This is a genomic window from Desulfovulcanus sp. (assembly GCF_982781345.1).
Map to the genome: position 1 here is coordinate 1 of NZ_CEYAEZ010000005.1, position 56,426 is coordinate 56,426.

63 protein-coding genes (1 of these 63 running past the window's edge) are annotated in these 56,426 nt (G+C 39.5%); 31 read left to right on the forward strand and 32 right to left on the reverse strand.

The genetic code is table 11. The features are described 5' to 3' along the window. The 11 genes from AC3WVG_RS01380 to AC3WVG_RS01430 form a co-directional block, all read right to left on the reverse strand. Positions 1-937, reverse strand: a 937-nt coding sequence (locus tag AC3WVG_RS01380; protein WP_488796385.1) for a helix-hairpin-helix domain-containing protein, incomplete at its 3' end; no start/stop codon positions are given. Positions 938-1,015: 78 nt separating this feature from the next. Next, positions 1,016-2,752 (reverse strand): TraI domain-containing protein, encoded by a 1,737-nt coding sequence (locus AC3WVG_RS01385; protein WP_488796386.1) that lies wholly within the window; start codon positions 2,750-2,752, stop codon positions 1,016-1,018. Continuing rightward, positions 2,740-3,183, reverse strand: a complete 444-nt coding sequence (locus AC3WVG_RS01390) for a hypothetical protein (RefSeq protein ID WP_488796387.1) — start codon at positions 3,181-3,183, stop codon at positions 2,740-2,742. The genes AC3WVG_RS01385 and AC3WVG_RS01390 overlap by 13 nt, the downstream gene beginning before the upstream one ends. Positions 3,184-3,257: 74 nt before the next feature. Beyond that, positions 3,258-3,917, reverse strand: a complete 660-nt coding sequence (locus AC3WVG_RS01395; protein ID WP_488796388.1) for a hypothetical protein — start codon at positions 3,915-3,917, stop codon at positions 3,258-3,260. Between the two features lie 14 nt (positions 3,918-3,931). Continuing rightward, entirely contained in the window at positions 3,932-4,255 is a 324-nt protein-coding gene (locus tag AC3WVG_RS01400) for a hypothetical protein (RefSeq protein WP_488796389.1), read from the reverse strand. Positions 4,256-4,330: 75 nt separating this feature from the next. Then, complete coding sequence (locus tag AC3WVG_RS01405; RefSeq protein ID WP_488796390.1) at positions 4,331-5,224, reverse strand: DsbA family protein; 894 nt, start codon at positions 5,222-5,224, stop codon at positions 4,331-4,333. Positions 5,225-5,293: 69 nt separating this feature from the next. Next, positions 5,294-6,154: a DNA adenine methylase gene (locus AC3WVG_RS01410; RefSeq protein WP_488796391.1), complete on the reverse strand. Its 861-nt coding sequence runs from the start codon at positions 6,152-6,154 to the stop codon at positions 5,294-5,296. A gap of 20 nt (positions 6,155-6,174) precedes the next feature. Next, positions 6,175-6,438: a hypothetical protein gene (locus tag AC3WVG_RS01415; RefSeq protein WP_488796392.1), complete on the reverse strand. Its 264-nt coding sequence runs from the start codon at positions 6,436-6,438 to the stop codon at positions 6,175-6,177. Positions 6,439-6,458: 20 nt separating this feature from the next. After that, positions 6,459-7,580, reverse strand: a complete 1,122-nt coding sequence (gene dnaN, locus AC3WVG_RS01420; RefSeq protein ID WP_488796393.1) for a DNA polymerase III subunit beta — start codon at positions 7,578-7,580, stop codon at positions 6,459-6,461. Beyond that, positions 7,570-8,352 (reverse strand): hypothetical protein, encoded by a 783-nt coding sequence (locus AC3WVG_RS01425; protein WP_488796394.1) that lies wholly within the window; start codon positions 8,350-8,352, stop codon positions 7,570-7,572. Before AC3WVG_RS01425 ends, dnaN begins: the two co-directional genes overlap by 11 nt. 799 nt (positions 8,353-9,151) lie before the next feature. After that, the gene (locus tag AC3WVG_RS01430; protein ID WP_488796395.1) at positions 9,152-9,823 is read right to left on the reverse strand and encodes a LexA family transcriptional regulator; all 672 of its coding nucleotides are present in this window, start codon (positions 9,821-9,823) and stop codon (positions 9,152-9,154) included. A gap of 169 nt (positions 9,824-9,992) precedes the next feature. On the opposite strand from AC3WVG_RS01430, the gene AC3WVG_RS01435 reads away from it, so the two are divergent. The 7 genes from AC3WVG_RS01435 to AC3WVG_RS01465 all read left to right on the forward strand — a co-directional run bounded on the left by AC3WVG_RS01435 (position 9,993) and on the right by AC3WVG_RS01465 (position 14,539). Next, entirely contained in the window at positions 9,993-10,205 is a 213-nt protein-coding gene (locus AC3WVG_RS01435; RefSeq protein ID WP_488796396.1) for a helix-turn-helix domain-containing protein, read from the forward strand. A 429-nt stretch (positions 10,206-10,634) separates the two neighbouring features. Continuing rightward, positions 10,635-11,897 (forward strand): hypothetical protein, encoded by a 1,263-nt coding sequence (locus tag AC3WVG_RS01440; RefSeq protein WP_488796397.1) that lies wholly within the window; start codon positions 10,635-10,637, stop codon positions 11,895-11,897. Between the two features lie 83 nt (positions 11,898-11,980). Then, on the forward strand, positions 11,981-12,562 hold the full coding sequence (locus AC3WVG_RS01445; RefSeq protein WP_488796398.1) for a hypothetical protein: 582 nt from the start codon (positions 11,981-11,983) through the stop codon (positions 12,560-12,562). Continuing rightward, on the forward strand, positions 12,546-13,109 hold the full coding sequence (locus AC3WVG_RS01450) for a hypothetical protein (RefSeq protein WP_488796399.1): 564 nt from the start codon (positions 12,546-12,548) through the stop codon (positions 13,107-13,109). The genes AC3WVG_RS01445 and AC3WVG_RS01450 overlap by 17 nt, the downstream gene beginning before the upstream one ends. A gap of 12 nt (positions 13,110-13,121) precedes the next feature. Continuing rightward, positions 13,122-13,379, forward strand: coding sequence for a hypothetical protein (locus AC3WVG_RS01455; protein WP_488796400.1), 258 nt, complete (start codon positions 13,122-13,124; stop codon positions 13,377-13,379). Between the two features lie 46 nt (positions 13,380-13,425). Beyond that, positions 13,426-14,031: a hypothetical protein gene (locus tag AC3WVG_RS01460; protein WP_488796401.1), complete on the forward strand. Its 606-nt coding sequence runs from the start codon at positions 13,426-13,428 to the stop codon at positions 14,029-14,031. A 280-nt stretch (positions 14,032-14,311) separates the two neighbouring features. Then, a complete protein-coding gene (locus AC3WVG_RS01465; RefSeq protein ID WP_488796402.1) occupies positions 14,312-14,539 on the forward strand; it encodes a hypothetical protein in 228 nt (75 codons plus the stop codon). 56 nt (positions 14,540-14,595) lie between these two features. Here the strand turns inward: AC3WVG_RS01465 and AC3WVG_RS01470 are convergent, their stop codons facing one another. The 4 genes from AC3WVG_RS01470 to AC3WVG_RS01485 are packed head-to-tail and all read right to left on the reverse strand — an operon-like array spanning position 14,596 to position 18,611. Further along, positions 14,596-15,036, reverse strand: a complete 441-nt coding sequence (locus tag AC3WVG_RS01470; protein ID WP_488796403.1) for a hypothetical protein — start codon at positions 15,034-15,036, stop codon at positions 14,596-14,598. Next, positions 15,033-16,016 (reverse strand): ParM/StbA family protein, encoded by a 984-nt coding sequence (locus AC3WVG_RS01475; protein ID WP_488796404.1) that lies wholly within the window; start codon positions 16,014-16,016, stop codon positions 15,033-15,035. Before AC3WVG_RS01475 ends, AC3WVG_RS01470 begins: the two co-directional genes overlap by 4 nt. A gap of 6 nt (positions 16,017-16,022) precedes the next feature. Beyond that, on the reverse strand, positions 16,023-16,238 hold the full coding sequence (locus AC3WVG_RS01480; RefSeq protein WP_488796405.1) for a hypothetical protein: 216 nt from the start codon (positions 16,236-16,238) through the stop codon (positions 16,023-16,025). A 15-nt stretch (positions 16,239-16,253) separates the two neighbouring features. Further along, positions 16,254-18,611, reverse strand: coding sequence for a type IA DNA topoisomerase (locus tag AC3WVG_RS01485; RefSeq protein ID WP_488796406.1), 2,358 nt, complete (start codon positions 18,609-18,611; stop codon positions 16,254-16,256). A 393-nt stretch (positions 18,612-19,004) separates the two neighbouring features. Here AC3WVG_RS01485 and traT point away from each other — a divergent pair, with 393 nt between their 5' ends. The 17 genes from traT to AC3WVG_RS01570 all read left to right on the forward strand — a co-directional run bounded on the left by traT (position 19,005) and on the right by AC3WVG_RS01570 (position 35,007). Continuing rightward, positions 19,005-19,745, forward strand: a complete 741-nt coding sequence (gene traT / locus AC3WVG_RS01490) for a complement resistance protein TraT (RefSeq protein WP_488796407.1) — start codon at positions 19,005-19,007, stop codon at positions 19,743-19,745. Positions 19,746-19,765: 20 nt separating this feature from the next. Beyond that, entirely contained in the window at positions 19,766-20,380 is a 615-nt protein-coding gene (locus AC3WVG_RS01495; protein ID WP_488796408.1) for a hypothetical protein, read from the forward strand. Between the two features lie 41 nt (positions 20,381-20,421). Continuing rightward, positions 20,422-20,754, forward strand: a complete 333-nt coding sequence (locus tag AC3WVG_RS01500; RefSeq protein ID WP_488796409.1) for a DUF4870 family protein — start codon at positions 20,422-20,424, stop codon at positions 20,752-20,754. A gap of 106 nt (positions 20,755-20,860) precedes the next feature. Next, a complete protein-coding gene (locus AC3WVG_RS01505; protein ID WP_488796410.1) occupies positions 20,861-21,541 on the forward strand; it encodes an ankyrin repeat domain-containing protein in 681 nt (226 codons plus the stop codon). A gap of 382 nt (positions 21,542-21,923) precedes the next feature. Further along, positions 21,924-23,192, forward strand: a complete 1,269-nt coding sequence (iscB, locus tag AC3WVG_RS01510; RefSeq protein ID WP_488796411.1) for an RNA-guided endonuclease IscB — start codon at positions 21,924-21,926, stop codon at positions 23,190-23,192. A 53-nt stretch (positions 23,193-23,245) separates the two neighbouring features. Continuing rightward, positions 23,246-24,145, forward strand: a complete 900-nt coding sequence (locus tag AC3WVG_RS01515) for a TrbC family F-type conjugative pilus assembly protein (RefSeq protein WP_488796412.1) — start codon at positions 23,246-23,248, stop codon at positions 24,143-24,145. Between the two features lie 43 nt (positions 24,146-24,188). After that, positions 24,189-24,839 carry a hypothetical protein gene (locus tag AC3WVG_RS01520; protein ID WP_488796413.1) on the forward strand — a complete coding sequence of 217 codons (651 nt, stop codon included), beginning with the start codon at positions 24,189-24,191 and terminating at the stop codon, positions 24,837-24,839. Further along, the gene (locus AC3WVG_RS01525; RefSeq protein ID WP_488796414.1) at positions 24,839-25,168 is read left to right on the forward strand and encodes a PilZ domain-containing protein; all 330 of its coding nucleotides are present in this window, start codon (positions 24,839-24,841) and stop codon (positions 25,166-25,168) included. The genes AC3WVG_RS01520 and AC3WVG_RS01525 overlap by 1 nt, the downstream gene beginning before the upstream one ends. An 88-nt stretch (positions 25,169-25,256) precedes the next feature. Beyond that, positions 25,257-25,643 (forward strand): signal peptidase I, encoded by a 387-nt coding sequence (gene lepB, locus AC3WVG_RS01530; RefSeq protein WP_488796415.1) that lies wholly within the window; start codon positions 25,257-25,259, stop codon positions 25,641-25,643. Positions 25,644-25,652: 9 nt separating this feature from the next. Further along, positions 25,653-26,294: an EAL domain-containing protein gene (locus AC3WVG_RS01535; protein WP_488796416.1), complete on the forward strand. Its 642-nt coding sequence runs from the start codon at positions 25,653-25,655 to the stop codon at positions 26,292-26,294. Beyond that, on the forward strand, positions 26,266-30,786 hold the full coding sequence (locus AC3WVG_RS01540; protein ID WP_488796417.1) for a hypothetical protein: 4,521 nt from the start codon (positions 26,266-26,268) through the stop codon (positions 30,784-30,786). The genes AC3WVG_RS01535 and AC3WVG_RS01540 overlap by 29 nt, the downstream gene beginning before the upstream one ends. Next, positions 30,767-32,338 carry a conjugal transfer protein TraN gene (gene traN, locus AC3WVG_RS01545; protein ID WP_488796418.1) on the forward strand — a complete coding sequence of 524 codons (1,572 nt, stop codon included), beginning with the start codon at positions 30,767-30,769 and terminating at the stop codon, positions 32,336-32,338. Before AC3WVG_RS01540 ends, traN begins: the two co-directional genes overlap by 20 nt. A gap of 12 nt (positions 32,339-32,350) precedes the next feature. Next, the gene (locus tag AC3WVG_RS01550; protein ID WP_488796419.1) at positions 32,351-32,722 is read left to right on the forward strand and encodes a hypothetical protein; all 372 of its coding nucleotides are present in this window, start codon (positions 32,351-32,353) and stop codon (positions 32,720-32,722) included. A gap of 3 nt (positions 32,723-32,725) precedes the next feature. Continuing rightward, a complete protein-coding gene (locus AC3WVG_RS01555; protein WP_488796420.1) occupies positions 32,726-33,709 on the forward strand; it encodes a TraU family protein in 984 nt (327 codons plus the stop codon). 9 nt (positions 33,710-33,718) lie between these two features. Beyond that, positions 33,719-34,015, forward strand: a complete 297-nt coding sequence (locus tag AC3WVG_RS01560; protein ID WP_488796421.1) for a hypothetical protein — start codon at positions 33,719-33,721, stop codon at positions 34,013-34,015. Between the two features lie 97 nt (positions 34,016-34,112). Then, complete coding sequence (locus AC3WVG_RS01565) at positions 34,113-34,631, forward strand: lytic transglycosylase domain-containing protein (protein ID WP_488796422.1); 519 nt, start codon at positions 34,113-34,115, stop codon at positions 34,629-34,631. Between the two features lies 1 nt (position 34,632). Then, positions 34,633-35,007, forward strand: a complete 375-nt coding sequence (locus AC3WVG_RS01570; RefSeq protein ID WP_488796423.1) for a RusA family crossover junction endodeoxyribonuclease — start codon at positions 34,633-34,635, stop codon at positions 35,005-35,007. A 166-nt stretch (positions 35,008-35,173) separates the two neighbouring features. Here the strand turns inward: AC3WVG_RS01570 and AC3WVG_RS01575 are convergent, their stop codons facing one another. The 5 genes from AC3WVG_RS01575 to AC3WVG_RS01595 form a co-directional block, all read right to left on the reverse strand. Beyond that, positions 35,174-36,148: a cell division protein FtsZ gene (locus AC3WVG_RS01575; RefSeq protein ID WP_488796424.1), complete on the reverse strand. Its 975-nt coding sequence runs from the start codon at positions 36,146-36,148 to the stop codon at positions 35,174-35,176. A 3-nt stretch (positions 36,149-36,151) separates the two neighbouring features. Next, positions 36,152-36,838, reverse strand: coding sequence for a hypothetical protein (locus AC3WVG_RS01580; RefSeq protein WP_488796425.1), 687 nt, complete (start codon positions 36,836-36,838; stop codon positions 36,152-36,154). Beyond that, positions 36,810-37,631 carry a PDDEXK-like family protein gene (locus tag AC3WVG_RS01585; protein WP_488796426.1) on the reverse strand — a complete coding sequence of 274 codons (822 nt, stop codon included), beginning with the start codon at positions 37,629-37,631 and terminating at the stop codon, positions 36,810-36,812. The genes AC3WVG_RS01580 and AC3WVG_RS01585 overlap by 29 nt, the downstream gene beginning before the upstream one ends. A 108-nt stretch (positions 37,632-37,739) precedes the next feature. Next, positions 37,740-38,078 carry a hypothetical protein gene (locus tag AC3WVG_RS01590; protein ID WP_488796427.1) on the reverse strand — a complete coding sequence of 113 codons (339 nt, stop codon included), beginning with the start codon at positions 38,076-38,078 and terminating at the stop codon, positions 37,740-37,742. Between the two features lie 404 nt (positions 38,079-38,482). Continuing rightward, the gene (locus AC3WVG_RS01595; RefSeq protein WP_488796428.1) at positions 38,483-39,424 is read right to left on the reverse strand and encodes a WD40 repeat domain-containing protein; all 942 of its coding nucleotides are present in this window, start codon (positions 39,422-39,424) and stop codon (positions 38,483-38,485) included. 346 nt (positions 39,425-39,770) lie between these two features. Between AC3WVG_RS01595 and AC3WVG_RS01600 the strand changes: the two genes are divergently transcribed. Beyond that, entirely contained in the window at positions 39,771-39,935 is a 165-nt protein-coding gene (locus AC3WVG_RS01600) for a hypothetical protein (RefSeq protein ID WP_488796429.1), read from the forward strand. 261 nt (positions 39,936-40,196) lie between these two features. On the opposite strand, the gene AC3WVG_RS01605 is transcribed toward AC3WVG_RS01600, so the two are convergent. From AC3WVG_RS01605 to AC3WVG_RS01615, 3 genes are read right to left on the reverse strand one after another with little or no spacing between them, the layout of a single operon-like run. Next, entirely contained in the window at positions 40,197-40,502 is a 306-nt protein-coding gene (locus AC3WVG_RS01605; protein ID WP_488796430.1) for a hypothetical protein, read from the reverse strand. Continuing rightward, on the reverse strand, positions 40,492-40,914 hold the full coding sequence (locus AC3WVG_RS01610; protein ID WP_488796431.1) for a hypothetical protein: 423 nt from the start codon (positions 40,912-40,914) through the stop codon (positions 40,492-40,494). The genes AC3WVG_RS01605 and AC3WVG_RS01610 overlap by 11 nt, the downstream gene beginning before the upstream one ends. After that, complete coding sequence (locus AC3WVG_RS01615; RefSeq protein WP_488796432.1) at positions 40,911-41,339, reverse strand: hypothetical protein; 429 nt, start codon at positions 41,337-41,339, stop codon at positions 40,911-40,913. The genes AC3WVG_RS01610 and AC3WVG_RS01615 overlap by 4 nt, the downstream gene beginning before the upstream one ends. Before the next feature lie 106 nt (positions 41,340-41,445). Between AC3WVG_RS01615 and AC3WVG_RS01620 the strand changes: the two genes are divergently transcribed. Further along, positions 41,446-41,616 (forward strand): hypothetical protein, encoded by a 171-nt coding sequence (locus AC3WVG_RS01620; protein WP_488796433.1) that lies wholly within the window; start codon positions 41,446-41,448, stop codon positions 41,614-41,616. Positions 41,617-41,654: 38 nt separating this feature from the next. Here the strand turns inward: AC3WVG_RS01620 and AC3WVG_RS01625 are convergent, their stop codons facing one another. The 5 genes from AC3WVG_RS01625 to AC3WVG_RS01645 all read right to left on the reverse strand — a co-directional run bounded on the left by AC3WVG_RS01625 (position 41,655) and on the right by AC3WVG_RS01645 (position 45,057). Continuing rightward, on the reverse strand, positions 41,655-42,041 hold the full coding sequence (locus tag AC3WVG_RS01625; protein WP_488796434.1) for a hypothetical protein: 387 nt from the start codon (positions 42,039-42,041) through the stop codon (positions 41,655-41,657). Beyond that, complete coding sequence (locus AC3WVG_RS01630) at positions 42,019-42,489, reverse strand: hypothetical protein (protein ID WP_488796435.1); 471 nt, start codon at positions 42,487-42,489, stop codon at positions 42,019-42,021. Before AC3WVG_RS01630 ends, AC3WVG_RS01625 begins: the two co-directional genes overlap by 23 nt. Before the next feature lie 702 nt (positions 42,490-43,191). Further along, positions 43,192-43,950, reverse strand: coding sequence for a hypothetical protein (locus tag AC3WVG_RS01635; protein ID WP_488796436.1), 759 nt, complete (start codon positions 43,948-43,950; stop codon positions 43,192-43,194). Then, the gene (locus AC3WVG_RS01640; protein ID WP_488796437.1) at positions 43,938-44,453 is read right to left on the reverse strand and encodes a metal-dependent hydrolase; all 516 of its coding nucleotides are present in this window, start codon (positions 44,451-44,453) and stop codon (positions 43,938-43,940) included. The genes AC3WVG_RS01635 and AC3WVG_RS01640 overlap by 13 nt, the downstream gene beginning before the upstream one ends. Before the next feature lie 16 nt (positions 44,454-44,469). After that, positions 44,470-45,057 carry a hypothetical protein gene (locus AC3WVG_RS01645; protein WP_488796438.1) on the reverse strand — a complete coding sequence of 196 codons (588 nt, stop codon included), beginning with the start codon at positions 45,055-45,057 and terminating at the stop codon, positions 44,470-44,472. 83 nt (positions 45,058-45,140) lie between these two features. Here AC3WVG_RS01645 and traF point away from each other — a divergent pair, with 83 nt between their 5' ends. The 3 genes from traF (at position 45,141) to AC3WVG_RS01660 (ending at position 48,105) form a co-directional block, all read left to right on the forward strand. After that, positions 45,141-46,097, forward strand: a complete 957-nt coding sequence (gene traF, locus AC3WVG_RS01650; protein ID WP_488796439.1) for a conjugal transfer protein TraF — start codon at positions 45,141-45,143, stop codon at positions 46,095-46,097. Beyond that, positions 46,069-47,601, forward strand: coding sequence for a conjugal transfer protein TraH (locus AC3WVG_RS01655; RefSeq protein WP_488796440.1), 1,533 nt, complete (start codon positions 46,069-46,071; stop codon positions 47,599-47,601). The genes traF and AC3WVG_RS01655 overlap by 29 nt, the downstream gene beginning before the upstream one ends. A gap of 294 nt (positions 47,602-47,895) precedes the next feature. Continuing rightward, positions 47,896-48,105, forward strand: a complete 210-nt coding sequence (locus AC3WVG_RS01660; RefSeq protein WP_488796441.1) for a DUF4113 domain-containing protein — start codon at positions 47,896-47,898, stop codon at positions 48,103-48,105. A 97-nt stretch (positions 48,106-48,202) separates the two neighbouring features. Here the strand turns inward: AC3WVG_RS01660 and AC3WVG_RS01665 are convergent, their stop codons facing one another. After that, positions 48,203-48,661, reverse strand: coding sequence for a helix-turn-helix domain-containing protein (locus AC3WVG_RS01665; RefSeq protein ID WP_488796442.1), 459 nt, complete (start codon positions 48,659-48,661; stop codon positions 48,203-48,205). A gap of 792 nt (positions 48,662-49,453) precedes the next feature. On the opposite strand from AC3WVG_RS01665, the gene AC3WVG_RS01670 reads away from it, so the two are divergent. After that, positions 49,454-50,470 carry a GGDEF domain-containing response regulator gene (locus AC3WVG_RS01670; protein ID WP_488796443.1) on the forward strand — a complete coding sequence of 339 codons (1,017 nt, stop codon included), beginning with the start codon at positions 49,454-49,456 and terminating at the stop codon, positions 50,468-50,470. Positions 50,471-50,940: 470 nt separating this feature from the next. Here the strand turns inward: AC3WVG_RS01670 and AC3WVG_RS01675 are convergent, their stop codons facing one another. Further along, on the reverse strand, positions 50,941-51,834 hold the full coding sequence (locus AC3WVG_RS01675; protein WP_488796444.1) for a Rha family transcriptional regulator: 894 nt from the start codon (positions 51,832-51,834) through the stop codon (positions 50,941-50,943). Between the two features lie 261 nt (positions 51,835-52,095). On the opposite strand from AC3WVG_RS01675, the gene AC3WVG_RS01680 reads away from it, so the two are divergent. After that, positions 52,096-55,827 (forward strand): conjugal transfer protein TraG N-terminal domain-containing protein, encoded by a 3,732-nt coding sequence (locus tag AC3WVG_RS01680; protein WP_488796445.1) that lies wholly within the window; start codon positions 52,096-52,098, stop codon positions 55,825-55,827. Between the two features lie 48 nt (positions 55,828-55,875). On the opposite strand, the gene AC3WVG_RS01685 is transcribed toward AC3WVG_RS01680, so the two are convergent. Together AC3WVG_RS01685 and AC3WVG_RS01690 are read right to left on the reverse strand one after the other, a co-directional pair. Beyond that, a complete protein-coding gene (locus AC3WVG_RS01685) occupies positions 55,876-56,094 on the reverse strand; it encodes a hypothetical protein (protein ID WP_488796446.1) in 219 nt (72 codons plus the stop codon). A 182-nt stretch (positions 56,095-56,276) separates the two neighbouring features. Next, positions 56,277-56,426, reverse strand: partial view of a hypothetical protein gene (locus tag AC3WVG_RS01690; RefSeq protein WP_488796447.1) — the final stretch only. It continues 579 nt past the right edge of the window; 150 of the gene's 729 nt are visible here — the last part of the coding sequence; its start codon lies beyond the right edge, outside the window — the gene reads right to left on this strand; its stop codon occupies positions 56,277-56,279.

Here is a 56,426-nt window from a genome sequence, read left to right on the forward strand (position 1 = left end):
CAAAAGGGATATCCTTAACTCCACCTAAAAGGCCTTGAATATTGGAAGCCAGTCTTTGCTCGGTATTGTAGAGTAGGGCGGTATAAACCCTATCCTCGTCCATAATAAGCCTTCTAGCCTTGCATAAATCCTTTATCCCTTGTTGGATTAATTCGATCTCTCTTTGTCCTGTAATTTGTTCAGGAAATAAAATTTCTTTGGCCTTTTTAATCAATTCTTCTTCGGGCAAATAACAATGCCCCTCCTTAGCTGAGGCATCGTCCAGACAATAATAAATTGCTGCCTGTATTCTGAAAGGATCATCAAGGGCGAAACCAATGTTTTGAGCAATCTTATCAGCAATCAGAAAACCTATCCCTTTAATTTCCCAGGCCAGCCAATAGGGATTGCTCTGTACTTTTTCTATTGCTTCAATGGGATTTTCAATCTTCTTGAGAATTTTTTGGATAGAGGCAGGCCCAATTCCCCACTCCTGGAACTGAATTATAGCTTCTCGCTTTCCCTTTTCTCTCTGCCATGACTCAACTATTTTGGGCCAGGTTTTCGGGCCTATACCCGATACTTCCAGAAGCCTCTTTGGTTCATTATCAAAAACATGAACCGTATCTTCTCCAAACTTCTTAACTATTCTTTTTGCCAGAGAGGGACCTACGCCCTTAACAAATCCGCTTTGCAGGAAAGCCAAAATGTCTTTTGTCTCTGTTTTAGGATACTCAAATCGGGTGATATTTACCTGCATCCCATATTTGGGATGCTTTACCCAATCACCCCAAAGCAATAACTCATCACCCTCGCTTATATCACCCAAATAACCTTTGGCTATAAATGTATTCTTTTCCTTAACAGGACGACCGGAGAATATACAAAAACCATTTGAACTATTTGAAAAAATGACCTTTTCAATAACAGTGAGACACTTTTCTAGTCTTTGTAACATGAGTATTTACCTTGATTTTTTCCAAAAAATTACCCAGGAAATTTCCGTCTTTAGAGATGAGTACTTTCAGAAGACAACTTAAGACAGATAGGGCTCTAGACTTGAATTAAGTTCTATCAATTTAGCTGGCTTTATTCTAATCCATGGAAACAGTTTGGTTTTTTTAGGCTGACCATCCTGTACATACATGGCCGAGGTGTTTTGAAACCAAAACTTGGATTGCCCCTTTTGAAATTGTTCAAGATAGCCGCGATTAGTTAGTTCATATAAAACTTGTTTTCTTGCTTCATTGTCGTTCATGTCAACGTCAAAATTTTCATCAATTACTCGTGGATATAATAACCATAACAACCCATCAGCACCAATCAAACCAATATGTTTTTTAGAAGTCATAGGGCCCAGATGATATGTACCGTCCAATATCTTGCCTACCAATTTCTCTAGTCCCTGTTCAATAAAATCAGCCTGCTGATCCTGCTCTTTTACTTTATCCTGTGACGCATGTTCTAGTATTTGAGACCTTTCCTCAGTAGCTTGTTGTTCAGAATTTTCAGTTCTGCCTCCCTCCTGAAGAGAATCTTCCAAAGCTTTATGTTCGTCCTGTTCTGCCTCTTGGCCTTGCTGTTTTTCCCCTTTTAGAGCAAGGAGTTCAAGCTCTTCTTCACTACCAGCAAACCAGGTCAAAGGTGGCTGTGATCCCAATAATTCAGCCACTTTATCATATTCACTAACAGCGAATTTCAATTTTATTGTTGCCTCTGCGTTAGCGGATACAAAAGGTTCAGATTTAACCAAAGCAAAACTTAAATTCAATTCTCTATCCCCTCGTATAGCCTTAAATTTTTTATAAAATTGGTCCTCATGGCAATAAACCCAACCATATTGTTGAAAAATATTTTCAACTGTCCGCTGTCCAAAGGGAGTTTCGATTATTCCTTTTGTTGCTTCAGCTACAGTTTGAAAGAATACAGGCGTAACGACCGCATAAACATTTGTGTCAAGAGCAAAAGCATATACACCTTTTTCAGATTTATAATTAGTTTCTTTTAATTTTCTCAAAACCTGTATAATAATTTCTCTGTTTTGTTCTTCAGTCGCAGCCTTGACGCTTTCTGCATCCCCCTCATCTTTGTAAGAATATAACCCATCTAAAATACGAATTAATAAATGTTGAGGGATTTGCTTTAACAAATCAAAAGGCACAATGGTGAAGAAAACCATCATGTTACGCTTGACATGTCTTAGTCCTCGTCCGGGACGCCAGATAATATCTACTCTTTGGGGATATTTTAGCCTGAAATCCAGCACACCTCCCCGCAAGGGATGATAATAAACATAGCGATCTTCGGCTTCATGAAACAAATCAATGTCAAAAATTTTGCCCAGATCATGGCATAACCCTATTAACCATGCAGCCAAAACACGCCATGTTCGCTCTTTTTTTGTCTTTTCTGCAGAAGGGACTCCACCTTCACCTACAGCCAACTCGCGACCAGCTTTTTGAGCATCCAGATAGGCCACTTCCAGGGAGTGTTTTAACAGCCCGAACCTGTCTGAGTGATGATAAACCTGACTTGCAGGAATATCCCAGATGTACGCTATTAGATGCTTAACAATATGTTTTATAATTTTTAGCAACTCTTGTTTGTTTTTAAATCCATCCAACAAAGACAAATCATAAAAATATGGGGCCAACACCCTCATTACTTCATTAAGCTTATCTTGTTTTACATGCAAAAATTCTTTGTTCGCGGGTTTTTGTTTAATATCCCAGATTGGCCATTCTATATACTGTAAACTCTTTAACCCTGCCACAAGGCAACCCCGATTTTTGTTATATCTTGTTCAAAATCGGTTAAAATGACATTTAATTCTTTTCCTGCCTTTTCTAAGATATTAAAAGAAACAAGGTTATACCGTGATCCAATAAGCAAATACTTAAAATATTCATCAACTTTTTTCGCAAAATAAAAAAAATTATCAGCAAATTGTGTGTTTAGATATAATTCTTTCCTATTTATAATTACATTTTTTAAATAATACTCAATATGCTTTTTTCTTAAACTTTTTTTTACCTTCTTTACAGACGTTTCAAGCGAACTTTGTAACCAATCTTCAAGAGACATTAAATAATCTATCAATAGATCTTTATCTTCTTGGTATTTAAAATATGAAATTTTACCTTTTACCATTGCATCGAGCAAAAGCCTAGCAACCATATCTGCTCTAGGAATTATTTTGGCCATTCGCATCCCCGCAGGTGATGTAATGTACAAAACTCTGCGTTTGCCCAAGCGTTTTGCTTTGTAAATCGCCTTCATCATCCAGCAACAGCAGTTTTTTGGCTGAAACTTTTTCTAATCACAGCATTTTTTTTATGTTCCAGGCAACTTTCCCATAAAGTTTGCTCATAAACATATTTAATATAATCATTTACTTCTTCTAAAAAATCATTTGCCTTTGCTTCGTTAATTAATTCTTCGACATCTTTAACATTATACATTTCACAAATTTCGTTAATAAGGGCTTTTTTTTCAGCGTCATTGACATCAACTGTAAAGACATTTCGATCACCAACAACATCAGAAGAAATAGCTTTTTGTTTCCCCATAGACTCTTTTGCTTTGGAAATAACTGGTTTTTTACTATCTCTATCCTTGCGAATTAGCTCCATGACAGTATAATGGACTCGTAGTGCCATTTTTGATGCTAAATACTCTTTATCTATCGAAGTTACTAAAACTGGCAACAATGGTCTTTTGCCTGGGTCAAAGCATTTTCCCCAAATTTGTTTTGATAGCCACCTGTAAATTAAATAGTAAATGGCTTTTGTTATATCACTATCAGGATAGTACCCATAATTAAACAAATCTGAAACTGTAATCTCTGTTAACATATCAACAACGCCGGTTACATCCTCATATTTCCCGGACAAAGCTTTTTGGGCGAGAAAATTAAAAATGTCATAATTTGTTTTCATGGGAAAAACCTTTATTATCTGAGGGGACAGAAACTGGTTGAGTTTGCATATACACCTGGAATGTTTGTCTTTATTTCGTCTGTCTCAAAGGGGCAGAGAATATCCGCTGTTCTACGTTTTGTATAATAATGCAAAAACTTCTTCTTTTCTTCGCGCTTTGCTTTTAACTTATCTATAACTTCCTGCGGACAACCGTTTTTTAATAGCCAAGCTTCTATTTTTAACGAATTCCATGAAGCATTGATGTATCCGCGGACTCCGCGTTGGGACACACCCGTTTCCTCTGCTATTATTTTAGATGTGATTTTCTTCTTTAACATCCATTCATATATATCCATCAGAACACCTCCCACATCTGTTTTGAGCCTCCACCAGTCCCGGCCCGAAGGCCGGTCAGATGTAGTCTCCCTTTTTTATTTTTTGGCAAAAAGCTTCTCAATTTTGGGCTTATTAAATCCCCTAACTTTTATACCATCAATAAAAATCCCGGGAGTCCCTCTAACACCCAATTTATTAGCTTGTTTAATATTATTTTTAATTTTACCATTATATTTCTCTTTCAACATTTCATACGCCTTGTCCAAATCCTTGAATCCAAGTTCAGAAAACTTATTCATAAACTTCTTCAACACAGCCTTTTCCGCCTTTTGCAAATCCTTTTCCTTTGGCATGGAAAGTTCTCCATAGGCAAACCTAACTATTTCCTGGAATTTAATATTCTTGTCATGCGCATACTCCATCACCCATGAAGCTACATTGGCCCCTCGGTGAAAAGAAAGAGGCATGTGTACAATTTTCCATTCCTTCATTTCATCTTTTTTGCCTGCAAGATAATTAAATGCCCGTCTGCAATAAGGACAGAACGGATCACTGATAAATACAACCTCATGCTTTCCCTTGCCCTTGTAAAACACTTCCCCAAAATTCTTATCGAGTTTTATTCTGTTAACTTCGTCCATGGCATCCTCAACCAGACTTTGCCCCTTTGAAATATCCTGAACATCTGGAAAAGCTATCTTGCCGGAACTGTCCACCAGAAGAGCCATTTCGCCTGGCTTTTGGCCTTTCTTGAAAGGCACGAGCTGCAACTTGACTGCATACAACTCATATTTACCAACCTTAACCTTTTTCTTCTTTTCAATTTTCACCTTATCCGGGCCAAAGTTTTCCGCTCCAGGGACACGGCCCTTTAGTGTAGCCTGTACCCTGTCAGCTACACTTTGCTTGAGTGCCTTCTCATCGAGTTTTGCAAAAGCAATACTGCTTGCCAGTAAGACCAAACCCATTATCGAAATTACTATTTTCATAATTCCCTCCATTTTGTTTGTTCTGAATCATCTTGCACTTTGTTTAAACTTGGCATTTAACCCTCCTGACTATTTGAAATTTCTCTCACATTTAAAAAGCGGCAAATATCTTTTAGCCACCGCCTTAGCGTTTAACCATAGGACCTCTGTCCTTTGTGCTCCCCTATCCACGACAACATTTCTGGACACCGTGTGCCAATCGCACAGGTTGTCATCGTACAATGAGTTTCTGTACCCGGACAAAACAACTGCGCCAGAGACTTGCCGTAAGCAATCAATCAATTTCAAATGCTGCTCATCTGTCATTTCGTAAGCATAACCATTAGGTCCAGAGGTCCTGGTAGATTGCATATAAGGCGGATCAACATAAAATAAAGTTTCTGGCCCGTCCCATCGCTCAATCACCTTTATAGCGTCATCATTTTCTAAATATACGCCACGCAGCCTATCGGCCCACTCCAAAACGTGCTCCCATAAAGACCCCCATTCCCTTGCGCTTGTTGGTCCATGTGGCCGCACCCCGCGTCGCCATCCAGTTAGCTTCCCTCCAGATGCGCCAGTGCTGCCATGGCCCTGATGACCAAGAACAATAAGTCGCCTGGCATCCTCAACTGGATCGTTAGACGCTTCCCTGCATGAAAGATATTCTTCTTCCGAACATGGAGTTAATCTTAAAAGTTCTTGCAATCGTTTTGCTTGCTCTGGGTCCCGCAAAACGCGGAAACAGGAAACAACACGTCCATATAGATCATTCAGTACCTCCACCCTGGAAGGACGTTTACGGAGAAGGACATTGGCAGCACCACAAAAAGGTTCAACATAAACCGTATGCCGCGGAAAATGAGAGATAATCCAGGGTGCTAACATCCACTTTCCTCCGTGATACCGCAAAATTGGCCGCCTCATTAGTTTTCGCATGTGATTTCCCATATTTATTTCACTTCTTTTCTTTACAGTGGAAACGGATTAAACTGCACAGAAGTAGATTCTACATCCGGAATATATGTTTCAAGGCTCAAAAAAGGATCGACTACAATCTCTATTTTTGTTTTTTCCCTCATTGCATTTTGAACTTTACTTTTCTTCGCAGGCGACAATCCAATTTCTTCATTCGCACAATTACAACATAAACCATTATCTTTCCCTACCGCCCATTTGGAAATATTGTATTCAGCACCACATTTTTTACAAACTAACTTAACAATTCTTGGCATATATAGCCTCCTGGACATATCTATTCTTCTTCATATACATCACCGATTTCTATAGGCATGACCAGAACGCTATAACCTGTGTCTTGTTCACCAGTAATAAAACATGGTTCATTTATTCCAGCAAAGTGAAATTGCACAATGTCAGACTGAAAATGTTTCAATATTTCTATTAAATCAAAAGTAGATAATGCGATTATATCAAGTTCACCATCAAAATCACATTCTAATTCTTCAAGTGCCTCTCCAGATTCATCTCCCTGGACAGTCAATATTACTTTGTCCTTTTTAAATTCAAAAAAAGTAGAAATCATATCAATATTAAAAATGCCAAGCCTTTCTAAAGCATCAATCAATTCCAGTCTGTTAATCTTCAAGTTTGCGACAGAAACAGGGTACTTCTCAAGAAGATTATGATAGTTAGGAAATACATAAGAGGTTAAAGGAAAAGATATTGTCTCTCCTGCAGTTTTTATGAAGATTCTTTTTTTTGACAAAGAGATTTCCACCTCATCGTTTGGCAAAATCTTCTTAAATTCAGCCAAAAACTTTCTGGCTATTAAAATACCGTCCGAAGGGAGGATATTGTACAAACTATCGTTTTCTATCTTTAACAACGCCATTTGAGATCCATTTAAACCACATACTTCAATTTTATCCTGGACAGGCTTGAAACATACACAGTTCATTGCCTCACTAACTTCTTCGGGATTAATGCAAAACAACACTTTTTCTATAACTTCCTTCAATGCGTCCCCTGACCATTGAACATTTTGTTCTTCAGGATATTGTTCAAAATCCTGAAACCAGGAGAGATCACATACAGGTAAACGATACCTTCTTTTACCTTGACCAATAATCAGGTGATTTTCTTTTAAGCGGAAGTAAATTTCGCCTGGTTCCAGTTTTTTCACAAGGTCAGCCAATGTTTTACCAGCTACACCAGCAAGACCTTCTTCGTTTATGTTAGCAGGATAACTGCCGATAAACTCTCGCATGGTATCAGTTGCTATTACGGACAGATTGTTATTTTCTGTTTTTAGCCAAATTGTGCGTAAAAACTCAGCACCACTTTTATTATTAACTATAAGAGCAGCTTTTTGTAATCCTTGTACAATGTCATCCTTTATAACTTTAACAAACATTATCTGCCTCCTTACTCAATAATTGCTTATATTTTTTATATGTGTCACATATTTCTCTATAATTTTTACATTTTTTATACTCAACTTCATGCTTTTCCCAATGAAATTTTAATGTATCAATATCTGTAATATTATCTAATTCTTTATTTAACTCGTCTATGTCAACAATCTTCTCAGATTCAGTATTGTCATGTTTATCCTGCATATCTTCATAATCCTGCACAAATATATCACTGGAAGCAGTAGCATTAAGAGTAGCAGCAATGAGCGCACGCTTACAGGCCATTTTTAGCAAAGTATTGTCTAAATCCCATGGGTTATCATTTTCGATTCGTTCCAACCACACCCAGCCATTTTTTGTTTTACTCCAACGACCAAGTCCTTTACTTTTTAATTCTTCCGCTTCCTCTTTTGATGGTTGTTTTTGGCTTGGAACAAAACGATAACGATATTTACTTTCACGGCTATTACATGAACCAATACCAGAAGCCACAAAGTTGCCAGTTGGTATATGAGTTAAAGTACATTCAATTGTATAGCTTATAAAATTTTTATCATGGACAGATTTTAAGATGTGGTATTTTGAGGCGAGACGAAATGTGAAAAGAAGTTTTTCTGCTCCTGCTTTATAGAGAGAAGGTTTTTTAGTCCCAGGTATTATGCCGTAGTGTTCATCAGGCTTCATTACATCACTTAGAATTTGTTGAATTAAATTCACCTGGTGTTTCACGTCTTTTACATCAAAAAAAGACTTTTCTGCTGGCAAAGACATTTTTTTAACCTCCTTGGTGGCCCCTGAGTCCGAACTGTTTTTGGCAGGCAGACTTTCCCTCGAAGCCTGAGGGGATGGCGGGTTAAGGTGCTTCTCGCCCACCGGTAGTAACCAGGACTCACTAAGCTCACCCTTATGTGGCGCAGATGGGGAAAGGGTTCACTTAGTGACTGCGCCGCCTGGCTCTATCTCCTCAGACTTCGAGAGAAGGTTTATGGCCAAAGATTACTTCGCTGGATTAAGCTTCTCGATTACCCACAACAGCCTTGAGCCAGTGCCAATCAAGGCAGAGGGCAGTGTGCCGTTGTGTTGATAAAGATAATATTCTAATTAGAATAATTAGTCAATAAAAAAATCAAATTAGAATAATTCTTAAAAAATGATAAGGTAGGAAAAAATTATGAGGAAGTAAGGTAGGGAGTAACCGTTATGAGCTAGCCTTTTAAGAGGGATGGAAAAAAACAAAAAAGCCCGCGGGGTGCGGGCTAACAAAGAGTGAGTGGGGTTTGGCTGTGTGTTTGCTAGTTATTTTTGGGGATGAGATGACCTGTTTTTAGTTTGAGCAAACGAAATGGTAGGCAACATAACCGGCTTCCATGGTGAGTTTGAAGTTATGACTAAAAGAAACTTCCTGGCTGCGCTATACAAAAGCGATGCTCCTGTAATTTTTAGTAGTTCCATAGTTTTTTCTTTTGGCCATTCTGGATTGATTTCAAATATTTCCGCCGTTAGCAATTGAATTTGATAAGGAACGATCTCTTTGTAAGCTGTCAAAACAGGCGAGAATTTTTTACAAGCCTCATTTTTTACTCATATCGCTCCAGGCCCAGACAACACGGCCAACGATAGCCCGTTTTATATCCCCGTCATATTCCACATTTAAATCGTAAATATCTGGTGGGTATTGAGGATTATCAGAATAAAAAGAAATTAAATCTTGCTTGTTTTTTGAGTATAATTGAACTCTTTTTATTGACAGCCCCGCTTCTCCGTCGCCACCTGGGAAGCGAACCAAATAAATATTTCCAGGAGGAGATTTGGGAATAAAATCATTACGATCAATCAAGACTATATCGCCTGGATGCAAGGTGGGCTCCATGCTCCTTTGGTCCCTGCCTATTTCTACTGCTACAAGATTTGATCTATGGCGCACGGATTCGTGACTGCGCCACACTAATACCCAACTTTGTATCTTTTCCTCTGGAATTATGCCCGGGCCAGCAGCTACAGGCATCGAGGCTAGGGGAACAGCTAAATAATCTTCATCTACCGGCCAACCAATTTCTTCGGCATTAACTATTCTTGGCTTCACAAAGTGGACTTCACGGGAAATATCAGGGGTCTCATCAGGGAAGACGATTTTGGCTCCAATTTTGTCTAATATTTCCGCGAGGGAGTTTATCCTCAGATTACTCTTTCTGTTAAGAAATTTATTTAACTGAGGTTGTTGAATCCCCAATGTTTCTGCCATTCGTTTCTGGTTCCCGTTAAATTGGGTTTCGCAAATTCTTTTTATTCCAGATAAGATATCTTCATATGTTCCCATAAGCTTACTCTTGTTTAGTCTTTGATAATATTGCTGTATTCTGTTAAGAATTTTTTTTCTTGAAATTTTATTCCAATCAGAATAAAATAATTACATGAACATAAAAAAACAGCTTCCAAACATAGATTTATCCCGGGACCTTAAAACGCTTTTGGAGCGAGAAGGCTTAACCCAGAAAGAGTTCGAAGAAATTACAGGTATCTCCCAGTCTATCGTCTCCAAAGTCTTAAATGGTAAAGGGATTCGTTTGTCCACATTCCTTAAATTTTGGCCCTACGTTTATGGTGGAAAATCTTTAAAGAGATAACACGACCGTGTCAAATGCTTGTCGTTTTTGCGACATATCATCTCAATTTCGAAAGACGAGAACGAGTGGGAAAATCATAAACTGGGGCTATTAGAGAGATCACAAGATGGCACCATTAGTACCAATCTTCAATTAAGGCTATTTGGGTAACCGCTAATAAGTCAAGAGCAAGACAGGTAAAAAATATAAAGGCTTTGGCGAAGGGCTAGAGGGCTTTCAGTAAGCCTTATCAAAAGCCTTTTTTAACGGTTTACTAAACGGTTTATTTAACCGTTTATGAAACGGTTACCTAAACAGTTTAAAAATTGTTTATAAAACCGTTGTTAAAACGCTTACCTAAACAATTAGGTAAACCGTTCCTTAAACAATTTGTCAAACTATTTAGCGGACTGTTTTTAAAAGTTTAGAAAACAAAGAAGGAGGAAATAAATGGGCGAATATTCAAAAATTCAAAAAAGAATTTGGAATAGCCCAACTTTTAACCAGTTAAGCGATGAGGCTAAATATCTCTGGTTGTATATTCTAACCTGTCCGCACGGGAATCTGCTAGGGTTGTTTGTTTTAAAGCCTGGGTATGTTTGCGAGGATTTGAAATGGTTACCTGAACAGTTTCACAAACCGTTTAAGGAACTATTAAATATACCCTTGTCGAATGGTTCAGATAAGGGTCTCGTAAGCTATGATCAAACCACCGGAGTATTACTTATAAAAAACTATCTGGAACACAATCCGCTCGCTAACCCAAACCAGGTAAAAGCTGCCATCAAAAAGCTGGAAGAACTTCCTTTTTCAAAAATATTTCAAGAGTTTAAACAGTTACTGAAACGGTTAAACAAACCGTTATACAAACCGTTACTTGAATGGTTAGATGAACGGTTAGGCAAATGGTATGGCAAACCTGTAACTGTAACTATAACTGAATCTATATCTGAATCTATAAATAAAGATCTAAATATAAATAATAATATAGATAATAATACGAAGAATAGCTCGGAGCTAAAAAAATCTGAACAAAAAAAATGCTCGGAGCTAGAAACAAGTTCTATCTCCGAGCTCGTGAATTGTTCTTGTCCAGAAAAAGATAAACAACCTCTTCTGACTATCCCTTTAATTCACAAAAAGAAAGACGGCTCATCAGAAGAATACCCCATTTATCAAACAGACATTGATGAATGGAGTGAGGCTTATCCGGCTGTTGATGTGCTTCAGGCTCTTCACAGCATCCGCCAGTGGAACTTAGCCAATCCGAAAAAAAGAAAAACCCGCACCGGCATCAGGAGACATATTGTTACCTGGCTGGCGCGGGTACAGGATAAGGGTGGCAATAAATCCGTTTCTTCTAAGCCCTCATTAACAACAACGCAATTTTCAGAAGAATTCAAGACTTTTTTAAGCCACTATCCACGTGTGGCTGCTCCTTTAGCTGCCTGGAATGTGTGGCAAAAATTGGAATCCTCCGGAATTCTGCCCCCGCTGGATCAGCTGCTCCAGGCAATTGAGCAGCAACAACAGTCTGAGCAGTGGCGGCAAGGGTTTATCCCTGAGCCGGCCAAGTGGCTTAAAGAAGGCAGGTGGGAAGATAAAGGCGTTGTTAAAGAGGAAATTGCGCCGGAAGATGAGTTCGTGAGAATTATGCAGGCAAGGCGGGCCGCTCAGAAAAATGCGGCCCAAAACAACCCGGAAAGGGCCTAGATCCTTCTTGCCGTAGAAGAAAGGGAGGGCAAGGTTGTTTCGCTGAGTCTCCAGGCCCCTTCCAGAGTCAAAGAGAGGTGTTTATGCAAGAAAGCGAATTTGCAAATCTGGTTAAGTCTTTAAGGCTCTTTTTTGGCAAGAAAGAAACGTCCACGGAGCAGGTTCTCGCCTGGTATGAAGTGGTGCAACATGTTCCGGGCGGTGAACCTTTAGGCTGGATTGAAAAACAAATCAAGAAAAATGAGAAATTTTTTCCGACGAACCTCCCTCGCTGCATTCTAAAGTACTGGCAGTGTTGGCAGGAAGAGCATCCCACGCAAGTTGCCCCTAAAAGCATTGAAAAGGAAAGCTATGGATTTTGCCCTGACCGTTGTGTTGATGGTTTGTGGCATGTACAAAAAGAAAAATACGATGAACGCCTGGATGTCGTCAATGTAAAAACAAGTGTGTTTCGCTGTGCCAGATGCAGACAGAGTGATTTGCATGGCATTCCTTTTGCCACAAAAGAGCAATTGGAGGCAATGGGATGGAGAATAATAGGTGATCAGGGATTGCATCATGTAACGATTGAAGATTGGCAGCGACTTTTAGGGAAAGTGCCAAAGTTTGTTGCTAAAAATAGTGAGTGTGTATTTGAAGGAGGTCGAAATGACTATATTATTTAATTCTGAAAAGGCAGAGAAGAGAAAACGATATAAACACATCTGGCAGGTTGAACACGGACGTTACTGGCCGTATATCTGGTTGTGGGGATATAAGGTTATACCGACATGGCTTCCTGCACTTGCGATTACTTTGTTCAGGTTATGGCCTTTTTACCTTTCTCTTTGTTTTGCACCTGTAAGGGAATTTTTCTTTACCAGTACGCCTTTTAAAATTATAATTGGTTTATACATAGTGGCAGGATTTTTTTTAAGAGATTGTTTTTATGATGTTACAGGGCATCCCATTAAAGATTTCTGTAAACGAAAACTCTGCGTTGATGGTACTCATGTATGGTTTTATTATCCCGTTAAATTTGGTTCAGTGGAAGGAAACCATTTAGAGTTAGGGAAGATACTTTCTGTTAATGACGATCTGACATATACAATTGTTACCGCAGAAGGGAAAACATTCAGAAGGGGCATTACAGAAATTTCGATAGATACTGATCCTTTCAGGTGGTATGATTGCAAGTTCACTTTATCTGATTTTTTTCACATATCTTTCTGAGGTGGAAAAATCATGCAAAAAATCAGGATACAGGACAATTTTCTCCGGGCTGCTTTAACAGGAAAAGCAGAAGAGGAAAACGAATTGATCAAGTTGCTCAACGATGGCAACTGGACAAAAGACCATACAGGTCTTGGTGGCGTGTATCTCACCTTTCTTATATCCAGGCTTTTAAACATTGATCGTTATCCATGTTTTGCTGATGTAAGAATGGCGTGTTCGCCATCAATAAGTTGTTCGTTAAAAAAAGTTGCCTATTTTTTTTCGTAATGTTTCTGAGGGGACTATAAAGAAGAGTCTTGAAGAACTGGACAGGTTGTATAAAGTCACTCAGGAATGGTTAAAAGACCAAGCAACATGTGAACGATATAATATTAATAATGGACAAATAAGATTGTATAGAGGTTTAAGAAATAAAGAGGATATTGTAAGGCTTTATCATTCTTATCAAAAAGCAAAAAATAAAAAGATAAAAAGATTTGTTATTTATACGAATATTTTTATAAGTTTTTCGTTTTCAAATGGATGGTCGTATGTAGATCATTATCTGCCAGTTTCTATTCGTTCTGCAATTGATACAAAAAATATTTTGCTTGTAGGGAATTTGATAGAAGATATGGAGTATGGTGAATGGATAGTGGTGAACACTCATCCAATGGGGGAACTGGAACTTTCAGTGGATGATGTCATATATGCAAAAGGAGAGAATGTTTTCTGTGCCGAAACGCTTGAGGGGTATTATAAACGCATAAAAGCAGAGTACAAAATAGATGAGAACATATACAAACCTCTATACCTTGATATTGAGAAATACCCTCCACACAAATTGGGCAGGATGGTGAAAGTGGCATTTCGGCTGGAGCAGCGACTGGAAAAGATAAAAAATTTTCTAACCAGTTTCCCAAGAATTCTCCATCCATAATCTATGATTTGGGTGGAGATGAATGGGGGTATTTTTATGAAAGAGGACTTGCCATCCTTCAATCGGCACTAGGGTCGGAGCGTCCCGAAGTTACGCCTGTGGAGTGTGCTCTGGCGGGGGACATAGGTCCTAGTCATCACACGCTGAAGCAGGAAGCCCTCATGGGTCTTCCGGGTGGGCAACCTACCGGAAGCTCTCGCCATATCCATTAGATTGGCGGGAGTAGTTCACTAGAGAAAACAGGCCGCTGGACAGGAAAACAAAAAAAGAGATTGATATAATGCGCATAGTGGTTACGATCTCCAAAGAAACAATGCCGGAACTTTACCTGGAACTTGAAGCCATTCCGCCACGCCATCGTGCAGACAGGCTTCGCAACCTGGCTTTTCTTGGCCTGGCCTTGATAAACGGTAAAGTCTCAGGGCAATGTGATGCTCAGAAAGCTAACTCAAAGACGGGAAGTAAAATAAGCGGATTGGCAAAGTTGAAGAAGAGTATAAAAAGATAGCCTCCCAAAAAAACAGAAGGCCCTCAAAATGCCAACTACACACGCAAGTTTTTCTTCTATTTTGCTCGAAAATCGTTTTGCCCAACCTGAGTATCATAAAGAGGTAGTTTTGGGCGTCTTTTTTCAAAAACTCGCTCGTGCAACTTGTGTTTGTCGTCATTCCCAAACCCATGCCTAAGAGCAATTTCCCGTCTTTTTTTTCTGGTCTCCTCAGAGATGTTCGGATTTTTCCCCAACCTGAAACCATACAGCGGACACGGACCATCCGCCGCCTTGTCCCCCTGGCAGGTCTTCACCTCATAAGCAGAACCGGCACACTCAAGGCAATATTCCCTTATTGCCCTGAGCGTTCGGCCATCCGCACCATCAAGACGCCCAAACCGGTAGGGATAAAGCGAACACTCCAGGCCAGGACAATCAGCGACCAGCTTAAAACTGCCGCCCATGCAGGACAGGCATTGCCTGCGAATTGCTTTCAGTGGCGTTAATTTCTTCATTCCAATCCACCAAAATGCCAGTATCCGCAGGCATTGGCCAGGACAGAATTTCGAGATGAAATCATTCTTGCCATTGGAAATACTTCCTTTAGTGCCTGTTCATACAAAAACGATCCTCCGCCGGCCAGGATTATGAAATCTACAGCATCCTTTTGGTTTCTTAAACTTTCCCGTAAGTTTGCCATTACAGGTCCTGCCACCTTTTTGGCTGCCTTTTCCAGGTAGTTAATGAGGTTTACCTCTTTGCCAAAGACCGTCACAGCCCATTTGCCATTTCTTATGGCCTTTTCTATCTTTTCTCTGCTTGGGCTTCCGCCAAAATCATCTGCTATCAATGCGCTGGCTTCGTCCAGGATTACAGACGTGGCATATGTTGATGTCCCTGATGATTGCTCAAGGATCTCCTGCTCATCAATCAGTACCCAGTCCACAGAGAAAAAACCTGCATCAAAGACTAATGCCCTGGCATCGACCAGGTTGCTTTCTTCTCCGTTTTCCATCATCGCATTAACAAAGGCTCCAATAGGCTGGCCAATTACCAGAACTTCTCCTACCTCAATTTCCCTGGCCTTCGTTACCTGATGAACTCCTGCCATGGTGGATTTGAGCCTGTCTCTCATTTTATCATCCAGGTATTGGGATACCGGCAGTCCTGTAACCAGGCAATCTATTTTGTCCTGGCCCGATAAAAGCAGGGAAGCGTAAAAGAGTGCCTTATAGCTTGCAGTAGCAGGATAATCCTCATGGAGTTCCCGGTTCCATCCTTCCAGTCTGGATGGCTCAACTCCCGCGACAAAAGCCTGGCCGTCAACCTGTACCTGTATTCCTTCGTTTTTTTTGCGAAGAAAATCTATACCCAGGCATTCTTTAGGACCTGCACCTACAGGCAGGACTTTTGTTTCCGGGATTTCCCGGTCACTGTCACCAAAAGCGATTTTGAGATTGGAATATCCTATATCCATTCCAAGTATAAACATCATTCCCCCCTAAATTTTAATTTTTTGCGGCAGCATTTCCTGAATTTCACTTATATTCTCAAGTATTTTATCAAGATAATTTTTGAGAACAGTATTTTCATGCTTCAGCATTTTGATTTGGTACTGAAGCAACTCTTTTTCAATTTCCAGTCGTTCAAGTTTTTCATTCATTTCTGCAAGTTTGTCTGTGTTTTTGAATGAAGAAATTGGCTTATATAGTTGCATAAGCATCTCCTTTGTCTAATCGAAGTCGAATTTTACATCCCCTTTATCGAGTTTTAGCCCGGCCTCAAACTTTTTGCCTGCTTTGCTGGTGAATTTTAGTTTTTTGGAAGTCTGGCCGTTTGTCAGCAATTCTTTTGCGGTCCTGTCAGAGATTTTGGAGCCAGCGATTTTCTTCCAGATCACAAACTTGCAGCCCTCTTTCCATTTGCTGCAGCCGTATCCTTTTTGACCTTCTATTACATCGCCTCCACAAAGCGGACATTTGCCGATAATTTCTTTTTTGTCAGATTGTTCTGGTAGGCTGAATTCGACTTTCCAGTCTCCATCATTCTCCTTCAATTCCAGGGCGGCGGAGAAGGATTTACCTTGTTTTGTTTTGAATCCATTTATCACCTTGGACTTTTTATCCCGTAGCAGTAATTTAACAACGCTTTCAGTAATTTTCTTCCCGGCCATAGTTTTCCAGATTACGAATTTGCAGCCTTCACGCCATTTGGTACATCCATAACCTTTTTTGCCTTCTACAATATCCCCGCCACATGCAGGGCATTTGCCCAGGCTTTTGGCTTCCTGTTTCTGGTATTTGATTTCCGCTCCCATAATTTTAGCCACCTCTTCGGTCAGGAATTTTTTGATGTCTTCCATGAACTGTTTGTAGTTGTATTTACCCTGCTCAATGAGCTTGAGCTTGTATTCCCATTCGCCGGTCATTTCAGGAGAACATAGTCCCCGGGACAAAGATGTAACGATTTTGATAGCCTGAACGCCTTTGTCTGTTGCAATAATGCTCTTGCCTTTGCGCTGCGCGTATCCCATGTCAAAGAGTCGTTCTATAATAGCTGCCCTGGTTGCTGGTGTCCCCAGCCCACGTTCTTTCATTGCTTCGGCCATTTCCTCGTTTTCGACACTCTTGCCCGCTGTTTCCATGGCCCGCAGAAGGCTCGAGTCGTTATATTGCGCTGGAGGTCTGGTCATTTTTTTGATGTCTCTGATTTCCTCGATATCAACCAGTTGCCCTTCCTTTAGCGGGGGCAGGGGATTGTCCGAGCTTGCTCGCCATGGTTCGGCCTTTAGCCATCCCAGGTCCTGAAATACCTTGCCTGTGGCCCTGAAGCGTTCCCCTGCAATGTCAAGTTCAAGATTGGTCGAGAGAAAAGTTGCAGGTGGAAGGAAAGCAGCTATGAACCGTCTGCAAACCATGTCGTAAATTTTCTTTTCCGTATCAGACAGGGCATTCATGTCCGGTTTTTTTGATGTGGGTATAATGGCATGGTGATCGCTGACTTTTTTGTCATTAACCACCTTAAATTTGCTGCCTCTGTTAATATTTTCCTTCATTTCACTAATCAGGTCGCTGTAAAGTTCCTGGATCCCCGCAATATGTTTGGTCAGCTCTTTAAAAATGTCCTGTGAGATATACCTGCTGTCAGTTCTTGGATAGGTAACGATTTTATGTTTTTCATAGAGATTTTGAACTATGCCAAGTGTCTGTTTTGCGCTCATGTTGAATTTACTGTTTGCCTCACGTTGCAGGGTTGTGAGATCAAACAGCAGAGGCGGAGCGGAGTTTCCCTTTCTCTGTACAACTTTTATCACCCTGGCCTTTTGTCCCTGGCACTTTTGGGTAATAGTTCTAGCTTTGTCCTGGCTTGATATGACAGGAGTTTTGTATTCAGGCGGCTCAAACCATGTAGCTTTAATCCCTTGCGTCCTGGCCTCGATGTTCCAGTAGGGTTTGGGCTTGAAATTTTCTATTTCCAGTCTGCGCTGCACCAGCATGGCCAGGACAGGAGTCTGCACACGGCCAATGGAAAGTTTGTCAGCACATTTGATGCTTAGAAGCCTGCTGAAATTCATGCCTACAAGCCAATCTGCTTCGGCGCGGGCGTAAGAGGCGTATGCCAGGGACAGATAATCCTCTCCTGGCTTCAGATTGCGGAATCCATCACGAATTGCCTCATCTGTCATGCTTGAAATCCAGAGTCTTTTAACTGGCTTTTTACAGCCGGCCAGAGCATAGACACGGCGGAAAATAAGTTCACCTTCTCTTCCTGCATCAGTGGCGCATACAACTTCTGTGACATCCCCGGAATTCATGAGTTTTTTTAGAATTTGAAATTGTTTTTTTGTATTGGGCAGGACTGTAAGTTTGAATTTTCCATCGGGGATCATGGGCAGGGCGCCAAGGTTCCATTTATCCCATTCTGGATTTTGCTCTTTCGGTTCTGCGATGTTTACCAGATGGCCCACGCACCAGGAAATGATGTATTTGTCATTTTCAACATAACCGTCCTTTTTCTCTTTAACTCCAAGAACACGGGCTATATCCATGGCCACACTAGGTTTTTCAGCTATAATTAGTTGTTTTGGCATAAATCCTCCTTTTACTTAGCAAACATTTGGCAAATGTTTGTAAAATAACAACGCAAATTTTAAGAAACTTTTTTCTTGTGCCGAAGCGGGAAGGCAGGTTGGTTTGTCTCGTGAAGTGATTCGTCAAGCGGTGGCGAGTATAAAAAAAACATATCGTGGCATATTGATAATGTTAGGATAAAGAAATTGATAATTTTGTCTTTTTAATTTTTCAAAATATCATTTTTAACATAACTATTGTCAAAATTCTTAATACCTAAAACGTGGTTTTGAGTTTAATGCACAGCATAATTTTTAAAAATGCTTGAAAAAAAAATCTAAATATGCTATATAATAGGCTCAGGTAAAGCTACTGTTGAGAAAAGTTCTTTGATAAAATAAAGGAGGAATGAAATGCGTAAAATGTATTTGTTTTTTTTGATGGTATGTTTTCTTAATCTTTATGCCTGTGCAGGTCTTGAAGTGGCAATGGAGAATTCAGAGGTGCAGGTTGTTTCAAACCTAAATGATGTTCCTTTTTTTGATATTGATGATGCACACAAAAAGCTTCTTGTTACCGTTCAAAATTTTAGCGAATTTCAAGAATTGGGTCAGATTAAAAAATTTGTTGCTCAAAAATATAAAAAAAGAGGGTTTCAAATTGTAAACAATAAAGATGAAGCTGATTGGATCTTACAGGCAAAAATTGTAAATATTAAAAAAGAAGATATTTCGGCAAGAGAGTTAAAAGGTAGCAGTAGTTCTCAAGCTGGAATGACTGGTGCAGGAATAGGGGCTACCGCAGGGCTTGTTAGCGGGAGCGATTTAAGAAGTGCTGCTGCCGGCGCATTGGTTGGTGGTATTCTTACAGGAGCGGCAAATTTGACTGTTAATTCATGGGTTAAGCTTGGTTATCTGACTATTGTGACAGATATTCAAGTAAAAGAAAGAACCAAAAGCCCAGTAATATCAGAAATCGTATCTAAGCAAGAACAAGGGAATACGGTTGAGGCTTCTACTCAAGAGAGTGAGAGCAACTGGTTAAAATACAGGTTTCAGGCTCTTACCAGGGCCAAAAAGGTTGGCCTAGAATGGGAAGACTGTAAGGATATAATGGTCAAAGAAATAACAAGAATTTTGTCCAGCATTCTTTAAAAAAGGAGAGAAATAAAATTATGGCAAAAAATATAAGATATATTATTTTGCTTTTGATTTTAGGGGTTTCCCTTTTTGGATGTGGCCCTCATTTGCAAAAGCTTACTCCTGTTGACATTGATCCCGGTTATAAAACTATTTTTGTTTGGAGAGGGGTAGGATTCGGCAATAACAATGTTGTTTTTAAGATAGAGGATTATTTAAAAAAGAAAGGCTGGAATGTATTGCACTATCATCGTAAGAAAACACAACAGGAGTTTTCCAAAATATTTAAAGAAGCATATTGGGCCAATAGAAAGTCTGGCTTTAAAAAAGCGGTAAAATCTTTTTTTACCCATCCTGACTGTTGGTGGGGAGATGCTTTGCTTAGGGCCGACTATATAGTGGCTTTTGAAATTAAGCCTGTAAGAAAGAGTTATAATGAACGTAGAATTAGAGTATATCTTTATAAAATGATGCCAGCAGAAAAAAGGTTGGAAAATTTAAATTTCTGGGTTGAACGCCCAAAGAGTATAAGACGTTTAGCAGAAAAGGAATGGGTAAAAGAAAAAGATCTTGTTTATGCCGAAGGTAAAATGGAAGAATATGCGGCAACCGCTGCAATTATGATGTTAAGAGAGGCCAATTTTTTCTAATAAAAAAAATGGAGTGAAAAACTATTAAGGGGGAAGTATTTATGGAAAGAGTAGAAGTCAAGGTTGAGCAATTAAAGAAAATAACATGGGCTGTGTATGTTTTGTACGCAGCATCTGTGTTGGTGGGCATTACCGGGCTTATCGGTGTCATTGTTGCTTATATCAAGCGAAAAGATGCGGAAGGGACCATTTATTATTCCCATTTGCAATGGTTGATTAAGACCTTTTGGTGGACTTTGGGATTAACGATTCTTGCTTTTGTAACTTTCTTCTTTGGTATAGGTTGGTTCATAGGGATAGGTGCTGGGATCTGGTTTATATACAGAGTGGTTAAGGGATGGTTGAAATTGATGGAGGGAAAAGCGGTCGAGTAATTTATTTTGAATTGGGATAAAGAGAAAGATAAGGTTGTTTATATAAAAGCAAACAAGCTGTTGATAATATTTTTTTAAAAAATATATATAAAAAGGAGGAAATAAAATGTTTCTAAAAGCTAGATTGTGGTTATGTTTTGTTTTACTGACTTTTATGTTGTTGTTAACTGCATGTGCAGGCAAAAAAGGTGGTTTTGATTTACATGGTTCTCCAGAAACTGAACTTGCTACAGGAACGACTCGATGTAAAATGTGGGTTGTAGAAAGGGCGTTAAAACGTGGTGCAAATATAAATTATGTTTATAAAGATGGTCGCACTCCTTTAGGTTATGCGATTTTAAGTGGATGTGATGAGGCTATAAGACTTTTATTAAAAAACGGAGCAGATATAAATTTATCATTTAAAGGATATGGAGACAGACCAAATTACCCTGCAGAACTTCTCTCAAATGGCCCTGAGGATAAATTTTTTGATTTTTTACGGTTAAGCAAAAATAAACTTTCCGAGGACAGTTTGAAAGCTGTTTTGCGTAATGCTTGTATGAGAGGTAAGATGAAAATAGTTTGGTGGGCAATAAATGAGAAAAAAATTGATCCAAATATAAGATTTAGTAACGGCAATACTCCTTTAATTGTTGCAGCAACTAATGGACATGCAGGTATCGTAAAATTTTTAATAAGAAAGGGTGCTGATCCTAAGATACAAAACGAAAAAGGCTATACAGCTTTGGATTATGCTGAAAAATATCAGGAAATGGAAGTTATTGATATCTTAAGTAAATATTAGAAATATATTCAACTCATTTTAATTTTAAAAGCCCTGCCATTTGGCGGGGCTTTTTTGTTTTTTCTGAATTTGCGTTGTTTGATTGGAAAGGAGTTTGAAGGAGGGTTTTGTCAGCGACCCCATGGCTGAAGCCGGAGGCTTGTCAGCGACCCCACGCCTAAAGGCGGGGGGCTTGTAAGCCCCGAAGCTGACCAGCCTGAGTCTTGGACTACGTTAGGGGCGAATATATAGGCACGTCAGGGTGCGTTGCCAGCTCTGACCTCTGCGGTGGACGGTTAAACAGACGTAGCGGGGTTAAGTCAGTGCCGTCCACATTAAACCGTCCCATAACATTGGCGAGGCAAACTTTACCGGCGAAAGCCGAGAAATCAGAGGTAACTCTATGCAAAGAGTGTTGGTGTTAGACAAAAACAAGAAACCTTTAATGCCGTGTCATCCTGCAAGGGCAAGACAGCTTTTGCGAGATGGCAAGGCAGCGGTGTTCAGGCGTTTTCCTTTCACAATTATTCTCAAATATCGTGAAGGTGGTGAGGTGCAGGATGTGAGGCTGAAGGTTGCTCCTGGCAGTAAAAAGTCTGGAATAGCCCTGATAGCTGAGTGCAGAAGAGGCCCTAAAGTCGTCTGGGCGGGCGAGATAGAACATCGAGGCGAACAGATAAAACGCGCATTGGAAAAGAGGCGTGCTGTTAGGAGAAGCAGGCGAAGTCGTAAAACCCGTTATCGGAAGCCCAGGTTCTTGAACCGCAGGCGTCCAGAGGGTTGGCTTCCGCCGTCCCTGGAAAGCAGAGTTGCGAATATTATTACTTGGGTAAAAAGGTTATCCAGGTGGTGTCCTGTAAACGCTTTATCCCTGGGGTTGTATAAGTTTGATACTCAAAAAATGCAAAATCCAGAAATAAGTGGAGTTGAGTATCAGCAGGGAGAGTTGTTCGGCTATGAGGTTCGGGAGTATCTGTTAGAGAAATGGGGAAGGAAGTGTGTTTACTGTGGCAAGACTGACGTACCGCTCCAGATTGAGCATATAGTGCCAAAAAGCAGAGGAGGAAGTAATAGAGTGTCAAATCTGACTCTGGCATGTGAGAAATGTAATCTAGCCAAAGGCAACAAGACTGCCGCTGAGTTTGGCTATCCTGAGATACAGAAACAGGCGAAGAAACCTCTAAAAGACGCTGCTACGGTAAATAGTGTCCGATGGAGATTGTTCGATAGACTAAAAGAGCTTGGACTTGAGATAGAATGTGGCAGCGGTGGCAGGACAAAATATAATAGAACTAAACAGGGTTATCCCAAAGAGCATTGGATAGATGCAGTATGTGTAGGCGAAAGCGGCCAAAAGGTATATATCCCTGAGAATCTGAAGCCTTTACAGGCTAAGGCGATGGGTTGGGGAAGTCGTCAGATGTGCAGGATGGACAGGTACGGATTTCCCAGGACATCAGCCAAAAAGGATAAAGTGGTAAAAGGTTTTCAGACAGGAGATATAGTCAAGGCCGTTGTAACCAAAGGCAAAAAGATAGGGACTTATATTGGCAGGGTTGCTGTAAGGGCAAGTGGCAGTTTTAATATCAAGACTGCTAAAGAAACAGTACAGAGTATATCCTGGAAATACTGTCGGCTTTTACAGCGTATGGATGGATATTGTTATAGCTAACAGCGTTTCTTCCCCACGCCTGAAGGCGGGGGTCTCAACGCTGGAGGATTGGGATGAGAAAGATAGCGGTTTTGATTTTATGTATGGTGTTTATGGCAGGGATTGTATTTGCTGGTAACGCAACGGTCAGGAGTGATAAGGATAGGAGGGTGCTTGCAAATAAAGTTTTGGAAAGAAGGCAGCAGGAAATAGCCGGTGTTTTAAAGCGGTTGAAAGGGAATTTGGCTAGAACTCCAAAGATGCGGCAGAAGGATAAAGAAGAACGGTACAAAAAGACGTTGAATGCCACTGTTCCGAAGGAAACAAAAGATGTGGAGGCGCAAAGGGCATATAAAAAATATCGGGAGAATGAACGGCAACAGGAAATGATTGAAAAATATACGCGGGATATTTGGTCCGATATTAGAGAAAGGATCGCTGCCGATAAAAGGTTTTCCGGGTTTGATCCAGACACTGTAATGGAATTTATAAAGAATAATAAGTCAAGTCATGCTTATGATAAAAAGCATCTATTGTTTTTTGTAAGTTCATCTATTCCTGAAGAGAGATTGAAAGAATATGTTACATTGTTTGATGGCAATCCTTATGTGGCGTTTGTTTTGCGTGGCCCGGTTGGGAACGCCACAAAAATTATGCCTACAATAAAATGGATGTCGGATATATTTTGTAAAAAGGGAAATTTGTTGAGTGCAAACAATGAATGCAATCAGATACCGTTAGATATAAATCCTAAATTATATAAGCTTTTTGGGATAAATAGAGTGCCTGCTCTCGTTTATCTTCCTGATCCGACTGTGTTATATAGGGAAGAAGTAAAAGAAGATGATTATTATGTGTATTACGGAGGAATATCTCCTGTTTATGCCTTAGAACAGATTCAATTAGTAAGACCAAATGATGAGAAGTTGGTGATGTTAAAGGGATGGTTTAAGAAATCATTTTTTAATATGTAATTTAAGGCCAAAAATGCGTTGTTTAAGTAGAAGGAGTTAAACAATGCACAGATTTTTTATAATTATTTTGATTTGCCTTTTAAACTTGCCTTTGGCCCAGGCGTATGTGGTTGGTGAAGCTGGTCAGACCTATGAAATTAAAGAGCGGGATTTTACTGAGTTTATACGGGCCAAAGCAGCGGCCATTGATCCGAATAAACTAAGGCAGGAATTTCAGGAACAAATTAAAAAGAAGTTGCCTGAGTTTCGTTTGCCTAATGCAGTAGCAGGGCTTCCGCCTGCAACTGAAGAAAAATTGTATAAAGTAGATATGACCTATACATTACCATATAATATAAAAGATTTTGAAGGCAATGTTATTTATCCAAAAGGATATACCTTTAATCCATTAAAGGTCATGGCTGATAAAGGAATATTTTATACTAATATATTGGTTATTATAAATGGTGAAAGAGAGGAAGAGGTAAAATGGTTTATAAAAAACTTTCAGAATTCATTAAATGTAAAATTGTTAATTACAGATGGTCATGCGGTTGAATTAGCAAAAAAAATAAAAAAGCCAGTTTATTATTTGACCAGGATTTTGAGGGATAAATTTTTGATTGAGGCAACTCCGTCAGTAGTGTTTCAGCCAAAAGGCGATGTTTATATGGTTGTAAAAACTTTTGTTGTTGGGGATGAAGGAGAAAAATAATGTTTTTTGAGAAAAGAAAATTTGTCAGATTTGCTTTGCATGTTTCTGGCAAGGGAAATACTTTGGTTTATGCGTTTGTAGATAAGCAAAAGTATGAGTGTAGTGTTATAGATATAAGTTTAGGAGGGATGAGGTTGCAGTTTATTGTAAACGAAGATGTGGATTTAAGGGATAAGCCAATCAGGGTGAAGGGAGAATGGGAAGGTGGGTTCAGGTTTGAAAAGGATGGTCTTGTCAGGTGGCAGAAGAGACGAGAGTTTGGGATGATGTTTAGAAAAGTTCTGTTGCCTGAAGAATTGGAGAGGGTTTTGGATGTTGTCGGGTTTTGATTGGAAAAGGCAGGTAAAGATATTTCTCCCAGTTTTGCTGGTATTTAGTATTTGGCATCTTTTGCCTTTCAAGCTGACGATAGTAACCATGCGAAGTGTAAATTTACATGCTGCCTTATATCTCCCAGGGGAAAGGAGTTTGCGGCAAGGAGATTATGCGTTGTTTAGGTGGCAGGGTGATGATCCGCAGGGCAAAGGTTTAAAAGATGGAATGATTTTGCTCAAGCGGGTGGCCTGTGGTCCTGGGCAGAGGCTGAAAGTTACGCCTGTGCAGTTCTTTTGTGATGGCCAGGCCGGGGAGTTCTTAAGGCTAAAAGACAGCAAAGGGCGTCCGGTTCGGCCCTTTTTGTATAATGGGATTATTCCCCAGGGAAAATATTTTATGATTGGGGATAATCCTTTGTCGTATGATAGTAGATATTGGGGATTTATTGATAAAAATCAAATAGTTGGAAAAGTTATCTTTGGTCTTTAAGGGGGAATAATGGCAATACAGTTTCACCAGCAAAGTATAGTTCGATTTGACGGTAAAAATATATCTATATGGGGTCATGAGCTGTTGGTTCGGCATCCACATCCACGACTGCTCAATCCATTTGATACGGAGTTGGATTGGGAGATTTTCAGGGCGGCATGGGAAAAAATACCGGACAATCCTTCTTTGTGTTGGAGTATCAATCTGTTTACAACGACTTTTTGCAAATATTATCATTTGTTATTTCATTTGTTCACCTCCAATCATTCAAAAGCACAGCGGACGTTTATCGAACTGGTCGAGTTATGTCCCTACGGAACGATAGAAGATATTAAAAACCCACACGGACTACCCATCATTCTGGACGATTTTGGGACCAAATTTTCAAATATTGATTTGTATCTAACACTGCGTCCTGTTGCAGTTAAGTTTGACAGGATTTTTTTTGAACTTCCTTTGGAAACGATGTGTTCTCTGGCCCGGTTTGTTAAGGGTAATTGTCAATTTATAGTGTTTGAGAAGATAGAGAGTTGGGAAGAGTTGATGTGGGCTTATAGTTGCGGTTTTGATTTGTATCAGGGGTTTTTGTTGGATAGCAACGCACAAAAAGAGGTTGGCAGAGATGCAACTGATAGTGTTGTTGTTCGTTAGTTTAATGGCTTTTCCTGTTTTTGCTGAAACTGTTCCTGTGCAGGATGCTATAAGTCAAATGCGTTCCAATTATGAGCAAATCAATTCGAGAGAGGATGTTCAGCAAAGGCTTATAGTTCCTGCTACAAGCGATCAGGTAAAAATGCAGACCTTGAATGGTAATCAGACATTTGATGCTACGTTGGTTTGTCCAGGGGCGGGACCAGTACTTGTTGTAACTATGATGCCAGAAGGAACTATTCAAAGCCCAGGAGAGCTAAGAATAATTGCCGAATATGATAGTAATTTAGATGGAAATTTAGATGTTGAAATAACTTCTCGGCATGTAGGTGGCATGTGTAGTGATGGATACATAGCAGATTGCAATCCGGCAGGTTCCTGGGAAGAGTGTAAATATTATAAGTGGTTTTATCAAAACGGTGAAATTCAATCTTTAGCGGTTGATCCAGATAACAATAGGGATATTTCTATTGCAGATTTACATGGTTGTTTTTGTTTTAATCAGTCCTGCGGTTCACCTATTATGGGAAATATAGAAACAATTTTAAGTTATTATGCTAATGGAATACTAGATTTATTAAGACAAAATAAGCAAGACATTGTAATAACTCAGGTAAAAAGCAATCCAGAAGAAATGCAAATTTCCTTTATCGGGGCTAGTGTAACAACATGTACGACCAATTCTAATGAATTGTATGGCTCAAAAGATGTGCAGGAATTAACAAAATTACAAAATCAAGTAGAATTTAATGAAGACCCTGTAATAGATAGTGCAGAAACCGACCCAAATAGTCCTTGGAGTTTAACACAAAAAGCATTTATGCAGGCAAATCAGGAATATGAATATCGTCAATGCACAATCCGGGCAAAAGTGGCACCGAGGACTGAAATACGGACTCGAAATCCCAAATTAGCATGTAAGAAAGTGCCAACTAATCCTCAAGACCCTGTGTGGGTAGATTGGACAGGAACGGAAGGCCCAGGATATTGGTATGCAGATTATGGAAAAACAAAGCATGTTTTGCAGCAAAATGAGTTAATGAGAATTGCAATTAGCCCCTCTTATTGCGATCCCGCTCCGTTTATTCAAACAAATGTAGAAGTATTGTGTGGAGACAACTGGATTTCTGTTTGGAGCCGTGATTTGGGATATGATTGGGGTGGATGTTCTGGTGGTACTTGGGATAGTATCAATATAGGTTCACAAGACTTTGTAAATTATGTTGTTGAACAAGCAAATGTTAAATGGCCTCGCTGGAAATATGAGTGTGGTGCTGGTGACGACCAATGTCTTGCTGCAAGCGATTTATGTCGATGTGTAATTACAGATGATGTGTTTACCTGTTATAGTCCAAGCATGGGGCCTGGTGATGGTTCATTAATAATTAATGGAGGCAACTCTACAACAGGAGAAGAATACAATAAGGTTTTATTTCAAGGCTGTGAAGAAATAACCGATCCGGAAAACGGTTGTTTAGCTTTGCAAAATGATTCCAATTGTGAACTTGTAGAAGAAATTACAGACGGAGTTCCTACAATCAAGGGAGGTGCAGCAACAGGATTGGAGCCATTTCCAGATTGTAGGTTAATTGAAGGTTCTGTGAGGTCAATTACAGTATGTGAGCCGTGGTGGGAAAAAGAGCGAATATACAGGTGTTCAAATAACGCAACTGATTTTTCACAAGTTCAACAAAGAGTTGAGCATATAAGTTCAAATATACAATATGACAATTCAACAGGCGAATGGACAGGCCAAGGAGATTTGCAGTTTGATGAAAATGGAACATCTTATTCCGTAGTTTTTGATCCAAATATACAATTTAAAGCTCAAATGGAAAATTGTGAGCCTGCATGTTTAGTTGCTATTCCTAACAAAAATACCAATATTATGGTACATGGATTAGACAATACTGTTAATTTTAATCAATCAAAAGTTTATGTAGAAACAAGGGCCTGCATTAAAAATGATGAGACTGGACAATATGAATGTCCGTATAATGCAACAGAAGGAGAAACAATTTCAACTCCATGTACCTGTTTTGACCAGAAAACATTTTCCGAGGTGACTTCGGAAATGGCTACATTAAAGTCTAGTTCTATGGATATGATTTGTTCAAGCGGAGATGAGGCAGGTGTTTGTGGTCCAGAGGATGAAGGAATACAGACCAATCGAGTTATTTGCGTTACAGATCCGACAGTTTCTTGGTCGTCCGATGGAGAGCTAACAGTAGAAAATGGTACTGTGCAAGATTGTAGCCCTAATACATGGCAGAACACAAACGGCATTCCTGACCAAACTCACACTATAAAGACAACAAACGATTATCGTTGTTGGGCAGGTATAGACGATTTTTCGGAGGAAATGGGCTCAACAACTGATTCGGATTATTTTCAAAATAACTTGGGATCATTGGCTCCTGTAAGTTCATGGTTTGATCCGGTAGTTGAATGGGCCAAATCTTTGATAATCGACCACTTGAAAAGTGACCCATACTTTATCCCCGATCCTGGGCCAGACTGCCCATGCCAAGGTTCAGATTCAAATTCAACTTCAACGCAGGATGGAAGTGGTGGGACTTATGAATGTACTTGGACAGTTGAAACGAGTGTAGAGAACATAAACAGACAAGACGATTTGATATTAAGGCCAGATAATCAGGACCCATTTGGTGATGTGTATTTATTTTTTAGTCGGGTTGGACAATGGGGAGGAACTCATTATGCAAGTTGTACTCAGGACACTTCTTATACTGACATATCTAATCCAGGAGAATGTGAATTAGTATCTGAAACCAGTTGTTCAACTTCATGTCCAAGTTCTATCTCATTGTATATAGATGTTGGCTTAAATAGATTGTTTTTAAATAGCGATGTTTATTATGATTCATGGTATGATCTTTATGTAAATGGTCAATTGGTAAAAGAACAATGGGTAACAGATTATATATTCTTAACTGGTTTAACTGGAAATGATGTAATTGAAATCCAGTTTAAATCCTATAATGTTGATCTTTATTTTAGTGAATGGACAAGAAATCCAATAAGAATAAAAGATATAAATGGCAATTTAGTTGAAATTTTGCCTTCAAGGTCCAGTTTTAGTGAAACCGTTACAATAACATTGTCAACAAGTTTTACTAATAGTCAATGTGTTATACAAGCAACAGCAAAAAGCTCATTGGGTACAGAAAATACAAGTAACATTCTTTATTGCCCAGGGGATTTTACTGTGCAGGGTGATTGTACTCAAATATATGACCCTATCCAAAGTTTTGATGAGCATTGTTTTGCCAACAATAATGATGCAGGTTGTAATAATTGGCGATATTGTCATAGTGCAGGACGTAATTCCGTATGTTGGACTTGTTATGGAAGTGGAAGAAGAAGAGGGTTTGGTATTGTTTATGTCCCAGGCCCCGGGAGTTGTTGGTATCCTTACGATAGAGGGTATTATTGTGGGCCAATAATCTGGTCTAAAACTTATCCTCCTGGGGGACAAAATGCTAATGAAGTATATAATCAAGCAAAAGCATTATGTGAATATCCTTATGTTTGTTCAGGGGATAATAAGGCATATTTAACTTTAGACGAATGTACTTTAAATTGTTCTTCAACATCAAAAGATGTTTATTATTGTTCTACAACCGGAGCAGGATATGGAACCCAAGAAGAATGTACTGCAAATTGTAGCAATGATCCTCTTTATTTGTGTGCTTCGGGGGATTTAGTTAGTGACCCAACTCAATGCCCTCAATGGTTTTGTCCAATCAGTAAGGGTTATTTCAGCACAGAAAGCGATTGTTTAGGTAATTGTACAGAGCCAATTTCTTGCAATGCTCAGACAGACGATTATCGTTTTAAAGTTACTATCCGTAACAATGGATTAAATGACTATACCCAAGAATTAGATTTAATTGAGCCGGAAGCGCGTCATATTGATTCTGATGTATATGCACACGAAGATTTAATTTTACAGCAATGTGTTGATAGATATTTTAAGCCGTTTTTGAATTTTGATGATCCAACTTTTGGTGGTCATTTTGAGTATGCACTTATTGACCTTTTAATATATCAATATGCAGGTGTTAATAATCAAATAATATATGACAAAGATACGCATTTATTGCCTGATGACGACCAATATTTTCCTATTGTTTATAGACCTTCAAGTAATGTTCCCTTGATTCCACAGTTTCCAGGCAAACAATATACTACTTCATGGTCAGATGATGACACTTTAAGACTTGGTTATTACACTATTCAACTTTCTAACTTATATCCTCTAATTTACTATTACGAATGTCCAGAAGGACAGATTGTGGCAGGCGATGATCCGAATATGTGTAATGCCAATCCACGTCCATTAGGTGGTGTAGATGACACTATTAAGGGCAATTATTGTTTTGAGAACAGGTGTACTAGAGCCTATCTTGAACCACAAGACAGGGTATATTCTGGATGCGGTTTTATAAATGATGGAACTTGGCAATAAACGTCAGGGTGGTAATATGTTACAAAGAATAAGTGCAATTTGGCTAGCCTTTTTAATGATATTAGAGCCAAATTGGGTTTATGCTGCAAACGAAAAGCCCATTGAAACTCATAATTTGTTAGGTAATCCTGTGTTAATGGATTATCTAACTTGTGTTCAAAGATACGGTCAAGATTTTTGCAGATGTATGGAATTGGATAGCGGGACTACGGCTTGTTACTATCAAAAACCGCCTGCGGGATATTACACACAGGAAAGATGTGAACAAATTTGGGGGCCTGGGCATTGTGAGGAAGTAACAACAATCTCTCCGCCTGAGAATTGGAGATTAAAAAATAGTAAAAGAGAAGCTGGGGGCTCTCAATGTTCAGGTGAAATTATGATATTCCCAGGTGAACAACAGGAATGTCGAAGCAAGACAGGTTTGATTGGCTTGGGTGGAAGTTGTTGTTGGCAGGATACAGGGCAAACCTGTTCATTTGAAAATACTGCTGCAACTTTGGGATGGGATGCGGCGGTAATTGATGCTGTAAAATCGGCGACGAAATATTTAGCACAAGAGTATGTTCAACCCATGATGACAGATTGGATGAATGATGTAATGGGTGATGCAGCTTTAGAAATGTTTGGAAGTAGCAATCCAGTTTATACTACTTTATCACAAAATGCTTTTAATTCGGCTATAGCAGCACAAGAAGGTGTAACAAGTTTAACGTCTAGTGCGGTCCAAGATGCGGTAACAAATGTATCAACTGCGTCAATGGAAATGGCTGGAATTCAAGTAACTAGTTCAGATTTAGCATTTCAAGCAGCGGATGCCTATGCTGAAACATTAGCTCAAACTGGTTCATACGATAAAGCAATAGAAGCTTATGCTAATACTTTAACGGAATCAGGTACAATTCCCGCTGATACGGCAATGGAAGCAGCAGGGAATTATGCTGCTAATACGCCACCTATGGAGAGTGCTTTTAGCAATGCTGTAAGCGGAGCTGCGATTTCTGGTGTTGTTTCTATTGGTTTTGCTTTGATGGATGGTAAATTAACCTCAGAGGAACTTCAAAATGCAGCAATGAGCATGATGGTTGCTTTTGCCGGCGCCTATATTCCTGGCATTGGTTGGGTTTATATGGCTTATCAGATGTACAACATGCTTACCGCTGAAACTGAATGTTTGCCATTTGAATATACCCTGGCCTGCAAGGTTGGTGAAGGTTATTGTCATTATGTGGGAGAGCGTTGTACGAGTAAAATTTTTGGACATTGTATAGGTAAAAAAAAGGTTTATTGCTGTTTCAACTCCCTACTTGCCAGGGTTGTCCACGAACAAGGACGGCCACAGATAGGCTTGGATTGGGGGACTGCAAAGCATCCGAAATGCAGAGGGTTTTATCCTGATGAGTTTGCACAATTGAATTTTCAAGAAATGGATTTGTCAGAATTTGTTGAAAATATTCAAAGGCGAGTTGATATAGATATTCAAACCAGCATAGACAATGCCATTGAAAGGTTTGAGAATAGGATAAATCCGCCTGATGGTGGAAGTTATTAGGGGAGATTTTGTATGAGAAAGGTAGCGGTTTTTGTGTTATGTATGGTGTTTATGACAGGTATCGCGTTTGCTGGTAATGTAACGGTTGTGAGTAGTGATGCCGCAAAAATGCCCAAACGTCAGCAGTTGATGAAATTATACAATCAGCAGAAGAAAAAGTTTAAAAATTTAAAAACGTCTTTAAAAAAGACCAATTTCATGGTGAAGATAGAAGCGATAGTTACAATGGGAACTGATAATGCCGGTGATTTTGCAAAGGTGATGGAAAGTGATATTGGCGGTTGTGTATGCCAGCCGTTGACTGGCAATCTTGATCAGAAAGTTATTCCCATGTCGTGTATGTGCAGGAAGAAGGGACATAAGTGGGAGATTAAGGAGAAGTAAGAAATGCGATTGGTAATTTTTTATCTAACAGTATTTTTTTTAATGACCAACAATGTATTTGCCTTATGTCGCAGTGAGTTTGTGAATCCATTAACAGACGTAGAATGGTCAGGTATATATCCTATTCGTCTCATGGGCATGGTAATTTCACCTACAGGCCCTGAAGAAAATCATATTATCAGGTCGCCTTTTTGTAGCTGTGAAGATGGCGGGCGTACTCGTGTTGGAGTAATAGCAGGCTTTTGGGAGCCGGTGAGGCTCATTGATGTGGTCAAAGACCCAATGTGTATGGCAGGACTTGGAATGTCTATGGGTGGAGACGGTGATATTTGGGGTGGTGGCGGAAAGCAAGCGTTAGGCATAGGTAAACAGCAGGGACAGGGAAGTTTTTATCAGGCCCATTTGTATATTTACCCTATTTGGACAATTTTAGAATTGTTTGCCGATTATTTATGTGCGGAACGTGGATCGTTTGATATAGCTTATATGACGGAATTAGATCCTCTTTGGGATGATGATTTATTAACAGTAATGATTCAGCCAGAAGCCATTTTATTTGCTAATCCGGTAGCCCAAATGAGTTGTATGGCCGATTCTGTTGCTTCTGCGGTTTCATGGCCTCTGCAGCCGTTGTTTTGGTGTGCAGGTTCCTGGGGAGGGACATATCCACTAACCGGTAGGACTGATAATCGAACTATGACGGAAGGAGCTGCTCATATTGCAAGCAAATTGCTTTATAAATTACATAGAGAATTGATTATGTTAGGGACTGCTGGTGAAGGTGCTTTGTGTGGACCTTTTATAGCTCCTACCTGGCTTAAAAATCAGTATAAGTTACAGGTAGTTAGACCTGTCAAGGGCAGTCTTGTAACAACGATAGGGCGGACAGGTTTGATATGGGGAGCAGGTAAAAATCCGGCGGTACCAGGACAATCGGATAATTTTAGTTTTATTCTTTTCAGAAATAGGGATTGTTGCGCGTACTAGAAGGAGAAAATGGTGTTTAAATTATTTAAATATTTATTACTTATTTTAATTCTGGTTGCATTGGTGAACAGTTTTAAAAAACAGGAGACTAAAAATCTTGTTGATGAGTTGCCAAGTGCTTTACATGAAACAGTAAATACGGAAATAGACCCTAATAAAAAAGAATTGGAGGTACAAAGTAAATATTTTGATATGAATATAAGGTTACCTGATAAGAAAGAAATTGCTGAAGCTGTTGCTAAAGGTAAGGAGATAGCAGCAGATATAATTAGAGAAATAAAAAAAGAGTTCGATAAAACGAAATAGCAAAAAAACTCTTTTTTTCATATATACATTCTTATTGCCCGTGTTGTTTAAGGCACGGGCTTTTTTTTTGCGTTGTTATCAAAAAAAGGAAAATGCAATGAGGCGGATTGCCAAAATTTTATTGATAACAATGCTATTATTGTGTATAAATAATACTACATATTCCTTAGATAACAAGGAAATACGCTTTATAACTAAAAGGTTTGTAGAAGTTGGACAAAGTTTATCTATACCTGTTCATGTTTTGTTAGCTATAGCAGAGTATGAGTCGAAATATTGGCCTTGGGCTGTTAATATTAAGGGCAAGAGTTTTTGGCCGTCAACAAAAGGTGAGGCTTTAACACTGGTACAAGGCCAGAAGTCTTTTGATATAGGGATAATGCAGGTTAATTCCTGGTGGTTGCAGAAATTTAACATTTCTCCCGATCAAGCTATAGAACCAGAACTCAATATTTACCTTGGGGCTGTTATCTTAAACGACTGTAAGAACCGTTTTGGCAATATAGACGATATGTTAGCATGTTATCATGCAGGAAAGCCTGGCCCAAGAGGAAAACGATATGCCAGAAAGGTAAAAAATATTTACAAGGAAATCCTTCAGACAACAGGAGGATAGTATGGAGACAGTATTTGAGGCTCATATTACCGACTTCAAGATAGTTCCGTATGTCCGGCAAACAAAAAGAGGAAAATATGTAAAAGAAAGGGCAAAAAAATATAATCAAAATCAAATTGACCTGGCCTGGCTTTTAAAGGTTAATGGTAGGGGTAAAGTTGATAAATTTCCTGTTATTTTGAAGATAAGGGGGAGTGTAGCAGACGGTCGCCAAATGGCTGCTGATTGGGATAACATATCAAAGGCTGTTCAAGATGCAATGGTTAAGGCAAAGATATTGCCGAATGATAATTTGAAGTATGTCTCAGGGGCGGATGTTCGGTTAGAGAATAAGGGCAAAATCGAATATTATGTGGCTCTGGTCGTAATGCGCTAGTCACGACTTGATAACTTTGTCAGATTTTGTATTAACTAGTACAATTTATACCTTTCCTTTCTTTTATACTAAAAATGACTCCTTTGTTATGCTCAAAATTGTTTATTTTAAAGTTCTGTTTGATTAGAAACTAATGCATAAAATGAACGCGTACTTCATCTCAGCTTTATACTGATGCTTTACCGCTATCAATTTGTTCATATCCTGCGCCAATAATCACAACTTTCACCTCATCTTCTTCTAATTCTTGCTCCATAATATGTATAACCTTAACTTTAGTATTTGGCAAGGTTGTGATTTTTATATTTTCTATTGCCTCGTTGATTGCATTATCATCCATCCTCCCATTACAACTAAAAATAATCAATGTATCTCTAACTTTTTTAAGCTCCATATCTTGAACTTCTGCAGGATATCGGATAGCCTGTGTTACAGCATCACGTAGAGCATTTACTCCCCAATCCCTGCCTATGGCAACTACGGCCAGCTCTCCGCCTGAGAGCAATTCTCTTATATATTCAATACTTTGTTTATCTTCATTTGTGCAATTAAAAACAGTTGCCATGCTTTGAATAAGATCTAAGAAAATAGCATCAGCTTCATTTATCACTTCATTGAAACTTTTGTCAGATTGGTCCTTGAGCAAATTATCATTGGGAATAACAAATACGGCATCAACTTTTTTCTGTAAATTTCTTAGACCTTCCTGGGCTTGTTTATTTCTTCTTTGTCCCTCAACAGAAAAAGGCATGCTTATCAATCCAAGCGTTAGCGCTCCAAGTTTCTTTGCAATTTCAGCAACCACTGGACTAGCACCTGTTCCAGTGCCACCACCCATTCCTGTCCGGATAAAAACTATGTTTGCACTTTTAAGTGCGTTTTTAATTTCTTCATAACTTTCCTTTGCTGCCTTGAAGCCAAGCTCAGGATCCCCGCTGGCTCCCTTGCCTTTGGTCAGATTTTTCCCCAGTAAAATACTGGCTCCAATCTTCATTTTTTTTGTTTGCTCAAGGGCTTTGCTGTCCGTATTTGCCAGAATAAGATAGGCATCCTTTAAATTCTGGGAGGCCAGATACTTTATGCCATTACATCCGCATCCGCCCACGCCAATTACTTTTATAGACTTAGAATCATTATTCATTATTTACTCTCTGAGTTTATAAATTTTTATAAATTCGTCTATCAATTTTTCGGTTTTATTTTTGACAAATAAAAGTTCGTTATAAAGGTCAGTTACCGCTTTTTTAAAACCTTTTTCGGTTACAGTTTGCAGATAAAACTCTCTCTGCCACATACCTCTATAAAATGAATCAAGATATTTCCAAGCTATCCACGAGTCTGAAACTTTCCAACCTTTAGAATTCTCTCCTAATGTATTGTAAATTTGGCTGACTATTTTAAATAAATCTTGACTAATATTGTCCTGTTTTTGCCAATTACCTTTAAAAGGTATGCCTAAATTATCATTATCCTGCTTTACTATACCAATACAATTTTGAAAAATTAGGTTTTGTTCTGCCTCAAATGCATAGTTAAATATTCCTCTTCTACTTTCTGGAGAAATTAGCCAATTTTTTTTAAATATACATAAAGTCCCAAACTTCTCTCCTTCAATAAGCCCTCGGTTAACAACTATGTAATCTTTAAACTCTTCACTTTGTTTTATTTTCTGCTTAAGCTCTTTTATAAGCTTCTGCCTCAACTCAAACTTTATCTCCTCAAAATTCTCCCAGATATCCCACGCAATCTCAAATCGTTCCTTACGCTCATTTTCTGAAATTTTTTCATCAAGGAGATATTTTTTAATCATTTCCTTCTTTTCTTCCTTCATCTTCAAGCTCCTCTTTGAAATTATTTTCTATCCAGTTTATAAAATCTTTTAAAAACCATCTTACCTTTTCAGCTTCGCATTCTTTATAGCATTGTATAAGCCAGGGTTTAAAAAAGTTGTTGTAGCTGACCTCTAAAAATTTTCCTTTCCGTTTCAACTCCTCTTTTTTTTGTTCATCTATGCTTTGCGCTTTTCTTCCCCATCCGTCTAAGTAGATGAGAATGTAGTTTTCATTTCCAATGCCTTGCAGAAATTTATCGTAATCTGCCAATTGCCTTTCCTGTTCTCCTGCCCAGGGTTTATTTTCTATTCCTATCACAAACCCAGAAAACTTAATAAGAATGTCTATTCTCCTTCCCTCATATGTCATAAATTCCCTTTCAACAGATGCCTGTGAAATGTCTATCTGGCGAAGAGCTTTTAAAATTTCTGTGTCTTCATTTGTTGTTTCCTTGAAATAATTTTTTAAATGCTCAATAAATTCTTTGAGAAAAATTTTTCCCTGTCCATGTTTTCCGCCTGGTTCAAGAAGCAAAGCAATAAGGTCTGAAACTCTATTCTCGTCAGGATTAATCAAATCAATGATGTTAAAATCAGAAGCCAGATATCTGTCCGTCTGCTTTTTTATCTCTTTTGCCACTCTATACTTAAATATGAGAGGCTGAAAAAAATTTCTCAGCTTTTTCTCATAAGCTTGTTGAGTCTCGGAATAAAAATTTCGCAAACCTTGAAAAAATTTATCAAGCGATTCGTAATAATTTTCAAAATTATTATACTCAACTTTTACTTCCATTTTTTCACACCTTCCATGCTTTTACTCAAGCACTAATTTCATTTTGAAAAATTTTTTTATAACAATAAAATTAAAAGTTTCTATCTCACCTAATTTGCTGTATTTAGCTCAATCTCTATACTGATACCTTACTGCAAAATCAACTAATACACTATTGATTTGAAATATTTCCTTATCACTCAACCCAAAAACGCCAAGCTCTTCCTGAAGGCGATTTAACAACCAGCTTTGATTATGAACTATCCTCCAGTCAACTGTTCTCTTGATTAATAACTTTGAAAATTTTAGATTCTTATGCAAAGGCACAAACTGCCTTTCTAGACCCATGTAAAAAGATATCTCTTCTTCAATTCCATAATCAACTATGCCATTTTCTCCTTTTAAAACTTCTTGTCGCGCCATTTGATTTAATTTGTTCTCAAAATCAATTTTTTTCCTCTTGGTCAAAAAGCATTCTATTCAACGACTTAAGATTTCTGCTTTTGTTAATTTTTTTAAATCAACGTCATATTGGTACCTGACGACACTCTCAAATCAGATAGTCCCCAATATTCTGCATTTGTGAAACGTTTTAAGGTATATTTTATATCCTCATCCCAGGATGCAATCTCCTCTTCTCTGATGCAAAAACATATATCAGTCAATTTTATAGTCATCTATATCATAAGTGCCGTTTTTGAGATTTTCTTCTAATTACTGTTTATGTTGTTGAGCCAGATGAAAAATTTTTTGCTCCAAAGCAGATAATATTTTGTTCAAAAGAGATAACTTTTCAATTTGTTTCTTAGTCAACATAGAAATTTTCTCCTAGTACTTTATCCATTTATCCTTATAACTCTATGTGTCAGCTTTCAGTCTTTTAGGTTCCAGAATTCTATTCCAATACCGCTTGAAACAAGAGTATTTCCATCAGGGCTAAAGGCCAGGGAAATTATACGGGATGCCCCGCTTTTTCCTTTTCGAGATAGAGGACTTTGTAGCCTTCTAATTATTTCCCCCCGCTTTACATGCCAGAAAATGATGTCTCCTTCGCTTGCAGCAACGAGAGTTTTACCATCAGGACTAAAGACTAAAGAGAAGAATTCTTTATCAATCTCTTCAATTTTATTTATTAATTCACCTGTTTTTACATCCCACAAAGTAACTGTTTTATCTCTTCCACCAGAAGCAAAAATTTCACCATCTGGACTAAAAGCCAGACAACGTACCCAATTAGAATGACCTTTTAAATTTCTTATTATTTTGCCATTGCTGGCATTTAAAAATTTTATTGTTCCATCTTCATATCCACAGGCAAGGATTTTTCCATCCGGACTAAAGACTAAATGGAGATAAATATCTCCTTTGATCGACCAGATTCTTATTTTCTCTTTTATGGCCCACATTTCTATCAGATCGCTATATTCTACTCCTTCGCCATCTAACTTTTTCTTCGTTTGTGTGACAACTGCAAGATAATTTCCATTTGGACTAAAAGCTAGAAAAGTGGCCCAATCAAAATCACCTTTGATTGTTTCAATCAATTTACTGGTTTTCACATTCCAAAATTTTATACTCTCACTTCCAGAAACAAGCGTTTTTCCATTAGGGCTAAGTGCTATATGGTGCAACCAGGTAAAGTCTTCTTCAATGGTTTTAATAAGCTTTCGTGTTTTCACATCCCAGAATTTTATCTCTGCATTACTCCCAGAAATGAGAATTTTTCCGTCCGGAGTAAAAATTACAGGATAAACCCAATCAGAATGTTCTATTTGAATGATCGGTTTTACGTTCTTTTCAATTTTATCTCCCATTTTGATCCCTCTGCAAAAATCTTTATTTCTGTTTTATAAGCCTTTCGCCTCATGCTTTTTGTTCTTAACTCTTTACCTTCTTAAATTTTTTAGTTTATTTTCATTTTAAAATTCATCATTTTTTTTTAGAATTCGCTGCCTTTCGTCCTACTTAACGCCAATATGTCCATTTTAACCCTCAATTTTTGCAAAAAATTTCTCATTTTGTTATCCAGACCTAACATGTACATGACTGCTGTGCTGATGAAAGGATAAAACGACAACTGTATCTAGCCAAAGTTTAAAATTCTTCTTCTCTTTTTTTAGGGAGTTAGGGATTATTTATCCTATGAAGAGTAATTGCTTGATGAAAAGGCAGAAACTGTGGATTGCAGGACTTCTTTTACCACAAGGGAGGGCAATTGCCAGAAAATTTGGTCCGTTTTCTAAAGAGCTGGCTACATTACATCAAAATTTTAGAGCCGTAAAAATTAAAAGAAGAACTTTTAAGCCAGACAACGGAGTGGATTGAGTGGCAGGAAGAGGTTACAGAAGCGATGTTAAAAAATGAGGTTTAGGAAGAAAAAAAATTCTTTTGTGGTTTCGACACATATGAGACAAATTAGGTTCCAATTTTTTCTCTGTGTCATCTTTTTAACTGATTCTTTCAGACGATTATTATATCCATATAAAAGTCAAATCCAGCAACTAAAAGTGTAGCGAATATTTTGAAACCTCACACATAAAAAAAGCCCCTTTTTAGGGGCTTTTTGGGGTGTATCTTCTGAAATTTTTACATCAAAAAGCCAAGGCTATTGGTGATCACATTTGCACCTGCCAGTGCTCCGCCACTCAGAAGGCAGAGGATAGCCCGGCCAGCTCCTCCCTGGCCCATTACGGCAGAGTATAAGCCCATGCCGACCAACCCCAGTCCGCCAACATAGCCGATAGGACCTTGTAGAATTTGGTTTACGGCCACATCATAGATTCTGTATGCCAATGTTCCGCTTGCAGGTTCGGTGAAGGCCCACGCTGCGCCAGCAGCCAAAACCAGAATGCCCAGGATATTAAGAATGGCAACAATGTGTTTACGCTTCATTTTTCTCCTCCTTATTTTCCTTTGCATTTTCTTCCTTTTTCGGCTCTTTTGCCTTCTTTGCCTCAGCAATTAAACTTTCAATTTCCTTGATGTACCCACCAATAATTTCTGTAACAGGCTTTACTACGTTATCTATTATTGCCTGCTCAGAGGTCGCTTTAATAAGCTCAAGGTTAAAATTGAGCTTGCGTTCCTGATCTAGCTGATAAAAACGTCTGCACAGCCAGGACAATCTGGCCAGCATGCTTAACATTTCTTGCATTTCAAGCATTGGAGCTACAAGGGCCCCCTTGTGCTTGAGGTACCAGACATTGGCCCGATTGAGCATTTGTATTTTTTGCCATTCATTTAACTTGTTAAATTCTTCCAGCACTTGTCTGACTGCTTCGTTGTTGGATTTTTTTTCTGTCATTTCACCCCCCCTTCCAGGACTTTTTTTACGGCCATGGTTATATTTTCCGTAATATCAGTGCATCCTTTCAGGACTACATTTTTGGCAAGTACGAGGTTGGCATTTTTATAGTTTGCCAGTTCATCACGCACGGCCTTTGTCAATTTCGCTGTATCTTCTGCAGTTACACCGCCTTTCTTTTTAGCATACTCTACCATCGTTTCCGTGATTAGTTTATCAATATCGAGACATGCAACCCTGGATTCTTTTTTTTGGATTTCAGCTTGCATTAGCTTTAAATTGTCAAGCTCAGGCACAACGGTAAACTTATGATAGGCCAACACAAGCACGCCAGCACAAAACCAGCTTAATAATAATATTAAAGGTACATTTGATTTTGCCTTAGTCTTAACTTTTTTTTCTACTTCTTCATGTTTATTTTCCATTCTCTTTCCTCCTAGGCGCCGGAGACCCCGCTCTTCAGAGCGGGGAGGAGACGCCATTGAGTTACCTCCGACTTCTCGCCTTACGGCGGTTAAGGATGCCTCGCCAATGTTAGATGGGCTTGTCATGCCGGCAGCACTGTCCCTACCCCGACAGGACTGTTTAACCGCCAGCGGCAGAGCCTGGAGCTGGCTACGCACCCCAGGGTGCCATGACCCACCTAACGTAGTCCCTAAAGGACTCAGGCTGGTCAACCACGGAGCTGCAAGCTCCACCTAGGGCGGAGTAGTTGACTCTAATCCTCCGGCGTGGGTACTTCAATCAAATTTGAATGGTTGGAGGGAAACGCCATGAGTACAGGCGTTCCCCTGGTTGAGAGTTACCTCAAACTTCTCGGCATATTGGCGGACATCGGCATTTTCCCATTCTTTTTTACCTCCCACTTTTACAACGCATTTTCTTCTTTTTTTTGAGATACGCTTTCCCCATTTAATATATTGCACACAAAATGCTCCTGGCTTGTTAGCGTCCCAGGAGTTGATATAGTTCATCATCCATTGAGTTGATGGTTCCGGCACCAGAATTTTTTTGCACTCAGGACAGATTTTCAGAGGCACGGATTTGAAGATAAAAATTTTATATTTGTTTTGGATACGATATTGTCCTGTTGTGTCTTTGAATTTACATTGATGAATTTTCTCCATTTACTAATTGCTCCAAAGTACTTTTATCAGGGATCATGTTTTGGACTAAAATGAGTGTACGCTTGGCTTTTATTAGCTTTTGCCTAGCCTTTAAGATTTTTTTAATTTTAGTTTCTGTTAGTTGTAATTGTTCTCTACTGGGATTCGACAATTTGTTTTTTAATTGCCAGGGCACTTTCCCAACAGGATATTCTTTCCCCCAGATTTTTTTCTCTGTCCCATCCTTGAGGGTTTTCAGGACATATCGTTTCCAGACCATGTTATGAGGACAAATCTGGCAATTTTTCTTGGAACAATTTTTGGGTTTTAAAACTAGACGCTCTCTCAACTTTTCTGTTTCGGACACAATGAAACAATTTTGCTGGTCCTCATAAAGATGATTGAGATGTTGGCTAGTTAGTTTGATGCGCCGATCCAGTTCATTAAAGATGACCTTAAAGAGCTCCACGATATTGAACCTCCTTTTTTAAGAGACAACGCTTTTTTCTGGACAGACATTGAGTACGGCTTAAGTTGTAGGGGCTAAGGGGCAGGGCTTTTGCTTCTTTCAAGCAAGAAACAAGAAAAGAAAGATATTTTTCTTTTTTTTTCTTTATGTGGACAGAATGGGAGTCCATAGTATGCGATAGCTTTTTGAAGGAATAAAAGTTAATGATGTTTATAGGTTACACATGGAAGGTTTTTTTATTCTGCCCACATTTAATTAAATGTGGACAGAATAGGGTATGGGTGTTCTTTAATATGTGGACAGATTGGTCTTAAAAGCTAAGATTTTTTTCATTTTGAGGGGGTCAGTATGGGAGGAAAACAGCTTTTAGCACATGGGCAATGATAGTATGAAAGTCGAGTAGGTAGAAGGTGGGTAGCGATAGTATGCAACAGGGGAAAATAGTATATGGCTATTGGTGGTGTTATAGACTTCACATCTGAAAGGGGAACTTGGTCTCCCGTGTTTATTGTCTGATTTTTGGCGAGCCTGGGCAAAAGTCTGGAAAGTTTACAAAAGGTTCACAAAAGTTACACAAACAGGCATAAAGAAGAAATTTTACCTCAAAAACGTCAGATCAGGTTCACAAAAGGTTTACAGGGGTTATACTGGCGAATTTGCTCAACTTTTTGAGTTTCCCCCTGCCTTTAGGCATGGGGAGACTCAGAAAATTTGTTTTGCCACAACGCATTTCCCAAATAACATTCCGATACGGGATAATCGTTGCAATTCATCAACCAAGACTATCATATTTTCTTTATCAACAACCAGTTTTTTTCTGTTTTCTATATTAACAATTTCGATTCTCACATCAAAATAATCTTTATACCAACCTGGGGCATCTTCTCTCTTAATACGTTTATTTAATATACTGATTTGCAACGGCAATTCTTTTTGCACAACAATTTTTTGCAGCTTTTCATAAAGTCCAATAAATTCTAAATCTATGTTCCATTCTTCTATTCGTGCAGGCCAAAAAAAGTTGCAGCCCGAAAAATAACATAGATTTTTTGCAATTGCTATTTGAAAAATATCTGAAAGATCTACAAATATTGTATCGTTGATTTTGATACAGGAAACTGTTTGTTTTTGAGACAGATATTTTTCGAGATTGTTTTGAATTTGTTTGAAATGCTCCGGCAACATATCTTTTGCCAGAAGAAACATATCTAGCCAGTTATCATTCTGTACATTATCAACATTTGTCCCGACAATCTCGAATATGTTTACAAATCCCCGGCAGGTTCGGGCATACGAGACGGCAAACTGTTGTTGCCAGAGAAAATCTCCTGTAGGTAAGATATGAAGTTTGTTTGTTAAAATAGAATTGGTTTTTTGGGCCTTTGCAATAAACTGTTCTGTGTTTTCGATCATTTCAGAAATAGTTTCTTTGGTTAAAATTTCTTCTTTTATTGCGTCCATATCAACGCTCTCCAATAATGATAAAATTCTCCCATCAGGATAATTCCCAATATTATAGCCACGATTTGTTCCATTCCGCTGTTCGTCCTGAATGCCCAGGGAAAACGAAAGCGTTTTTTATTGGGCCAAAATAGAGGTACGCCCTCTTTAGTGAGAAAATCTCCCAGGATATGTGAGAAATACCCAAACCCGAAAGCTATATAATACAACGCAAATTTGGGATAAAACCAATAGGCTACAGCCAGACAGATGAAAACAGCCAGGCAGGCAAGCAGGCAATGGGTAGGTCCTCTATGCCTGGTGATAGATGACAAAGACATGGAGACAGGCCAAAGTTTTCTGCCTATCCAGCTGCGGGGATCATCTATATCGGGCAAGAGACTGCCCAGGGCGACCAGCCCCAGGCAGAAAGATTGATCGGACATGGCAAGTCGGTTGCTTAATGCCAGGTTTAGACCAGAGTAAAGGGTTAGCCCAAACAGGATGTGAGTTCGTCCCATCATGGTGAGTTTTTTGCTTCTAGCCAGTAAGGGCCAGGTTGTTTTCAGCAGGACAGGGATAAAAGTCTCCCTGCAGAAACAGACCTATTTCTTTTGCCACATTTTTCAGTGAAGAAATCCCCCAATCTGGCCGAAATTCCTGTTGCCAGGCACAAAAGTTATCCAGAGCTGTTTCACTTTTATGATTAGAAAACGCAGTGAAATTATACCCTGGATATGGATGTATCCGAAACAACAATCCGCCGTAGTTTTGCATCAGCGCTGCTTCTTCAGGGAAACGGACGTCATCTATAATGACTCTATCGTATTGGTCGAGGACTCGCCTCATCTTATCCACAAAGTACAATGGATTTTCCTTTCTTCTTTGATCTCCCCACCATTGAAGAATTTGTCTGACAGACATGGGCGCGTGAGGAAGCTCATCATGCAAAATCAGGGTGTCTTTTGCATGATAGCAGTAAGACAAAGGGAAGTTGAATTTCTGTGAAACTTCCTGTTTCAGAAAATCTCCAAAGGCTATTTTTTTATAGCTTGGAAATTTTTTGAGCAGCATTTTGGCAACCGTGGTCTTGCCTACGCCTATTTTCCCGCTGATCCCAATATACATCGAAAACCTCCTTTCATTTCTTTTCAAGAACAACGCAATTCTGCGTTGTAATAAGTGAGAAGGTCTTTTTTAGGGGGGACTTTATGCGCAAGGTAATTCTGATTTTCGGAGCTTTGTTTTTTTTAGGTTTGGTCTGGACATGCTTTGTGTGGGCGGCCTGGTTTGATGTGCAGGAGAAGCCGGGGACAAAAGGTTACTTCTGGTATGAGGTTGTACAGGAAGAAAACGCCACAAGCCAAACAGTGGCCAATCCTGAGCCGGTGAAGCCGAAGGAAGAGGAAAAGCCGGAAGTGGCCAAAAAAGAAAACAAGCCAGAAGAGTACCCAACTGACATCAAAATTCCCTGGGATAGAGTTTGGACAATGCATCCAAAGGAATTTCAAAAGTTGATAGACGAGGTGCAGGATTTGGCCGTTATGGATCCGTCCAATAAACAGCGAGTAAAAGAGTTATATGCGCTTCAGGCAATAGCCTCAATCAGGGCTAAAAGATTTCAGGAGGCTGTTGAGGAGGTCAGGCAGGAGATGCCGGGACTGGATATGTCAACAAGGAGATCACCGACCCTGGTTGCATCAATGGCTGAGGCAAAGCAACGGATGGATTTGAGGTCTGAGATTGTGCCATTCATGCGTGATAATATGGGCCTTATTTTTTTTCATTCCCCGACATGCGCATATTGCCAGAAACAAAAGTATATCCTTGAAGGTTTTGCGAAAAAATGGGGCTGGCAGCGGTTGCAGATGGTGGATGTGACGGCGGACAGTGATACCGCAGCGAGGTTTGGGGTCCAGATTGTACCGGATATCTGGGTAGTAGGGAAAGTGGGTGACGAAATCAAGGAGAGGCGGATCAAGGCAGGTTTGTCCACCCTGGCGGATCTGGAGCAGGGTCTGATGAAAGCATATTACGACTGGTTTGAGGGTAAAAATTATGAGCGTCCTGATATGGTCGAAGAATTGGTTAGGCCGGAGGATATAATCAGACAGATGCAAGAAAAACAGGAGGGATGCAATGCGCAAGGTTCTTGTAATATTAATTAGTTTTGTCCTGGTGGCTAATGTGGCCCTTGCTGATTGGTTTAGTGATTACACATCCATGATAACATCTGATCCGTCATATTATGAGACACAAAGGCAAGGGTATTTAAGTTTGGGTGGGGCGTCTTATCGTGTGAGAACGCAAAGAACGCCGATTTTGAGTATAACTACTCCAAAGATTCAAGCTGGTTGCGGAGGCATAGACGCTTTTTGGGGCGGTTTAAGTTATATGCAGCCTGAATATTTGGTTCAGGCATTTCAGAATATTATGTCTGCTGCGCCGGCTTTTGCATTTAAAATAGCGTTAAAGGTGCTGTGTCAACAGTGCGATGATGTAATGACTACGCTTGAGAGTATAGCTAACCTGGTTAATCAGATGGCCATGGACGAGTGTGCGGCGGCCAGGGCTTTGGTTAATATGGGAGGCAATTATGTAACAAATAAGTTGCAAGAAATGGGATATTCAGGAGGTCTTCCGGTTGATGATTATTTAGGCGGTGCTCTTAGCACAATTCAGGAAGACGTGAATACAGCAAAAGCCTGGCTGGATGATTTTTATGAAACGGAATTTTGTGGTTTTACTGATGAGGAGCATTCTATCATAGGGGCTTGTAAGGAGTTTGCAAGTTTTGCAGGGGGGCCCAAATCGTTTTGGCAGACTTTGGCAAAGCAGGAAGCGTTGCGAGGGGGTGATGATTCGCCTTTTAAAGGATGTGAAACTAACGGAATTTGTAATTTTTCAACGCTGTTAATGGGTATTTTTGGTGATATTTATATTGGTCCCATGTCGCAGGGGGCAGGTAGTGATAAACGGCAAAAACTTATTCCTGTACTATATATACCCTCTAAAACGCCAATGAAGGTGGCTGACATAGTGAACGGTTTGTTGGAAGGCGGTAGTGATTTTCGTCTGCCTGGTATGTTTTTGCCTTCAGGGGCAACAGGTCCCGGGGATTATACGGATGCTCCTCTTACGGACATAACAAGTTTGCAGTTTGGGCAAAAAGCAGAGGATGCGCTGGCCAAGATAGCAAATGCAATAAGTAGTGGTAGTGCGTCTTATATGGACAGCGAAACGATAGAATTTATAAATCAACAGGTGTTGCCGTTATGGCAAGTGATAAATGTTTTTGCTTATCAGGGTGATGCGGGGATAGCATCTGTGGAAAGTGGCATAATCAAGAAATATGCTGCTGTAAGCAATGCCTATTTCTTTTTGCAAGACGTAGCGAAGCTGGCTTCGACCAATATAGACAAGTATATGAATACATTGGAGAGAGGAAAAGATTATGCAGCTGTGTCCAAAGAAGAATTTCAGGCGGCTGCAAAGACATTAAAAGGCAAGATTAGAGAGTTCAGGCGTGCGCTTACTGTTTATTACCGCAATGTCTTGGAAACTTTTCATAAAGCTCTTGATAACGTAACGAGGATGAGCATGTTGGAGAAAGAAATAACTGCCAGGTTAATGGATCAGTTTGGCTATTCGCCTTTTAAATTTTATAAATAATAAGACCAGGAAGCTGACCTGCGTCTTCAACTTGAGGCCGCAGGTCAGGCCTCCGGCCTCAAAACGAGGTTGGAAGGTCAACCACTATGGCGGGAAGTAAGTCGTCGTTCAAATCAAAAATTTTGACCATTGACAATTTTTTTAGAAATATACCTTCTACTAATTACCCCCGTTTTTAATTGAAAAAGCCCACCTTGTTCTGGAAAAGATTTATTCTTCGGACCATGGTCATAAAAAAGCCGGGATCATGTTCACCTTTGAGCTAAAAACAAGAGGCAAAAGCAGGAACGCTTGATGCATGTTATGGATAGGATAAATGCCGAATGGGGAAAGGGCACTTTGACGGTAGCAGATACCGGCCTGGAAAAGAAATGTTTTTCCCGCCGCTCCCACAGATCTACCCGCCTATACTACGAAATGGGAGGACTTGCCTGTCGTCAGGGTCTAATGAGGTGTGTACCCCGAGAAAATAATCCGCCCTTACCAGAGTGGTCAACTTCGTAGACAACCTTACACTCGAGAACAAGCTCGCACTCTTCGAAAGGTTGGATCAAATTTTTCTTCTCTACAACATCTAAAACTTTTAGCTCCTCATACAACCTCACTCTCTAGAGACTCTCTCTTCAGGGAGATTTGCTTTATTTGTCTTGGCAAGACCTAACAAAAGCATTTTCAGGCCATTTTTAATCTTTCTGGAGTTTATATTGCGGAGCAAAATGAGTATCTGCTTTTCTTCCGGGGACATGGAAAAAAAAGAGGACATAATAGGTTGGGCTGATGATTGATCTAAATCTGGATTGGTATCATTAAATGTTTTCTGTTTATATCCGTGTCTGCAACAAATGTATAACATTTCATCTATATTTATGCCCAGTCCCTGGCCTATCTTTTGCAAAGTAATAATGGTAACATTACGTTGTCCTCTCTCAATTGCGCTGATGTAATTGGGATTTAAACCCACCAATTCCCCCAGTTCCTGCTGGGTCATCCCTGCTTTTCTACGCAAAAATTGTATACCTTCCCCTAACATTCGCAAAATTTCATCGTTTTTTAGATCCATATGCCAATAATATATAATACTTAATTAATTAGTAAATAACATATATATTTATTTGTTTATACACTTTTATGATATTGACAAAAAATAAACTTTTCATATTATCTTATATTTCTGTTTTAAAAAGTCCGAAATTTGGTACTGCTAAACTCTTGATATGATTAGACACTGATGTGCTGAGATTGGCTTTTTAAAGACGCGTCGTGGACGAGAAGAGCAAAAAAGTCAGTTAAGGTGAGTATTAAGCATTGGTTAGAGCTTGTGACCGAATTTTTACTTTAAATTTTGTTGCCACTGCTTTAATAAGATAAATTTTTTTCAAAAAGAAAGATAAATCAATCTTATCTCTTGCCACCATCAATAGATGACTGGGTGCCCAAAATTATATCATCCGTTTTATCTGGGATTATCTTAATGTCATAGACGTAAGTCCATTTTATGACGCCTATTCCCATAAAGAAAAGTCACCTTTTGTTCCAAAAGGTGTTAGTAATTCTTTTCTATGTCAATAGTAAAAGTAAAAGTATTTATTCTTCTAGAAACTTTGTCAAGTCTTGTGAAGATGAGCTGTCTTTTCTTTAGCTCATGAAATCCATACAAGAAAAAATAGATCACCATCCAACTGACTGAACTATCTCTTTGTACGAGAACAACTCACAACTTACGTAAAGAACTTCAGAATTAACAGCTAGCATAAGCACCCCAGGGTAATTTCTGGACTTTTATAAATTGATTATTAAAAAATTGCCACAAAATCTTGGATAATCTTGTTAGTATATTTTTATAAAAAATACAATGCAAATAAAAGATATTAAAAAATTGCTTACTGAACTACCTCAAGAAATTACCGTTTTGGTAGCAGAAGATTCTCCTTTTATTCGTAAATTAATTGTTCGTCTGCTTAAACAATATGGCTTTACCGATGTTGTTGAAGTAGAAGATGGCAAGCAAGCCTGGGAATATTTTCAAAAGAATAAACAAAGGATATCTTTGCTGCTTTTGGACTGGATTATGCCAGAGCTGGATGGCCTTGAGGTGTGTCGCTTGATAAGAAATACTAATGTAGAACATTATGTCTATATCATCTTTCTTTCAGTGATAAAAGAAAAAGAAGAAATTGCTCGATGTCTGGAGGCTGGAGCAGACGATTATATTCTCAAACCCATACATGCAAAAGAGTTTTATGCAAGAATTACGGTTGGATTAAGGATAATTGCCCTTGAAAGAACGCTTCAAGAAACAAATCGCCGTCTGAAAAAAATGGCAACTATGGACAAACTTACAGACCTTTTTAATAGGAGAGCGCTTTTTAATGCATTGGAAAAGGAGTTCTACCGTGCCCTTAGAGAACAAAAGTCATTTCATACTATTATGCTGGATATAGATCATTTTAAGAAGATAAATGATACTTATGGGCATCAGGTAGGGGATGCAGTACTTAAAGAACTTGCCCAACGCCTTAGAAACATATGTCGACCCTATGATGTCATCGGAAGATACGGAGGAGAGGAATTTTTGATTGGATTTATTGACGGAGATAGCAAAGTTGCTATTGAATTTGCCGAAAGACTTTGTGAATTCATAAACCAAAAACCCTTTACTATAGGAAATTTAAGATTGCCAATTACCATAAGTCTTGGTGTGGCCAGTTGTAAACCGGCGGGGAAAATTAAGAAGGCAAAAATTCATGAATTATTGGATGAGTTGCTCAAAAAGACCGATAAGGCCCTTTATGAGGCCAAAAGACAAGGAAGAAACAAGGTAGCGGCAAATCGCGATATTCCTCAAAAAGATGTATCCTATATTTGTTAATTTTTTTGTCTGATAGTGCCTGCCTTTGTGGCACGGGCAACGACTTTGAAGGAGATACAGGAAAGCCTTGGCCCTTGAGGCACACAAATATACATTATGCTAACTTTGTCACAGTGTCAATGGTCAATTAAAGTGTTCCAAAATCAACCAACAATTTTGAGCCACTTCTGGGGTGAAGTAAAGGTCGAATGTCCATAAACTCCTGCTAGAGAGAAAAGGCAGATAGGCACGGTCGTCCACAGAGCCTCTCTCCACAGGCGTAACTTGCGTAATTTGACACTTATGGTTTTTCAAGGTTGGGTAGCCAGGAAAATTTATCAAATCAAAGCTTGGATTGCTAGAGGTTGCAGCCTATTAAAAAAATGTTTCTAAGACCGGAAGCTGACCTGCGTCCTCAAAACGAGCTTGGAATGTAAAAAAGGCAGGCTATAATGCCTGCCTCTATACCTTTCGTTTCTTCCGGGATAATTTTAGTGAGCAAACAATTTTCGCTGTCTGGCCAGGATATTTAACTGATGAATGATAGCTTGCATAAGTCCGCCCATTGAATCAAACATTTCCAGGACAATTCTATTGGCTTCTGATGCCTGCAAATTCCCTACTCTGTCCCACTCCATTTTGCCAACAATCTCATTGGCATAACATTCCATACTCAAAAGAAAATTTCTTGCCTCTTCTCTCAATTCTCCTATCCGCGACTGTACTTCTAGCAAATCAAAATCTTGTATCGCAGGCAAATTGGAGGTGTTTTGTTCAGCCTGCTTTCCTTCTGGCAAAATGCTGCTTCCCATGATCCTGTAATAATTGATGGTATCAATTTGAGTCTGAACAAATCGAATGGCTTCAGGAATACGCTCTTTTGGCAAATCCTCTATGGTCGGGACATTGAGATGCGCCAGTACCTGCCTCCACGCTGCTTTGTAATCCGCTGGTCTCGGTTTGTCGGTAAGCTTGTAAACCCAGACCTGGATCAGCATACGCAGGGCACGGCGGTCATCAGAGGTGGAAGGTTCATCGAGACTCTGTTTTTTGATTTTCTCTTCGAGAAGCTTCTTTTCCATCGCATTGAACGCCTCTATATACTTAATCTTCCACTCCATGGCTCTTTTGCCGGTGAAGCCCATGACGAGTAGGGTGAAGCCGTCGCGAGTCATAAGGTAAACAGGACGTTCTTTACCTTGAACATCTTTGTAAGAGGTGCCCTCAAAATTGAGGGCACGAAAATCGTCAGGAATTTTCAATGATTTAATTGCTCTGATCACATTGTAATGTTTCTTTCCAAAATGTTCCGCTACCTTCAAACTACTCACCATTGGTCGACCATCAACCAAAGAAACCTCTACCTGTTGCAATGCGTTTGTCATAGAACACCTCCGATAATTTGCTAGTTCGCCAAATAAAAAAGCTCCGGTGCTAGCAAACCCTCGGAGAAGGGCCCCAGGCTGTTTAGGGATTTCTCCCCTGGACATTTACCCGGACACCGGAGCTGTTTTGGCGTTGTTAAATTTGAAAAGAACACGCCCACCATAAATTCATCAGGTGGGACCACACATTTCCAGATGAAAACCAAAAAGTTTGATGTTTGTCAGGTTCCGCAGGAGGAAAAGCAAAAAGGAGGATGTTGAATGGCTGATTTGATAGTATACGGATTTAATAATGGTTTTGAGTTAGCGTCTGGATTGACTTCCATTTTACATTTTATGGGAGGCCCTGAATGGGCTGGACTCGCCTATCTTGGTGCATGTCTGGCTGTTGTTATGGGTATATGGGGTAGTAAAGGCGCTGACTATGTTACGCTTTTAAAAGGAATTGCTGCTCCCGCTCTGGTTTATTACGCTATATTGGTGCCAAAGGTGGATGTTCAGATTATTGATGATTTTACACATGAAACATACAATGTGGATGATATTCCCCTTGGCATAGGGCTTTCCTTGCAAGTAACCAGCACGTTGGAAAAATTGATGCGAGAAATGGCAGATGATTATTTGCAGCCGCCTAATGGACCTGAGTTTGCCCAGTGGGATTTCATGGGACACGTAAGAAGTATGGATTTGCTGTTGCAGCAGCAAATATCTTTAAATGATGATCTGTATCATACTGTTGCTGATTATGTACAGAATTGTGTTCTTCACGCTATTGCCAACGGGGACTTGACAGGTTCTACCATTGCAAACAGCCCTAATTTGATGGACACAATGGCATTGGATTATGATGTCTTCTTAACAAAAATCTATTATCCAGATGGAACTGAAAGAATAGATACATGCGCTAATGTTTATGATTATCTGGCCGGAGCTATCACAACTGAAGCCGGTAGCAATGAGACCAATAAGCCGGCAGAAAGGATACGTTCCAGGATTGATAAGAGAGCGGTCAAAAGTGTTGCGGATGTACGGGCTGCTCTTGATAACATGTTTGCCACTATATTTCCTGGTTACCAGAATACAGCACAAAAAGCCTTTGAACAAATGTTCTGGATAAACGGAATAAAAACCAACCTTGCCATTAATAATCCTGAGGCATTGGCTTATTGGTCCCAGGCGTCCGCTGACCAGAGACAGCAGAGTGTCATTGCAGCAATGTCCTATCTGGAGAATTTAAATGATTTTATACCTATGTTGAAGTTGTTCGTAATTTTTTTGTTTCCGTTCATAGGGACTTTGTTTTTGACAATGAGCGGTAAACCTTTTGCCTACTGGTTTTCTGCTTTGTGCTTTGTCACTTTGTGGAGCCCGACTGAGGCAGTTGTTCATGCGGCAGTCAATCATTTTCTAATGGATGAATTGCAAAGATTTAATGTGATGGGGGGCATTACTTATAAAACACATTTATCGATGAATGCCACTTTAATGCAATATGTTGGTCCTGCAGCAATGCTGGCGATGACAATTCCGGGCCTGGCTTCTCTGGTATTGGGCTGGTTGGCTCCAAAAGCTGTGGGGGCGATAGCGGGTCCCTTGATGCTGGGTAGTCATAGATTTGCAACGACTGCCAGTTCTTCGGCTGATCAGAGTCAAGCGGAAACACAAAGACGTGCGCAACAGGAAGAAGAGATGAAGCTGGAAAGAATGTGGAATGAAGCGGCTAATCAATATCAATACTGGCGAAACACTGCAAATATGCGTCATGGCCAGATGACCGGTGTTTTTGGCCAGGTGCCGCAATCCTCTGCGTTTGGTAGTGGCGTAAGCATATTAAGAGGGCCTCATCTGGCTGATCAAAAAATACAAGTGCAGGCTGGAACTCAATATACAAAAGCTGCTCAGGAGTTAAGGAGCGTTAGCGGTTCGTTTACGCAACAGGCTGGGACTAACCTTACGGTGGCGACTTTGACAAGCGATGGTCAACAGGCGGTGGTAACAGCAGCGGAAAATGCTTTCAGAAATGGCACTGCAAGTGAAATGGTAAAGGGTGATAAAGGGGCAGAGTGGGCGTTGCAGTACGCAAATAAGCTAGAAAAAAGTCATAGTTTTGATAATGGTATGAGTAAAGAGGAAGCTTTTTCAATGCTTTCCAGGATAGCAGCGAAAGTGGGTCTTAATATTGCTGGCTCTGGTGGGGGCATAGAAGGAGTTATGAAGCTGGAACAAAAATGGTCTCAAAAAGAGCAGGATTTAATAAAAACTCTGTTTGGCGATACACAAAATCTGGTAAAGAACTTTAAAGAAAACGTGGGTATTGATTATGCAAAAGGTTTGCAGAAACAATTGGGATTACAAACAGGCCAGAATTTCAGTGATAGCGCGATTGCTCAAAAAAATATTAATGACACAGTCAATAGGCTGCGGACATGGACCAAAATGAGGCAGATTGTAAGTTCTATGAGTGATGATTTGCGAGACGTGGCAGGTAACAGTATTTCTACTACAGTAAATATGGCAGAAATTTTTGGCGCGCTGAATGATAGTCATTTTGGAAGTATGCGAAATGTTTTGGAAGAAAGTGGGTTTAATCGGACTCTTGATAAAATTGAAAACGGCATGCTGTCATCTACGACTGAAAAACAGGCTGAATTAAGTTATGAATTTGCCAAGGCAGGTAGAGAGAAACAAATTGACTTTTTGGAAAATTTGAAAAGTTTGCCTGGATTAAGTGATGTAATAAAAAACAAAATTGATATGGCGCTGACCGGCCTAAAAGAGCAGAACCTGGATCAAAAGGTGGCCGAGCTTAGGTCTTTGCGCTCTGCACTGCAAAAAGACACTCCGACTCTTGATGAGGTGGAGGCAAGGCAGAAGGGCATAGAGACAGGTTTAAGGGAGGAGAAGGGACGGATTGAGAAGTCTGCGGAGAAAAAGTTGAATCAGGGCGAGACAGTGAAGGCAAAAGTAAAGAATTTGAAAAGAGATTTGCAAAAAGAAGTTTTTACGCCAGAAAATAGAAATCTGGATGTTCAGCAGGCGATAAAGGACGTGGATGCATGGCATCAGCGGACTAAATTCAATCCGCGGGATCATGTTGGGGAAGTTACAATCGTGGATGGTAAACTAAAAGGAATAAAACTCGGCGCCGGCAACAGCCTGATGAATGTTGTTGTGCGAAGAGGAGACAAAACAGAGCAATACCTTTACAGGGTTGGAGATATGGAATCCCTGAAGGGGATGGCACTAACCACAGAAGAGGCGCAAGCTTTGTCCCAGGGTGTGGCCATGTTGACCCAAAATGGCGAGTTTCAAGGTGGACAGGTAGGCACGACTGGAACTGCAAGGGAGGTCAGCATGGAGGATAGAAAGACCATGGCGGAACGGATTTATGATACGGTGCCGCAGCAAACAAAAGATTTTGTAAATACTTTTAAGCAAGGAGAAATTAATCTTGAGCCTGGCAAAACATTTGAGATGATGAAAGGGCGTTTGGTTGAAAATTTGCGCAATGAGCAGTCGTTGCAAGACGAAATGCACGATAATGTTGCCAAAACTGCAGGCAAGCATTTACCACCACATTACAACGTTGAGGCCATGAAGCAATCCGCGAGGGATGTTCTGGAAGATGCCAACAACCCGACTGTTCGGGACGTGGCCGTTGAAAATGTCCATAAAGCTGCATCAGGGCAAGGGGTATATGGGAATAATGAACCGGAAATTGATTTAAGCAACAGTGCAGGATTGAAATTGTTACAGGAAAAGACACAACCAGAACAACCAGTTCAGACAAGCCAGCCAGTTTACGGTCAGGCTCAACCACAAGACAACCCTATGCAGGCGCAAAATCCGTTTAGGGAATATCGGCAGGAAAGGCCAGGCGGAGACAGGAGCATAGAGGAATATGGGCCAAATGCTGATGATATGGACAGTGTAACTCCTGATACGGGAGATGGAATTGATGTAGAAAAGGCATTTGAGAAAGATGCAGGTTAAACAAAAAAGCCCCCAAATCGGGGGCTTTTATTTTATAGAATTAAATTGTTAATCATCATCATAATCACCACTATAAAGGCCATGATAAATATTGCCTATCCAATCACTATGAAGAGGATTGTAACGCTGATGGTATTTAGATTCATGGGCATATTTTTTCAACTCTCTAGCCTGTTTTATAAAATCTTCACCTCTACCATCCGCAAAATACCAATAGATATTTATAGCGGCGGCAAATAATAATGCAAGTGCAACAAAAGTTACCATTGTTCGACCTTCCTGTTAGGAGTTTGAAAATGTATAGTTATTGCATAATTTATATATAACACAAATTTTAAATAAAGGTCAAGGCTTATCCTCAATTCGTCGCAAGATCCTTTTCTCCAGGGAGGATTCGCAGACCAGGGTGGTGAGGGGTGGGAGGGAAAAACCAACTCGCCTTTACCCGATTAGGCAATTTTTCTACATAATCCTTTTATTTCAGGACAATCCAGTAAAAAAGGCTTTATCCCTTTTAATGTATCAGGTATCCATAAAAACCTATATTCTTTTTGCTTACTATACTTATCTTTTGGCTTAACGAAGCCTATTGGTCCAGG

Bases quoted from the DNA above. Each gene is read 5' to 3' on its own strand.
- AC3WVG_RS01390 (WP_488796387.1), bottom strand. From the start codon at position 3,183: ATGGCCAAAATAATTCCTAGAGCAGATATGGTTGCTAGGCTTTTGCTC.
- AC3WVG_RS01395 (WP_488796388.1), bottom strand. From the start codon at position 3,917: ATGAAAACAAATTATGACATTTTTAATTTTCTCGCCCAAAAAGCTTTG.
- AC3WVG_RS01400 (WP_488796389.1), bottom strand. From the start codon at position 4,255: ATGGATATATATGAATGGATGTTAAAGAAGAAAATCACATCTAAAATA.
- AC3WVG_RS01405 (WP_488796390.1), bottom strand. From the start codon at position 5,224: ATGAAAATAGTAATTTCGATAATGGGTTTGGTCTTACTGGCAAGCAGT.
- AC3WVG_RS01410 (WP_488796391.1), bottom strand. From the start codon at position 6,154: ATGGGAAATCACATGCGAAAACTAATGAGGCGGCCAATTTTGCGGTAT.
- AC3WVG_RS01415 (WP_488796392.1), bottom strand. From the start codon at position 6,438: ATGCCAAGAATTGTTAAGTTAGTTTGTAAAAAATGTGGTGCTGAATAC.
- dnaN (WP_488796393.1), bottom strand. From the start codon at position 7,580: ATGTTTGTTAAAGTTATAAAGGATGACATTGTACAAGGATTACAAAAA.
- AC3WVG_RS01425 (WP_488796394.1), bottom strand. From the start codon at position 8,352: ATGTCTTTGCCAGCAGAAAAGTCTTTTTTTGATGTAAAAGACGTGAAA.
- AC3WVG_RS01430 (WP_488796395.1), bottom strand. From the start codon at position 9,823: ATGGCAGAAACATTGGGGATTCAACAACCTCAGTTAAATAAATTTCTT.
- AC3WVG_RS01435 (WP_488796396.1), top strand. From the start codon at position 9,993: ATGAACATAAAAAAACAGCTTCCAAACATAGATTTATCCCGGGACCTT.
- AC3WVG_RS01440 (WP_488796397.1), top strand. From the start codon at position 10,635: ATGGGCGAATATTCAAAAATTCAAAAAAGAATTTGGAATAGCCCAACT.
- AC3WVG_RS01445 (WP_488796398.1), top strand. From the start codon at position 11,981: ATGCAAGAAAGCGAATTTGCAAATCTGGTTAAGTCTTTAAGGCTCTTT.
- AC3WVG_RS01450 (WP_488796399.1), top strand. From the start codon at position 12,546: ATGACTATATTATTTAATTCTGAAAAGGCAGAGAAGAGAAAACGATAT.
- AC3WVG_RS01455 (WP_488796400.1), top strand. From the start codon at position 13,122: ATGCAAAAAATCAGGATACAGGACAATTTTCTCCGGGCTGCTTTAACA.
- AC3WVG_RS01465 (WP_488796402.1), top strand. From the start codon at position 14,312: ATGCGCATAGTGGTTACGATCTCCAAAGAAACAATGCCGGAACTTTAC.
- AC3WVG_RS01470 (WP_488796403.1), bottom strand. From the start codon at position 15,036: ATGAAGAAATTAACGCCACTGAAAGCAATTCGCAGGCAATGCCTGTCC.
- AC3WVG_RS01475 (WP_488796404.1), bottom strand. From the start codon at position 16,016: ATGATGTTTATACTTGGAATGGATATAGGATATTCCAATCTCAAAATC.
- AC3WVG_RS01480 (WP_488796405.1), bottom strand. From the start codon at position 16,238: ATGCAACTATATAAGCCAATTTCTTCATTCAAAAACACAGACAAACTT.
- AC3WVG_RS01485 (WP_488796406.1), bottom strand. From the start codon at position 18,611: ATGCCAAAACAACTAATTATAGCTGAAAAACCTAGTGTGGCCATGGAT.
- traT (WP_488796407.1), top strand. From the start codon at position 19,005: ATGCGTAAAATGTATTTGTTTTTTTTGATGGTATGTTTTCTTAATCTT.
- AC3WVG_RS01495 (WP_488796408.1), top strand. From the start codon at position 19,766: ATGGCAAAAAATATAAGATATATTATTTTGCTTTTGATTTTAGGGGTT.
- AC3WVG_RS01500 (WP_488796409.1), top strand. From the start codon at position 20,422: ATGGAAAGAGTAGAAGTCAAGGTTGAGCAATTAAAGAAAATAACATGG.
- AC3WVG_RS01505 (WP_488796410.1), top strand. From the start codon at position 20,861: ATGTTTCTAAAAGCTAGATTGTGGTTATGTTTTGTTTTACTGACTTTT.
- iscB (WP_488796411.1), top strand. From the start codon at position 21,924: ATGCAAAGAGTGTTGGTGTTAGACAAAAACAAGAAACCTTTAATGCCG.
- AC3WVG_RS01515 (WP_488796412.1), top strand. From the start codon at position 23,246: ATGAGAAAGATAGCGGTTTTGATTTTATGTATGGTGTTTATGGCAGGG.
- AC3WVG_RS01520 (WP_488796413.1), top strand. From the start codon at position 24,189: ATGCACAGATTTTTTATAATTATTTTGATTTGCCTTTTAAACTTGCCT.
- AC3WVG_RS01525 (WP_488796414.1), top strand. From the start codon at position 24,839: ATGTTTTTTGAGAAAAGAAAATTTGTCAGATTTGCTTTGCATGTTTCT.
- lepB (WP_488796415.1), top strand. From the start codon at position 25,257: ATGCGAAGTGTAAATTTACATGCTGCCTTATATCTCCCAGGGGAAAGG.
- AC3WVG_RS01535 (WP_488796416.1), top strand. From the start codon at position 25,653: ATGGCAATACAGTTTCACCAGCAAAGTATAGTTCGATTTGACGGTAAA.
- AC3WVG_RS01540 (WP_488796417.1), top strand. From the start codon at position 26,266: ATGCAACTGATAGTGTTGTTGTTCGTTAGTTTAATGGCTTTTCCTGTT.
- traN (WP_488796418.1), top strand. From the start codon at position 30,767: ATGATGGAACTTGGCAATAAACGTCAGGGTGGTAATATGTTACAAAGA.
- AC3WVG_RS01550 (WP_488796419.1), top strand. From the start codon at position 32,351: ATGAGAAAGGTAGCGGTTTTTGTGTTATGTATGGTGTTTATGACAGGT.
- AC3WVG_RS01555 (WP_488796420.1), top strand. From the start codon at position 32,726: ATGCGATTGGTAATTTTTTATCTAACAGTATTTTTTTTAATGACCAAC.
- AC3WVG_RS01560 (WP_488796421.1), top strand. From the start codon at position 33,719: ATGGTGTTTAAATTATTTAAATATTTATTACTTATTTTAATTCTGGTT.
- AC3WVG_RS01565 (WP_488796422.1), top strand. From the start codon at position 34,113: ATGAGGCGGATTGCCAAAATTTTATTGATAACAATGCTATTATTGTGT.
- AC3WVG_RS01570 (WP_488796423.1), top strand. From the start codon at position 34,633: ATGGAGACAGTATTTGAGGCTCATATTACCGACTTCAAGATAGTTCCG.
- AC3WVG_RS01575 (WP_488796424.1), bottom strand. From the start codon at position 36,148: ATGAATAATGATTCTAAGTCTATAAAAGTAATTGGCGTGGGCGGATGC.
- AC3WVG_RS01580 (WP_488796425.1), bottom strand. From the start codon at position 36,838: ATGAAGGAAGAAAAGAAGGAAATGATTAAAAAATATCTCCTTGATGAA.
- AC3WVG_RS01585 (WP_488796426.1), bottom strand. From the start codon at position 37,631: ATGGAAGTAAAAGTTGAGTATAATAATTTTGAAAATTATTACGAATCG.
- AC3WVG_RS01595 (WP_488796428.1), bottom strand. From the start codon at position 39,424: ATGGGAGATAAAATTGAAAAGAACGTAAAACCGATCATTCAAATAGAA.
- AC3WVG_RS01600 (WP_488796429.1), top strand. From the start codon at position 39,771: ATGAAAAGGCAGAAACTGTGGATTGCAGGACTTCTTTTACCACAAGGG.
- AC3WVG_RS01605 (WP_488796430.1), bottom strand. From the start codon at position 40,502: ATGAAGCGTAAACACATTGTTGCCATTCTTAATATCCTGGGCATTCTG.
- AC3WVG_RS01610 (WP_488796431.1), bottom strand. From the start codon at position 40,914: ATGACAGAAAAAAAATCCAACAACGAAGCAGTCAGACAAGTGCTGGAA.
- AC3WVG_RS01615 (WP_488796432.1), bottom strand. From the start codon at position 41,339: ATGGAAAATAAACATGAAGAAGTAGAAAAAAAAGTTAAGACTAAGGCA.
- AC3WVG_RS01620 (WP_488796433.1), top strand. From the start codon at position 41,446: ATGTTAGATGGGCTTGTCATGCCGGCAGCACTGTCCCTACCCCGACAG.
- AC3WVG_RS01625 (WP_488796434.1), bottom strand. From the start codon at position 42,041: ATGGAGAAAATTCATCAATGTAAATTCAAAGACACAACAGGACAATAT.
- AC3WVG_RS01635 (WP_488796436.1), bottom strand. From the start codon at position 43,950: ATGGACGCAATAAAAGAAGAAATTTTAACCAAAGAAACTATTTCTGAA.
- AC3WVG_RS01640 (WP_488796437.1), bottom strand. From the start codon at position 44,453: ATGATGGGACGAACTCACATCCTGTTTGGGCTAACCCTTTACTCTGGT.
- AC3WVG_RS01645 (WP_488796438.1), bottom strand. From the start codon at position 45,057: ATGTATATTGGGATCAGCGGGAAAATAGGCGTAGGCAAGACCACGGTT.
- traF (WP_488796439.1), top strand. From the start codon at position 45,141: ATGCGCAAGGTAATTCTGATTTTCGGAGCTTTGTTTTTTTTAGGTTTG.
- AC3WVG_RS01655 (WP_488796440.1), top strand. From the start codon at position 46,069: ATGCGCAAGGTTCTTGTAATATTAATTAGTTTTGTCCTGGTGGCTAAT.
- AC3WVG_RS01660 (WP_488796441.1), top strand. From the start codon at position 47,896: ATGCATGTTATGGATAGGATAAATGCCGAATGGGGAAAGGGCACTTTG.
- AC3WVG_RS01665 (WP_488796442.1), bottom strand. From the start codon at position 48,661: ATGGATCTAAAAAACGATGAAATTTTGCGAATGTTAGGGGAAGGTATA.
- AC3WVG_RS01670 (WP_488796443.1), top strand. From the start codon at position 49,454: ATGCAAATAAAAGATATTAAAAAATTGCTTACTGAACTACCTCAAGAA.
- AC3WVG_RS01675 (WP_488796444.1), bottom strand. From the start codon at position 51,834: ATGACAAACGCATTGCAACAGGTAGAGGTTTCTTTGGTTGATGGTCGA.
- AC3WVG_RS01680 (WP_488796445.1), top strand. From the start codon at position 52,096: ATGGCTGATTTGATAGTATACGGATTTAATAATGGTTTTGAGTTAGCG.
- AC3WVG_RS01685 (WP_488796446.1), bottom strand. From the start codon at position 56,094: ATGGTAACTTTTGTTGCACTTGCATTATTATTTGCCGCCGCTATAAAT.